The following is a 56893-nucleotide window of genomic DNA, read 5'->3' as shown; positions in this document are numbered from 1 at the left end:
CAGGTCTCGCGCAATTGGTGTGTTGGCTGTCCTACCGCGCTCTGCCAGAGGCAGCAAGTTGGCTTGCCAATACCGGCGGTTTTTGGCCTATTGGGGCCAATCTATTCGGAGACGACAGCGATGGTTCCCTTCTTCGTCCAGTTCAAATGCAAGCTCGGCCAGTCCTACGCCGTCGCCAATGCGCTCGCCGAGGCCGAGATCGCCTCGGAGATCTATTCCACCGCCGGCGATTACGATCTGCTGGTCAAGTTCTACGTCGACAACGACACCGACATCGGCCATTTCGTCAACGAGAAGGTGCAGGTAATTCCGGGCATCCAGGACACCCACACCATCATCACCTTCAAGGCGTTCGGCACAGGCTAGCGGCGGTCTCGCCTGCCCGAATCGCCGTCGACTTCGCCCGGCGCGGCCACGCCCGCGGGCCTTAACGGAGTGCCCGTCCTGTCCGAGACGTCAGTTACCTTCGACCGGCTGAAGGCCTTCATTCAGCACGCGCTCACCGCAGTCGGCTTGCCGGACGCTGACGCCGCGGAGGTCGCCGCGCTGATGGCGGCGGCCGACCTGCAGGGGTCGGACGGGCATGGTGTCAGCCGGTTGCCGCAATATGTCAGGCGGATCAAGGCCGGCGGTTTCAACGTCCGGCCGAACATCCATGTCGTCCACGAGCATGCCAGCACGGCCGTGCTGAACGGCGACAACGGCATGGGCCACCTCATCATGAAACGCGCCGCCGGGATGGCAATCGAAAAGGCACGCACCACCGGCATCGGCTGGGTCAACTCGCAGTTCTCAAACCATGCCGGCCCCGCCTCGCTCTACGCCACGATGCCGCTCGCCCATGACATGATCGGGCTCTATTTCGCGGTCGGCAATGCCAACCACCTTCCGCCCTGGGGCGGCCTCGACATGCTGCTGTCGACCAATCCGGTGGCGGCGGCGATCCCGGCCGGCGACGAAAAGCCGATCGTGCTCGACATGGCGACGACGGTCGCCGCCTATGGCAAGGTGAAGACCAAGGCGCTGCTCGGCGAGATGATGCCGAAAGGCTGGATGATCGACCGCAAAGGTCAGCCCCTGACCGATCCGAAACGCGCCGACGAAGGCATGCTGCTGCCGCTCGGCGGCATGGAGGCTGGCTACAAGGGCTACGGTCTGGCGATGATCATCGGCCTGCTCGCGGGCACGCTCGGCGGCGCCGCGATGGGCCGCGACGTGATCGACTTCAACCACGATGACGACAGCGTCACCAACACCGGACAGGCGATCGCCGCGATCAACATCGCAGCCTTTGGCGACGTCGCCGTCTTCAAGCGGAGCGTCGACGCGCTGGTGCGCGATTTCCGTAACAGCGAGCGCATCCCGGGCGTCGACCGCATCTGGGTGCCCGGCGAACGCAGCCACGAAACGCGGATGAAGCGGACGAGCGGCGGGATTCCACTGGCGCCGGCGCTATTGCGCGCACTGGACCAGGTCGCCGACGACCTCGGAATATCGCGGCTTGGGGACTAGGCCTGTGGCTGGCGGTCGAGGTGGGCGACCCGCACCGGCCGGCCCATCGGATAGCCTTGCGCGCAGTTGATCCCGGGCGTCCTCGGCAACCCCTGCTACTCAAAACGGCACCGCCTTACCGCAATGCACCTTAACGACGTTAACCATGGCACGCTTTTGCCATAACAGGATCATCCTACCGCCTTGATATTTTTCATTATCTGGGGCGTCGTCAATCGGGAGTTCCGCGGCGGCGGACGTTCCGGGGGGAGTAGTCGCGAGTACCACCATGGGGACGCTGTACGATTTGCTCGGAGCTCTTCCGAGCGATGACGCCGAGGGCTTGCGGACAGCGTTCCGCAAGGCCGCGAAGGCGACGCATCCCGATATCAATCCCGACAATCCGGATGCCGCACTGAGGTTCAGAGAGCTCGTGCGCGCCTATGACATCCTGAACGATGTCGAGCAGCGCGCGACCTACGATGAATTGCTCGCCATTGCGCTGCAGCCGCCCCCCGAGACGAAGACAACGCGCACCTACGAGAGGGTGCACAAGCTCGCCTCCAACACGATGGCGGCCTCGGTCATTTCGGCGGTGCTGGTGGGCGGCTACGTCGTGTTCGGGCTTTTTTCGACGCCCCCTGGCGTCGCGGAAACGCTGGCCGACAGAACCACCGGCCGTGCGCAGGAAGTTTTGGCGCTGCTGCCCGACGCCCCGGCGCAGGACGAGGCCCACGCCCCGCGCGATGGAGAGATTTCAACCGGCACGGTCACGCTGGCCTCTGCGGCGCCGGCGGTAAAGGAAGCGGCCGCCGCGCCGATCGGCCGTTTCGGGCCGGTGCCGGCTTTCGTCTCGTACAATCTGGGCATTCAATATTCCCCGCGCTTCGCCGCCGCCTATTTGGATCGTGGCTTCGTGCTGTACCCGGTGAACGATCTCGATCGCCCGCTGACCGACATCACGGCCGCCAGGCGGGCCGCAGATTTGAAACGGAGCAAGACCGCCGCGCCCGTGCTCGTGCCGCACAAGCCGTTGACCATCGTGCCCTCGCTGCCGGAGAGGCGCGAACCGGTCACCGCGGCCCTGACGCCCTGGAGGCGCGAGCCGGTCACCGCAGCCCTGACGCCCTGACGGCGCGCGAGGCGCGTTCTTCCATCGAGGCTGTCAGCCTTCCTTCTTCTTCGGCCGCGGCGGCCCCTCGACCGCGGGCAGCGACTTCACATATTCGGCAATCGCCGCGCGATCCTCCGGCGACAACTGCGACGTATTCTTGATCACGCGAACCATCGATCCGCCGGCGGTGTCGCCATCGGGCGTTTGTCCGGTCTCAAGGAAGTAGGCGATGTCCTTTGCGCTCCACTCGGACAGTCTCTTCTCGGTGATGTTGGGTACCCAGCCCTCGCCCTCCGGATTGGGCCCGCCGGCGAAACGCTGCGCCTGGACGATGCCGCCGAGGAAGTTGCGCGGGCTGTGGCATTCGGCGCAATGGCCCATGCCGTTGACGAGATAAGCGCCACGATTCCATGACGGAGAACGCGAGGCGTCCGCCGTGATGACCTTGTCGTTCTTGAACAGCCATTTCCAGATTCCGACATTGCGACGGATATTGAATGGAAACGGCACGTCGTGATCGCGCGGTTTGCCGGTCACCGGCGCAAGCGTCTTCAGATAGGCAAAGAGATCGCGGACATCATCGACCGTCGCATGCTGATAGGACGCATAGGGAAAAGCCGGAAAATAATGCGCGCCATCCGGCGAAGTCCCCTTGAGCACCGCAGTCACGAAATCCGCTTCGCTCCACCGGCCAATACCATAAGTGGGATCGGACGATATATTCGGAACGTAAAACGTTCCGAACGGCGAAGGCATGGCAAGCCCGCCGCCGAGCTTCAGCCGGTCGGGCTGGTTGGGAACGGCGTGGCAGGAGGAACAGCCGCCGGCATTGAACGTTGCAGCACCGTTGGCCAGGTTCGGCGTGCGGGGAGGAAGCGAGGCCGAGGCAATCACCGCCGGGATCGTCAGCCACCAGAAGATGCCGGCGCCGGCGGCGCCGATCACGATCAGCCCAAGGAGAATTCGTCGCAGCATTCACCGATCCATCAGCAGGAGTCTCAATTCGATGACAGTATGAACGCAGATCGCACCATAGGCTTCCACGAAATTGCTGATGTCATGGCCGCCGTTTGGGGAATAAATCTGGAAGATCGTTGTTTTGAGGCTGACACGGCCCGCTTCTTAATCAACAGGGAGAAACACCATGTCGAACAAGACCATGCTTGTCACGCTTGCGCTGGGGGCAGCCTTTGCTTTTGCCGGACCCGCATCTGCCGATAAGATGAAGGCGACGCTCGACGGCAAGGCCCAGGTGCCGCCCAACACCAGCGCAGCCACCGGTACCGCCGACATCGACTACGATCCCGCCAGCAAGAAGCTGAGCTGGAAGCTGAGCTACTCCGGCCTGTCCGGCCCCGCCACTGCCGCGCATTTCCATGGCCCGGCCGAAGCCGGCAAGAATGCCGGTGTCGCGGTCGCAATCCCCAATGCGACGTCGAGCCCGGTCGAGGGCAGCGCGACGCTGACCGATGCTCAGGCCGCAGACCTCACGGCCGGCAAGTACTACATCAACATCCACACCGCAGCCAATCCAGGCGGCGAAATCCGCGGCCAGGTAACGAAGTAGATTCGCCAACTGACGGCAGGAAAAAGACGGCAGGCAAAAAGAGGGCGGAACGCTTCACGCGCCGCCCTCTTTTTCTGATCCGAATTAGATTTTGAGGCGGAATGTCTCGTGGCAGCCGCTGCACTCCTTGCCGATGGCCGGCACGGTTGCCTTCAAGGAATCGAGATCCTTGATCTTCGCCTTGGCTTCGGTCACGACCTTGGCGAAGCTGTCGATCTTCGCAGCGAAGCTGGCCTTGTCTTCCCAGATCTTCGGCGAAGAGCTGTAGTCGCCCTCAACCTTCAAGCCCTTGATGCTTTCGGGAAACATCGTCGGCAGCTTCTTTGCCGTCTCTTCCAGCTGGCCGAGGGCCGTCGTGACGGCGGCCTGGTCGTAGGGCTTTTCACCCTTGACCATCGGACTCAAGACCGCACCCAAGGCCCTTCCGGTTGCCTTCATCGTCGTCTGAGTCTGGTTGGCTACATCCTGCTGGGCGATACCTGCACCGACGCTCAGCAGCAATGCCCCTGCGACCACCAACATTCGCTTCATTCGCTTGCCCCTTCTTGGCTGGCTCAAAGCACGGGCCCGCGACCGCCGCGAGCCCGCCTGTTTCGTCAACACCGCATGCGGAACATCATTCCGCCTGCGACAAAATATCAGAGATTATGCCGTTTCTGCGCCTCGCGAATCGCGATCCAGACCCGCTCTGCGGTAGCCGGCATATCGATGTGGTCGATCTTGTACTCGCGCCACAACCCCTCGATGATCGCGTTGACCACCGCGGGACAGGAGCCGATCGCGCCCGCCTCGCCCGCGCCCTTGACGCCGAGCGGATTGGTCGTGCACGGCACGTTGTGCGTTTCGAAATGGAATGACGGACCGTCGGAAGCCCGCGGCACCGCATAGTCCATGAAGGTGCCGGTGACGAGCTGGCCGTCGGTTGCGCTGTAGACCGCCTGCTCCATCAACGCCTGACCGATCCCCTGCATCGCCCCGCCGTGCACCTGTCCCGCGAGCAGCAGCGGATTGAGCGTGACGCCGAAATCGTCGACGATCACGTAGTTGACGATCTTGATGATGCCGGTGGCCGGATCGATCTCGACCTCGGCGAGATGCGTGCCGTTCGGATAGGTACCGTCGGCCTGCGCAAACGTCGCGCTCGCATTCAGCTTCGAGGGATCGACGCCTGGACGCTTGGCGAGGTCGGCGAAGCTGATCGAGCGATCGGTGCCGGCGATGCGCACGACGCCATTGCTGATCTCGAGGTCGCCGGCGCTGGTCTCCAGCGCCTCCGCCGCGATCTCCTTCAGCTTGGCGCCGAGTTCGCGGGTGGCGCGCTCGACGCTGACGCCGCCGGTCGGGATCGACGCCGAGCCGCCGGTGCCGAGACCGGTCGCGATCTTGTCGGTGTCGCCCTGCAGCACATGGACGCGCTCCGGCGGCACGCCGAACTGTTCGGCGACGAGCTGCGCGTAAGCCGTCTGGTGCCCCTGCCCGCTCGACTGCGTGCCGATCAGAATGTTGATGTCGCCATTGGGATCGAGCGCCACATTGGCGGTCTCCTCACCCATGGTGCCGCAGATCTCGACATAGCAGGACATGCCGATGCCGCGTACGAGGCCGGCCTTCTTCGCCGCCTTGGCGCGCTTGGGAAACTCCTTCCAGCCAGCGACTTCCATCGCGCGCTTCATATGCGCGGTGAAGTCGCCGGAATCGTAGACCTTGCCGGTCGCGGTCTTGTAGGGCATCGCCTTCGGCGGAATGAAGTTCTTGCGCCTGATGGCATCCGGCGTCATGCCGAGCTTGCGTGCCGCCGCGTCGACCAGACGCTCGACCACATACGCCGCCTCGGGACGTCCGGCGCCGCGATAGGCGTCAACCGGCACGGTGTTGGTGAACACGGTGCGCACGCGGCAGTGGAAGGCCTGGATGTCGTAGAGCCCCGGCAGCATGCCGGCGCCGCCATGCGGAATGTACGGCCCGAAGGTCGAGAGATAGGCGCCCATGTCGCCCATCAGGTCGACGTCCATTCCGAGGAATTTGCCGTCCTCGGCCAACGCCATCTTCGCGGTCGTGACGTTGTCGCGGCCCTGCGCATCGCCCATGAAATGATCGGAGCGATCGGCGGTCCATTTGATGGTCTTGCGCAGCTTCTTCGCAGCAACCGAGATCAATGCGTATTCGCGGTAGGGAAACAGCTTGGTACCGAAGCCGCCGCCGACGTCGGGGCAGATCACCCGCATCTTTTCCATCGGAATCTTCAGCACCATGCCGCACAGAATTTCGCGCAGGCGATGGCTGCCCTGGCTGCCGACGGTCAGCGTCAGGTGATCGCGCTTGGCGTCGTATTCGGCGACCACCGCGCGCGTCTCCATGAAATTGGTGATGACGCGCGGGTTGACGATCGACACTTCGGCGACCGCATGCGCTTTCGCGAAGGCGGCATCGGTTGCTTTCTTGTCGCCGACCGGCACATCGAACAGCACGTTGCCAGGCTTGTCGGGCCAGACCTGCGGCGCATCCTTTTTCACGGCGTTGACGACGCCGACCACGGACGGAAGCGGCGTCCATTTGACGTCGATCGCCTCGATCGCGTCGCGCGCCTGGTCGATCGTATCGGCGACCACAAAGGCCACCGCGTCGCCGACATGGCGCACCTCGTCCTTGGCGAGGATCGGGTATGGCGGGCCAGTAAACGGGTCGACTTCCAGGTTGAACAGGCATGGCAGATCGCCGAGATCGGCGACCTCGGCCGCGGTCAGAATCAACGACACGCCCGGCATGCCGCGGGCCTTGGTGACGTTGAGGGTGAATTTCGCATGCGCATGCGGCGAGCGCAGCATCAGCGCGTGCAACGCCGGCTGTGGCGAATGGTCGTCGGTATAGCGGCCCTTGCCGCGAATGAGCGCGTCGTCTTCCTTGCGGAGAACGCTTTGACCGACGCCGAATTTGATGGGAGCTGCCATCGTATCTCCAATTCCATTGGCGCGTCATGACTTGAAACGTCATCGCGCCCACTTTTGTTTTGAGCATGATCCTTTTCGGAGAGACCCCTATCCGCGTTTGCGGATCACGCACCTGGAAGCATTCTATATTGCAGCGGTTCGTGAGCCAGCGCAAACCGCATTAGGCCACGGCGCTGCGCCGCCGGCTTTTCCGCACCTACAAGAAAAGTTGATGCTGCCGAGTCTCGGACCGGCACGAAACGGACCGCCATTGTCTGCCGCCCCTAATTGCGGACGATTTTTCCCGGCGGCTGGCCGCGGCAACGCCGGAAGCGTGAGATAGCAGCCCTGGAAAAATCCCTTTATTCACAGAAGCTTAGCTTCGGGACTTGCGCTCGCGCACCAGCGTAAATAGCCACCCCCGCCCGAACAGCAGCAGGATCGCGACCCCGTAGACGAAGGCGCCCGCCGCGATCAGCAGCAGCAGCGCGGTCTCGTCGCGGAAGGCGTGCATTTGCGCGAAATAGAAGCTGGCGAATCGGGCGGTGCCCCACAGCGCAGCGGCCAGCACAATGCCCGCCACCGCAAACTTGGCGAGCGACGTCACCCAGGTGCGCTCCAGTTCGAGATAGCCTGCCCGCACTGCGAAAAACAGCACCAGCAACAGATTGACCCAGGCGCCGATGGCGGTGGCAAGCGCCAGGCCGATCTGCGCCAGCGGGCCCATCAGTGCGACCTTCAGCGCGAGATTGACGGCAACGCCGGTCAACGCCGCCTTCACCGGCGTCGCGGTGTCGTGGCGGGCGTAGAAGGTCGCCGTCGCGCTGCGGATGGTCACGAATGGAATCAGCCCGATCGCGTAAGCCGCCAAGGTGGCGCCTGCGGCGACCGCATCCGCCTTCGAGAACGCGCCGCGCGCAAACATCGCGCGCATGATCACATCAGGCACGGTCAGGAAGGCGGCGACGAACGGCACCGAAAACAACAGCGAGAATTCAAATGCCCGCCGCTGCGCGGCCGACGCACCGGTGACATCGTTCGCGCTGAGTCGCCGCGACATTTCCGGCAGCAGCACGGTACCGATCGCGATCCCGATCACGCCGATCGGGAGCTGGTTGAGACGGTCCGCATAATACAGCGCCGAAAGCGCGCCCGCGGGCAGAAAGGTCGCGATGATGGTGTCAGCGAACAGCGCGATCTGCGTTCCCATCGAGCCGACGGTCGCAGGCCCCAGCGCCCGAAAGAACGCGCGCACGTCTTCGTCCAGTTTGAGCGGGGCGAATTTCGGCAGAATGCCGCTCTTTGTTACGTCACCGGCCAGCAGCAGGAATTCAAGGACGCCGGCGAGTAGCACGCCCCAGGCGGCGGCGTAGCCCACGCCCGGAAAGAACGCGGCGAGCGCCAGCGTCGCCATCATCGACAGATTGAGAAGGATCGGCGCGGCGGCGGCGCTGGCGAAGCGATGCATCACATTGAGCATGCCGCCATACAGCGTCACCAGCGTGATCAGCAGCAGATACGGAAACGTGATCCGCGTCAGCGAAATCGCCAGTTCGCCGCGCGCCGGATCGTCCTTGAACCCGGGCGCGAGAATGGCGATCACTTCCGGCATGAACACCCAGGCCACGACCAGAAGAATCACCTGGGCGGCAAACAGCAGCGTGAAGATGCGGTCGGCGAACAGTCTTGCCGAGCTTTCGCCCATGCCGTGCACACGCGCATAGGCCGGCACGAAGGCGGCGTTGAAGGCGCCTTCCGCAAAGATCGCGCGAAAATGATTGGGCAGCCGCAGCGCCACGAAGAACGCGTCCGCGACGGGACCGGCGCCGAGAATGGCGGCGAGCATGATGTCGCGCGCGAATCCGGTCAGCCGCGAAAGCAGCGTGTAACCGCCGACAGTGAAAATGCGTCCGAGCATGCGCCGCTTCTAGCGCATATTCGTCAAACGGTGAAATCAGGAAGAAAGCGCGCCGCGCACCGCCTCGATGACGCGATCCTGCGCCGCCTCGTCGAGATAGGCGTGAATCGGCAGGCTGATGACATCGTCCGACAGCTGTTCGCTCACCGGCAGCCCGCCCTCCGCAACCGGATAATTCCGGTACGCGGTCTGCTGATGCATCGATTTCGCATAATAGACCATGGTCGGAACGCCCTGCGCCTTCAGCGCCGCCGCAAAGCCGTCACGATCGGTCCCCTTCGGCAGACGGATGGTATACTGCGCCCAGATCGATGTGCATCCGGAGGCCAGGCGCGGCACCGTCACGAAATTGCCGAGACCGCGCGCATAGCGCTCCGCGACGCGGTTGCGGGCCGCGATCTCGTCCTCGAAAATCTTCAACTTCTCGATCAGGACCGCCGCCTGCAGGGTATCGAGACGTCCGGTCAGGCCGAGACGCACATTGTCGTACTTGTCGGAGCCCTGGCCGTGGACGCGGATGCTGCGCAGCGTCTCGGCAAGCCCGTCGTCATCGGTAAAGATGGCGCCGCCATCGCCGAAGCAGCCGAGCGGCTTGGTGGGAAAGAAGCTGGTCGCGGTCGCAAGTCCCAGCGAGCCGATCCGGCGGCCCTTGTAGCTCGCGCCAAATCCCTGTGCGGCGTCATCGAGCACGAACAGGCCCTCGGCCTGCGCGACCGCTGCGATTGCATCGTGGTCGGCGCTTTGGCCGAACAGGTCGACGGGAATCACCGCCCGTGGCTTCAGGCCACGCTGCTTCGCCGTCGCAATACCACGCTTGAGCGAGGCGGCATCCATGTTGAAGGTTGCCTCATCGACATCGACGAACACCGGCGTCGCGCCGGTCAGCGCCACGGCTTCGCCGGTCGCGGAGAACGTGAACGACGGGCACAGGACGGCATCCCCCGGGCCGACTTCCTTGGCCATCAACACCATCAGCAGCGCGTCAGTACCGCTCGCGCAGCTCACGACATGCCTGGCGCCGCAGAAATCCGCCAAGGCCTTCTCCAGCACGGCGACTTCCGGACCGTTGATGAAGAGGCAATGGCTCGTCACACGCGCCATCGCCTCATCGATCGATGTGCCGAGCCGCCGGCGCTGCGAGGCAAGGTCATAGAAGGGAACGGGTTCTGGGCGCATGTGCTGGTTCATGGGGCCTTGCAAAAAATTACAGAGTGAGGTTCAGCCGACGACGCGGCGCGGGCCCTTGCGCGCGGCGGAGGCCGCGGGCTTGGCGGGCTGCTCGAGGCAGCGGATGGCGATCTCGAGGCTGGCAACGCCCTCGTCGCCGGACACCGCCGGCACATTGCCGGTGCGGACGGCCTCGAGGAATGCGATCAGCTCGGCGCGCAGCGGTTCGTCATGACCGACCGGCAGATGCCGCATCGAATAGCTGCCGTCGGGCTTGAAGCCGAAGCACTCGGTCACTTGCCGCGTCAGGAGGTCGCCCATCACATATTTGCCGCGGGTCGCGACCGTAACGCTGCGCGCCTTGAACGGCGTCAGCCAGTTGGTGTTGATGTGGGCGAGCACGCCCGAGGCGGTGCGGAATTGCAGCAGCGCAATGTCCTCGCGCTCGGCAACGGCGCTGGAAAGCTGCGGCTGCACCTCGACGATATCGGACTCGGTGAACCAGCGGATCAGGTCGATATCGTGCACGGCCAGATCGATCACGACGCCGACGTTCGACATGCGCGGCGGGAACGGCCCGACGCGGGTGATGCCGATCGACAGAATATCCTCGCCCGAGATCGCCTGCTTGATCGCGGCGACGGCCGGGTTGAAGCGCTCGACATGGCCGACCATCAGCGTCACGCCGGCGCTCTTCGCCGCATTGACGATGTCCTGCCCCTCTTCCACCGTCGAGGCGACCGGCTTCTCGACCAAGAGATGGATGTTGCGCGTGATGCAGGCGAGCGCGATCTCGTGATGCAGATGGGTCGGCGCCGCGATCGTGACGGCATCGACGCCCTCGTCGAACAATGCGTCGAGCTCGGCAAAGGCGCGGCAGCCGACGAGCGAGGTGGCGCGCGCGCGATGTTCGGGCAAGGGATCGACGATGCCGACCAGCGTCACGCCGGGCAGGCCGGCCAGCACGCGAGCATGGTTGCTGCCCATCACGCCTGCGCCGACGACGCCTACACGCAAGCCGCGCTTTTCACCGGTCTTCGCGTCGGAAGCGGACCCTTTGGAACTCATGATTTGTAGACCCCAAGCAGATTCGGCGCTGGAACTTTCCCCGGCGGTTCTCTAGCACGCCGTCACAGACGTGGGCGAACGCGATCGGCGGTTTTCGGACACGTTTTGATTCAAACAGTTACAGCCGCAGAACCGGTAGAATTACGGTCTGCGCTCAACTGCGCTTGTAGTCGTCCTCGATGCGGATGATGTCGTCCTCGCCCAGATAGCTGCCGGTCTGGACCTCGATCAGTTCGAGCTGGATCTTGCCGGGATTTTCCAGCCGGTGCACCGCGCCGATCGGGATGTAGACCGACTCGTTCTCGTGCACGGTTTTGACGAGTTCGTTGACGGTTACCTGCGCCGTCCCGCGCACCACGATCCAGTGTTCGGATCGATGATGATGCTTCTGCAGCGACAACCGCCCGCCCGGCTTGACGATGATGCGCTTGACCTGATGGCGGTCGCCATTGTCGACCGACTGATAGGAGCCCCAGGGCCGATGCACCCGGATGTGGTCTTCGGTCACCTGCGGCGCCACCGTCTTCAATTTCGCGACCAGCCGCTTCAGCCCGTTGGCGTCCTTTTGCCTGGACACCAGCACGGCGTCCTGCGTCGCGACCACCACGAGATCGTCGACGCCTTCCAGCGCGACCAGCGCGCGGTCGGTCGAAACATTGCAGTTGTGCGAATCCTCGAACACGGCGGCGCCGCGCGACGCGTTGCCCTCGCCGTCCTTGCCGGACAATTCCCACACCGCATGCCAGGAGCCGACATCGGACCAGCCGCACGCAACCGGCACGACGGCGGTGCGCGCGGTCTTTTCCATCACCGCATAGTCGATCGAGATCGACTTCGCCGAACCAAACGCGGCCTCATCGAGCTTGACGAAGCCGAGATCGGTACCCGCCTTCGACACCGCATCGGTAACCGCCTGGACGCTGTCCGCATCGACCTTGCGATATTCGTCCGACAACACGGCGGCGCGGAACATGAAGTTGCCGCTGTTCCAGAGATAGCCCGACTTGACGTAATCAGCCGCCGTCGCCGTATCCGGCTTCTCGACAAATTTCGCGACCGCGCGAACCTTGCCGGAGATGACCTCGCCGGGATTGATGTAGCCATATTCGGTGGCGGCGCGTTCGGGCTGCACGCCGAAGGTCACGATGTGGCCCGCTTCCGCCGCGGCCAGCCCCTCGCGACAGGCGGCGACGAAAGCGGGCGTGTCGCGGACCACGTGATCGGCGGCGAGCGCCAGCACGATCGCGTCCTTGTCGCGCGCCTCTGCAAAGGCGGCGCCGGCCGCAATCGCCGGACCGGAATCACGCCGCATCGGTTCGAGCAGCACATCGGCCTCGAGCCCGATCTCCGCCAGTTGCTCGAGCACCATGAAGCGATAGGCATTGTTGGTGATGATGACGGGCCGCTCGAACAAATCCGCGTCGGAAACCCGCAGCAACGTGTCCTGGAACGTCGAGCGCTCCCCGAACAGGGACAGGAACTGCTTGGGGTGCACCTCGCGCGAGGCCGGCCACAGCCGCGTTCCCGCGCCGCCGCACATGATCAGGGGAATAATTCGTCCGTTCATCGGCGCCTCAAATTTTGTAGTAGTCACGGTACCAAGCGACAAAATCGCAAATCCCGTCCTCGATCGAAGTCTGCGGCCTGAAGCCGGTGTCGCGCATCAGTTCCGCGACATCGGCAAAGGTCTCGGTTACATCTCCAGGCTGCATCGGTAGCATGTCCCGGACCGCCGCGCGGCCCAATTCCCGCTCCAGAACCGCTACCACATGGGTTAGCTCTTCCGGATGATTGTTGCCGACATTGTAAATTCGTGCCGGCGCACCGGCGGCCGGGCCGCCGTCGCGGGGGGCCTGGTCGACCAGTTGCAATACGACGCGCGCGGCGTCGTCAATATGGGTAAAGTCGCGCCGCATCCGGCCATGGTTAAAGAGCCTGATCGGGGTGCCCTCCACGATCGCCTTGGTAAAGATGTAAATCGCCATGTCAGGGCGGCCCCACGGCCCATAGATGGTAAAGAACCGCAGGCCGGTCACCGGAAGGCGATAGAGATGGCTGTAGGAATGCGCGATCAGCTCATTGGCCTTCTTCGTGGCGGCGTAGAGGCTGACTGGATGGTCGGTCTTGTCGTCTACCGAGAACGGTAGTTTCGTATTGGCGCCGTAGACCGACGAGGACGACGCATAAACCAGATGTCCGCATCCGTGATGCCGGCAACCTTCCAGCACATTGACGAAGCCCTCGAGGTTGGCGTCGACATAGGCATGCGGCTGGTCGATCGAATACCGAACACCGGCCTGCGCCGCCAGATGCACCACCCTTGCAAAGCGGTGTTGGGCAAACAGGCGTTCCATGGCGGCGCGATCGGCAAGATCGATCTGCTCGAACGCAAAGCCCTGCTCCCGGCGCAGGATATCCAGCCGCGCCCGTTTCAGCGCCGGATCGTAATAGTCGTTGAGATTGTCGAGGCCGATGACGGCTCGGCCTTCGGCAAGCAGTCGGCGAGCGACGTGAAAGCCGATGAAACCCGCAGCTCCGGTGACCAAAATGGATTGATCCGGCATCATATCCCTGGAAAGGCAGCGCTCAACGGCTGAAATTTCTGTCCCGGGCCTCTTTACCCGCGTTGCCGAGGCCGCCGCAACACCTAGCAGCCCTGCTATTGCCAGAACGGCCCGAAAACCATACCAAGGCGCCGAATTGCATCGCTTTTTGCACCCCTTCTCAAACCCGGCACGGGCGAGATGCGCCAAATCCTGCTTTCGACACTGAAGATACTGGTTTCGGCGGCGCTGCTGTATTTCTCGCTGCGCAAGGTCGACCTTGCCGACCTCGCCGCCCGCATCGACGTTTCCAGCCTGGGCTGGATCGGCGCGGCGATCGCCGTGACGTTCCTGCAGATCTTCATCGGCGTGCTGCGCTGGCGCGAGATCAGCGCGGAGTGCGGCGCGCCGCTGCCGACCCGGCAAGCGATGCGCTTCAACGTGATCGGAACCTTCTTCAACCAGACGCTCCCCTCCTCGATCGGCGGTGACGCCGTGCGGCTGTGGCTGGTGGCGCGTAGCGGCCATGGCTGGCGGGCTGCGACCTATTCCATCTTCGTCGACCGCGCGATCGGCCTGATCGCGCTCGCGGTGGTCATCGTCGCGAGCCTGCCCTGGAGCTACCGTCTGATCACCGATCCGCACGGCAGGTCGGCGTTGCTGTTCGTCGATTTCGCAGCACTGGCGGGCGGCATGGGATTTCTCGTGCTCGGCAGGCTGCAATGGCCGTGGCTGAAGCACTGGTGGGGCACCCATCACATCCATGCCTGTTCGGTGATCGCCAATCGCGTGCTGTTCAGCCGCATTCACGGCCCGAAGGTCGCGGTGTTGTCATTGCTGGTGCACGTGCTCGCCGTCGTCATCGCCTGGTGCGTGGTGCAGTCGATCGAAGCGCCCGTGGTGTTCGGTCAGATCTTCCAGCTCGTTCCGCCCGTCATGCTGATCACCATGCTGCCGATCTCGATTGCCGGCTGGGGCGTCCGCGAGGCCACCATGGGGCTGGCGTTCGGCTATGCCGGCCTGATGGCCAACGAGGGCGTCAACATCTCCCTGCTCTATGGCGCCGTCTCCTTCATCGTCGGCCTGATCGGCGGGCTGGTCTGGATCTTGAGCGCCGAGAAGGCCGCGCAGGGCACGGCGCCGATCGAGGTTCCGAAATAATCTCCGACTGACTTCCACGCAGGTAGAATGGCCAATTCGCAACTAGTGATGTCGTTTGCCGCAGCGGTGCCGGCGGCGCTGTTGTCGGGCATCCTGACCTGGGCGATCCGGCCGCTGATGGTGCGGATAGCGCTGGCGAAACCGAATGCGCGCTCCTCCCATCGGGTCCCGACGCCGCAGGGCGGGGGCATCGCTGTCATCGCGGCCACGCTGATCGCGGCGACCGCCGTCATTGCGCTTGCCGGCGCGGCGGACTTAAAAATTCCCGTCGCGGTCTTCGGCGCGACGCTGTTCATCGCAGCCGTCGGCTTTGCCGACGACGTCAAGCACCTCCATGTCCTGCCGCGGCTGTTGCTGCAGGGACTTGCCGTCGCGGCAGTGATCGTTGCCGCGCCCGAAACCTTAAGGATCGTTCCCGCCTGCCCGCTCTGGCTCGAACGCGGCCTGCTGTTGCTCGCAGGCCTGTGGTTCGTCAACCTCGTCAACTTCATGGACGGGCTCGATCTGATAACGGTCGCCGAAATCGTGCCGGTCACCGCCGCGCTGGTCCTGCTCGGCTGGGTCGTCGATCTTCCGCCGTCGACGACGGTCGCTGCAGCCGCCCTGTTCGGGGCGATGCTCGGCTTTGCGCCATTCAACCGGCCGGTGGCGAAAATTTTTCTCGGTGATGTCGGCAGCCTGCCGATCGGCCTGCTCGCCGGCTGGTGCCTGCTGCAGCTCGCCTGGCATCAGCAAGTGGCGGCGGCGCTGCTATTGCAGCTCTATTATCTCGCCGACGCCACCATTACCCTGCTGCGGCGCATTGCGAGGCGCGAGCCGTTCTGGGCGGCGCATCGCAGCCACTTCTATCAGCGCGCCACCGACAACGGATTTTCAGTCTCGCGCGTGGTGAGCGAAGTGTTCGCCCTCAACATTCTGTTGGCCGCGTTGGCGATCGGCGCGGTGATGACCTCTTCGCCTGCGATCTCCGGCTTGCTTCTTGTTGCGGGAGCTGCCGCCACGGCGCTTCTGATGCGCCGCTTCTCGCGCCGCGCCCCCTTCCCCGGCTAGCTCGGCTTCTTCTGCGCCAGTTCGCGGATCAGGCTGCAATAGGCGGTCATGGCGATCTCAAAATCGAAGCGTTTGGAGATTTCGGCCGCGCGTTCGGCCCGCTGCGGGTCCACGGAACGGGCGGCGCGACCGACCGTTTCCGCCAGTTCTTTGGCGTTGCCGGGTTCAACGACCCAGCCGACATCGTGTTCGGTCACCGTCAGCGCTGCCTCGGCATCCGCTTCGGAAACCAGGATCACCGGACGGCCGATCGCCAGCAGATTGTAGAACCGGCTCGGCACCGAAACGCCCGCGACATTCTTGCGGTAGGGAATGATCCAGACGTCCGCGGCCGAAAGAAAAATCTCCAACCGGTCGTCCTCGACGCGGTCGACCAGGGTGACGTTCGGAAGCCTTGCCTCGGACTGCATGGCCTTCAACTGGTCGAAGCCTATGCCCCAGCCCGACAACAGGAAATGGATATCCTTATCGTCCCGCAGTAACCGCGCCGCCTCGAATACGATGACGGGATCATGGGTGAACCCGAGATTGCCCGATAGCCCGACGACGAAACGGGCGGACAACGAACGGCGATATGGATTGTCAGGCTCGACCGTGCGGACACCACGCGCAAGCGTGGCCCAGTTCGGAATGAAGCGGATCTTGTCGCCGGTCATTCCGCGATAGCGCAGCAGCAGTTTTTCCGTGTCGCGGCCGATGATGACGACGGCGTCCAGCGCGCGAAACATCGGCGCGTTCAACGCGCGCATCGCTTTCGCGACGATCGACTGCGGCTTCAGCAGGCCGGCCATGACGAGAACGTCGGGATAGAGATCGTGCATGATCAGCATCGACCTCGCGCCTTTCAGCTTGGCCGCCGCGGCAAGGGCGTACGGCAGCATGAAAGGCGCGGGAACCGTCAACGTGACGTCGCCGCGCTTGAGCCTCGCCAGCAGCACGAAAAACATCCGGACCGTGAACAGCAATTCGGCCACCGCCCGCTTTCCGAGCGCGCCCTTTGCCGGCATCCAGTTCCTGACGTCGACGACCTCGGGCTTGCCCGTTTGCGCTGACATCGCGGAGCCTGCCGTTCCCGACAGCACCAGAACGTCGGCCTCCTGCGCCACGCGCCGGGAAATCGACGCCATGATCGCCGCCGTCGTGCTCGGATCCGGCGGATAGTGCTGGCTGACGACGACGACTTTTCCGGACTGCTGCATCTTGGCTTTCGAAGCGGCCCCGCATCGCCGGCTGACACCAAAAAGATCAGGCGGCGTTCGAGCCGAACTCGGGCACGGCGTCCTTGAGCACCGCGCGGATGGTGGAACGGTCATCCCGCGTAATCGCATCCTCCAGCGCCGCGATCCATTTGCGCAGGGTCTGCATCGGCGGCTCGTTGGGCTTGGCGGCCATGATGCCGGCGACTCCGATCTCCACCGTCGGCTCCTCGCTGGCGAACAGGATCTCGTTCAGCCGCTCGCCCGGCCGCATGCCGGTGAACACCACCTCGACATCGATGCCGGGTTCGAGGCCGGACAGGCGGATCATGCGCTCGGCAAGCTCCACGATCTTGACCGGCTGGCCCATGTTGAGGACGTAGACCGAGACGTCGGGCCGTGCCGGGGTCAGCGCATGCGTCGCCGCGGTCAGCACGAGATCGCAGGCTTCGCGGATGGTCATGAAGTAGCGGACCATGTCCGGATGCGTCACGGTGACCGGGCCGCCGGCCTCGATCTGTGCCTTGAATTTCGGCACCACCGATCCGTTCGAAGCCAGCACGTTGCCGAACCGCACCGAGATCAGGCGCATGTGCGGCTTGCCCCCCGATTGCGTCAGCAGGTCATGATCGAGCGCCTGGCAGTACATTTCGGCAAAGCGCTTGGTCAGGCCGAGCATGGAGACCGGCTCGATCGCCTTGTCGGTCGAGATCATCACCATCGCGGTCGCGCCGGCCGCCTTCGCCGCGTCGGCGACGTTGACCGATCCGAAGATGTTGGTCTTGACGCCCTCGCTCCAGTCGCGCTCGAGGATCGGCACATGCTTCAGCGCGGCGGCATGGAACACGATATCGGGCTTGAATTCCCGCATCAGGCTCATGATCCGGTCGCGATCGCGGATATCAGCGATCCGGCCTTCGACCACGGCATTGGTTGCGCGTGCCGTCAGCGCTTCCGTCACCGCATAAAGTGCCGGTTCCGAATGTTCGATCACCAACAGCCGCGCGGCGCCGAAGGTCGCGACGCGGTCGCAAATCTCCGAACCGATCGAACCACCGCCGCCGGTGACGATCACCGCCTTGCCCTTGACCAGGGTCTCGAGCCGCGCGTAATCGATCTTCTCGCTCGGCCGCAGCAAGAGATCTTCGACGGCGACATTGGTCAGCCTCGGCACGTCGCCGCTCTCCAGCGACGGCAGGCGGCTGACGAACAGGCCGAGCCGCTTGGCGCGCATCAAAACAGCTTCGGGATGCGCCTCGGGCTCGAACGCCGACGGCGTCATGACGAGCCGCGCAATCGGCTTTCCCCGGCCGGCATAGTCGCGGATCACGTCCTCGACGTCGTCGATGCTACCGAGCACCGGCACGTTACGGATCGACTGCCCGCGGTCTGCGGCCGACGGCGACAGCACGCCGACCGGCCAGAGCTGCTTGACGGCGCCGCTCTCGATCGCGCGCAGCAGCACCTCCGCATCGGCGGCGCGGCCGATCAAAAGGGTTGCTGAGGCGCCTTCGGTCCGGGCATGGCGGCGAACGCGTGTGTAACGGAAATAGCGGTAGCCGAAACGGAGCGCGCTCAGCGCGAATATCTGGAGAAACCAGTAGAGAACGATAGTGATGCGGCCGAACAGCACCGGCGCCTTGCTGCTCGATGCCCCGAAGATGAACGCATAGTCCAGCACGATGAGCGCGACCGCCAGAACGCTCGCCACGCGCAGGATGTTCAGCGCGTCGGGCAGCGAAATGAACCGCCATTTCGTCGTCGTCAGGTTGAAGACGTAACAGATCACGACGCTGAAGATGACGAACAGCGGCAGGATGCGCAGCAACAGCGGCAGGCGGGCATAGAAGGCCTCGCCGCCCTCGAAGCGCAGGTAGAAACTTGCCAGCAGCGCAAGCGCCGTCGCCAGCGCATCATGCGCTGCGATCAGGAAATTGCGGCGGGTCAGTTGCGAAACAGGCGTCATTCCAATGGCCGGCTGCGGGAACGATCGGGATTCGCGAGGCGCATCCCCTCGCCCGCTGATATCTTATCTCCGGCGTGCATGCCAGCGATCATGCCAAGCCTGTTCCGGAAGATTCGGCGGCCCCGAATCTGGCGCGCAGCACCATGCCACCGGCGACCCCGACGCCAAGCACATACATCCAACCCTCGTGAAAATCGAACAGATGCGAGTTGAACAGCGAACTGAATACATTCTGCAGCACCACCATCAGCCCGATCCAGGCCACCAGCCCCTCGCCGCGAAACATCGAGAAATGAAAAAACCACATTGCATACAGGATCACGACCCCGACAACACCCCACTGGACCGCAACGTTGAGGGTCTGGTTATGCGGGTTCCCGATTACCCATGCCTGCGCCAGCGCCGCAGGGCCGGTCGCCGCCGCCTCGAACAATCGTCGCGTCGATCCCGTGCCATGCCCGATCACCGGCGCCTCCGCAAAGAACCGCAACGACTTCTCCCAGAATTCCAGTCGCAGCCCGACCGACGTCGGCTGATTGGATTCCTTGTAGGTGTGGTATTCCCGCGAGAACCTGTCTATGGTCGTCTGCAATTGCGGCGACAAGGTCCAGGTGAGCGCGCCGAGCGCGACGGCGGCTATCAACAGCAGCACGTTGGTCCGCCACCTCAGATGCATCATCGCGAACACGGCAAGCATGATCGGCAGCGTGACCAGCGCCGTGCGCGAGACAATGACGAAGGCCATGTTGAGGATGAAGCTGGCCGCGACCGCGGTCAGCAACAATGCCTGTCTGATTTTCCCCTCTCGCAGCAGCGTGATGATGGGGAAAGCGAGCACGACCGTGCACAGCACGAATTCCTGGCTCTGGTCGATGTAGTTCTTGACGAAAATGCCCCGCTCCGCGTCCTCCAGTTTGAGCGTGAAGGATGGTTCAAGCAGCACCAGCCAGGATACCGGCACCAGCAGCGCGCAGGAAACCAGGAAGCCGACGAATACCCACATGCCGCGCGTCGAGCGCTCGAAATGATAGAGCAGGAACGGCAAAAAGAGCAGCTTTGTCGTCGGACTCAGTGCATAGGAGCGCGCATTCCAGGGCGCATCCGACCAGAGGGTTCCGATCGCGGCCAATGCCACCAGCGCAATCGGAAGCATACAAATCGGCCGCAGCAACGAGCGCAGGAACGGGCGCCATTCGACCACCGCGAGATGGGCTAAGAACCATATCGCCATGCCGATACCGACGCCGCTGGTCGACCACGGCAGCAGCACCGCAACCGCGACCGCAATGAGGTCAACATTCAGCATCCGCGCCGCCTGATCGTGGCGGAACGCAAGTATCCGCGCAAAAATCCAACTGACCGAGCGCTTTGCCCCGCGCTCACCGTCGACACTCATGGTCGCGTCACCGGATCCGCTTTCTCACTGCGTTGTTTGCCCGCGAGGGTCATGCCGCCGGCAACGCCGACGCCGAGCACGTACATCCATCCCTCGTGAAAATCGAAGAGATGCGAGTTGAACAGAGAGGTGAACATGTTCTGTACGACCACCAGCAACCCGATCCAGGCGACGAGCCCCTCTCCACGAAATAACAGCAGATGCACCAACCACATTGCGTACAGCAGGATGACTCCAACAATACCCCATTGCACCGCGATGTTCAACGTCTGGTTGTGCGGATTGCTGATAATGCCGCCGTTGGGCGATTCGGAATAGTCCGTCGCAGCCCGCTCGAAGAGCCCGCGCAGCGAGCCCGTTCCGTGACCGAAGACCGGCGCCTCCGAAAAGAACCGCACGGATTTTTTCCAGAACTCGAGCCGAAGCCCAATCGATGTCACAGTTTGTTCCGTCTTGTAGAGCTGATAATCCCTGAGAAATCTCTTGGGACCCCAGCGCAAATCGGTCGTGGTGAACCAAAGGACGCCCACGAGAGCGATCATGACGCCTATGATGATCAAACTGGTGCGTCGCCTCAGATGAAGCAGTGCAAACACCGCCAGCATGATCGGCATTGTCACGATGGCGGTCCGGGAGACGACCACGAACGCCATGTTTGCGATGAAACCGAGCGAAACTGCGCACAGTAGCAATGCTTGCCGCATCTTCTTCACCCGCAGCAGACTGACGATCGGATAGATCAGCGCGATCGCGCAGAGTGCAAACTCCTGGCTCTGGTCGATGTAGTTTTTGACAAAGATGCCGCGATACGCATCATCACCTGGTTTGGGCGAGAGGCTTGGATTGATCGCGACCAGCCACGACACCAGCATCAGCAAGGCGCACGACACCAGGAATGCGATGAAGACCCACATCCCGCGCGACGATCGCTCGAAATGATAGAACAGCGCCGGCAGCACCAGGAGCTTGAGGGCCGGACTGATGGCGGCAAGCCGCACGCTCCATGCCGCGTCCGCCCATAACGTACCCATGACGGCCAGACCGACCAGCGCGAACGGCAAGTAGCAGATCGGCTGTTTCAGCAAACGCCCGTAGGCCCGCCAGTCCATCACCCAGGCCACGGCGCCGAGCCAGCAGAGCACGAAGATTGCCAACACCGTCGTCGACCAGGGCAGCGCAAACGCGGCCAGAATGGCGAAGATATCCGCGATCGTCATCCACAGCGCGCGGTCACGCCAATATCGTCGCACCAGGGACATCGGTGGCACCACAGCACTAACGCTCACGCATTGCCTCCCCGGGCGCGGCCGACCAGCGACGTCGTGCTGTGGCCCGGCAGGATATCGACGAGCACGACCTCGCCGCCGGTAGCCTCGACGATCTCGTGGCCGACGACCTGCTCGCGGGTGTAGTCGCCGCCTTTGACCAGCACGCTCGGCCTGACTTTCGTAATCAGTTCGATCGGCGTGTCTTCCTCGAAGATCGCGACGAGATCGACCGCCTCCAGCGCCGCCAGCACCTCGGCGCGCGCTCGCTCGTCCTGCACCGGGCGCCCCTCGCCCTTCAGCCGCTTCGTCGAGGCATCGCTGTTCAGGCCGACGATCAGACGGTCGCAGGCGCCGCGCGCGGCCGTCAGCACCTTGACGTGGCCGGGATGCAGAATGTCGAAGCAGCCATTGGTGAATCCGATGCGCAGCCCCTGTCTTCGCCAGTCCGAGAGAGGCGCATCGAGATCGCCGCCGGCAGGCACGATCTTTTCCTCCGCCGCCAGCGAGGCATGCGGAAGAATTTTCCGCCGCAGCTCCGCCGGTGTCACGGTAGCAGTGCCCTTCTTGCCGACCGCGACGGCTGCCGCCGCATTCGCCATCCTGAGCGCCGTTTCCCAATCCGCTTTGGCCGCGAGCGTCAGTGCCAGCGCCGCGGCGACCGTGTCACCCGCGCCCGAGACGTCACGCACCTTGACCGGCAGCGCCGGCACGTGGATCGCCTCGCCGCCGCGCACCACCAGCGTCATGCCGTGCTCGCTTTGCGTCACCAGCATCGCCTCGCAATCGGCGAGCATCATCGCGTCCTGCGCCGCGCCGGCAATGTTCTGGTCGGTATCGGCGCGGCTGCGGGTCGCTTCGGCAAATTCCTTGCGGTTGGGCGTCAGCAGCGTGGCGCCGCGATAGATCGCGAAATTGGCGCTCTTGGGATCGACGATCACGCGCTTGCCGAGCTTTTTCGCGGCATCGATGATGTTGCGGATGACGCGCGCCGTCAGCACGCCCTTGGCGTAGTCGGACAGCAGCACGATATCGGCGCGCGCGACCTGCGGCAGGATCGCATCGATCAGCTTTTGCTCGACATCGGCCGAGGCCGGAACGGACAGTTCCCAATCCGCGCGCAGCATGTGGGTGGAGAAATGCTCGGAAACGAAGCGCACCTTGCGCGTCGTCGGCCGCGAGGAATCGGACACCAGCACCGCCTCGATGAGCTTCTCCCGCGCCAGATCGGCCTTCAGCTTTGCGCCGGCCTCGTCCTCGCCGATCAGGCCGACGAAAATGCAGCGCGCACCGAGAGAAGCGATGTTGCGCGCGACGTTGCCGGCGCCGCCGACATTGGTCTCGCTGCGCTGGACGGCGATCACGGGCGCCGGCGCTTCCGGCGAAACGCGCGACACCTCGCCATAGACGAACTCGTCGAGCATGAGGTCGCCGACGCAGAGCACGGTCTGACGCGGAATCGCCTGGCTCAGGGCTTCGAAATCGAACATCTGTCCACCTTAAGCCCGTCAGCGAAAGCGATCGGCGCGGTCGAGAAAGACCTTCACGTAGGTCTCGACCGCGTCTTCCAGCGCAGTGAAGCCGCCATTATACCCGGCGCGCAGCAGCCGATCGACTTCGCTCTGGGTGAAGTATTGATAGCTGCCGCGGATCTGCTCGGGCATGTCGATATACTGGATGTTCGGTTGCGTACCGAGCGCGGCATAGGCCGACAGCATCAGGTCGCGGAAGCTGCGCGCGGTGCCGGTGCCGACGTTGAAGATGCCGCTGACATCGGGCATCGAGAGCAGCCACATCGTCACCCGCACCACGTCGTCGACATAGATGAAGTCGCGCCGTTGGTCGCCATCAGCGATTCCTTCCCGATGGGATTTGAACAACTGCACGGGACGCCCGGCCTTGATGTCGTCGAAGCGCCGCGCCAGCACGCTCATCATCGTGCCCTTGTGATATTCGTTGGGGCCGAACACGTTGAAGAACTTCAACCCGGCCCATTGCGGCGGCAGCCGCTCGCCGCGCGTGGCGCGTTCCGCCACCGCCATGTCGAACAGATGCTTGCTCCAGCCGTAGAGATTCATCGGCCGCAGCTTTTTCAGGGCATCCATGGATTGGTCGTCGCCAAAGCCACTGCTGCCGTCGCCATAGGTGGCGGCGGACGACGCGTAGATCAGCGGCGTGGCGTTCGCCGTGCACCAGTCGAGCAACCGCATCGACAGGCGGAAATTGGTCTCGATCACCAGATCGCCGTCGGTCGCGGTGGTTTCGGAAATGGCGCCAAGATGGATGACGGCCTCCAGCCGTCGGCCCTTCAGCCAGTCCATCAGTTCCGCAGGCGGCACGAAATCGGCGAGCTGGCGCTTGGCCAGGTTGCGCCATTTGCCGTCGTGCCCGAGCACGTCGCACACGGCCACGTCCCGGCCGGCGTCATTCAACGCAGCCACGACGTTCGACCCGATAAAACCGGCGCCCCCGGTCACCAGCAACATGCCATCCCCTGCCTCGATTGTTCGGCAAAAGCTTTGCCCCACTCCCGGGCGGCAGGCAACTTTGCTTCTCAGGCGGAAGCAAAGTTCATCGACCGCCTTTACCTGCCGATGCGGAGCGGTTACCGACGGTGCCGTAATTGGTTAGCGGCGAACCCGTCAAGCTATGAATTCAAGTTCATCACACGAAATCGAACTGGAGGACACAGCCGATACCAGGCCGATCCTGATCGTTCCCTATATGTGGATTGGCGATTTCGTCCGCGGTCATACAGTCGTCCGGGTCCTGAAACAACGCTGGCCTAACCGCCCCGTTGACCTGCTGGTGACCCCCCTGTGCGCCCCCCTGGTCGATTACATGCCCGGTGTCCGGGCGGGCATTGTCTGGAACCTGCCCCGCAGCCGGCTGGCGCTGGTCAAGCAGTGGGCACTTGCGACTGAGCTACGCGCCCGCGGCTATGGAACCGCGCTGGTCATGCCCCGCACTTGGAAAGCCGCGATTGCCCCGGCACTTGCCGGAATCCCGGAGCGAGTGGGATTTTTCGGCGAAGCACGATTCGGGCTGATCAACCGGATGCGCTGGGGCGAGAAGGCCCTGCCCCGTTTCATCGACAAGAACGCCGCGCTGGCGCTGCCATCAGGCGCGCCGCTGCCACCGGAATGGCCGGTGCCGCAACTTTCCGTGCCGACAGAGGAAATCGCCCGCTGGCGGCAGGCCAATGGCCTCGGCAGCGGACCTGCGGTAGCGCTGGCGCCCGGCTCGGTCGGCGCCTCGAAGCGATGGACCTATTATCCACAAGCGGCGCGGCTGTTGATCGAGCGCGGCCTCGACGTCTGGGTGGTCGGCGGCCCCGGCGAAAAGGGGCTGGCGCAGGACATCGTCACCGCCACCGGCGGCAAGGCCCGCGACCTCACCGGTACCGATTTGCGCAACGGCATTCTGGCTGTGGCCGCCGCCGGCGTCGCAATCTCGAACGACTCCGGCCTGATGCATATTGCGGCGGCGATCGGCACGCCCACCATGGGCATTTTCGGTCCCACCAGCCCCTACCTGTGGGCGCCGCTGAACGGTCTCGCGGCAACTGTCGTTCAGACCAAGGCGGAACTCGCCTGCCAGCCCTGCCAGCGCACGGTTTGCACCATGAACGACCATCGCTGCATGCGCGACATCGATGCCACCTACGTCGCCGACGTGGCGCACCGCCTGCTGGTTACTCAACCCAGCGTGCGATAGACTGCGGCGATCGCATTCGCCTCGGCATCGAGGCTGAATTTTTCCAGCACGCGCGCACGCGCCCGCTCGCCCATCGCGGCGGCCGATGCGGGATCGCGCATCAACGGTTCCAGCGCCGTAACCAGCGCGTCGGCATCACCCGGCGGCGTCAGCACGCCGGTCACGCCATCCTCGACCACGAACTGCGCTGCGCCCGCGCGCGCCGCCACCAGCGCCGCGCCTGATGACATCGCCTCGATCAGCGTCAGGCCAAAGCCTTCGTTACGCGAGGTGAAGGCGTAGATGGTCAGCCGCTGGTACCAGCGCTGCACTTCCTCGATTTCGAGCTCGCCGGTGATGACGATGCGCGATTGCAGCCCGGCGGCGTCGATCTGCCGTTTCAAGCCGTCGGCAAACCCCTGCTGCTCCGGCACGACAGCGCCGACGATGACGGCGGTGAAATCCGGATAGCGCGGCAACAGCCGGCACATCGCATCGACGAAAATATCCGTGCCTTTTTGCGCGCGCACCCGGCCGAAGCAGCCGATGGCGTAGCGGCCCGGCAGTTTGGCCTCGGCAAACGCCGCCGCGCGATCGGCCGGCGGCGCGTAGCGCTTCGTGTCCACGCCGTGCATCACCACCGTCGCCTCACGCTTCAGAAACGATGCCGACAGTTCTGATGTTGCGATGATGGCGTCCATCTGTCGTATCAGCCAGCGCGTCAGCCGTTTGTGATGTCGCTGCGCAGCGGAGGTGAACACGAGTTTCAGCGGCCAGCCAAGCGCGCGCAGCAACAACCCCGCGATCATCTCGTCATTGCGCCGCGCGTGCCAGATCAGCGGCGTGCGGCGGCGCCAGAGTTTCAGCAGATCGGCAAAACCCATCTGCGCGATGCCGTCAGGCGCATGCGGACCGAGCCAGGCCGCGCGATACATTGTGGCGAGTATCGGCGCCACCATCCGGTTGGTCGCGGTGACGCCTGAATAGCGCCTGTGCAGATTCGGCACGATCAGTTGCAGATCACTGGCCAAATTGTTCTCGCTCGGCACGTCCGGCTCCGGTTGGGAAAGTTCCTATACGCAACATTAAGCATAGTGGCCAGTTCGCCCGCGCCGAAACCCCCTCTTCACCGCAGCCCCGTTAGCATCGGCACCAAATAAATCGGGAGAGGTGGCCTATGACCGTGCTCGTCACCGGCGGCGCCGGCTATATCGGAAGTCATATGGTTCATGCGCTGGTGGATGCCGGCGAAAGCGTCGTCGTGATCGACAATCTGTCCACCGGTTTTTCCGCCTTCCTGCCCCGGCCCGTGCCGCTGTTCATCGGCGACGCCGGCGACGAAAACCTCGTCGAGGGCGTGATCGCTCAGCACCGTGTCGAGAGCATCATTCATTTCGCAGGCTCGGTCGTGGTGCCGGATTCGATGCGCGATCCGCTCGGCTATTACCGCAACAACACCGTGACGACCCGCAGCCTGCTGAATGCCGCGGTCAAGGGCGGCGTCAACCGCTTCATCTTCTCATCGACCGCCGCCGTCTACGGCAATCCGGACCAGGTGCCGGTATCGGAGCATGCGCCGACGCGGCCGATGTCGCCTTACGGCTCGTCCAAGCTGATGACCGAAATCATGCTCCACGACGTCGCCAGCGCGCACGACATGAAGTATGTCGTGCTGCGCTATTTCAACGTCGCCGGCGCCGATCCGCAGGTCCGCTGCGGCCTTTCCACCGTCGGCGCGACGCATCTGCTCAAGATCGCGGTCGAAGCCGCCACCGGTCAGCGCGCCAAGGTCGACGTCTACGGCACCGACTATCCGACGCCGGATGGAAGCTGCATTCGCGACTTCATCCATGTCAGCGATCTTGCGCAGGCCCATCGCGCCGCGCTGTCATACCTGCGCGACGGCGGAGGCTCAATCACGCTGAACTGCGGTTACGGCCGCGGCTATTCGGTGCTGGAGACCATCGAGGCCGTGCGCCGCGTCTCGATGCGCAATTTCGCGGTTCAATATGCGCCGCGCCGCCCCGGCGACATCATGACCATGGTCGCCGATACCAGCCGTATCCGCGCCATGCTCGACTGGACACCGCAATACGACAATCTCGAAACCATCGCGGGCCACGCGCTGACCTGGGAAAAGAAGCTGTTCAGCGAGCGCGGCGGCCTTCCGCAGCACGCGCAATCGGCGTGAAATCAAGCACTTATTGGGCTTGAAAAAGCCCGGTTAAGCAGGCAAGGAGTCACCGCTTAAGCCCTGACGCGCCGGTTCACCCGGCGCCGTCGATGGAACGCGGATGACCGAACTTCCAAAAGAAACTCCGAAGAAAATCACCGACGACCCCTATGGTGCGGCGATCCTGATTCGGCGCCTCGTCGCCGAACAGGGGCTCGCCTACTGGCGGCGTTATCTGCTCGCCTTTTCACTGATGGGCGTAGCGGCGGTGACGACCGCGGGTTCCGCCTACCTGCTCGGCGAAGTCATCAACAAGGCCTATGTCGACAAGGATGTGCGCGGGATCGCGCTCTTGTCGCTGGTCACCGTCGTCATTTTTACGATCAAGGGCGCAGCGACCTACGGGCACACTGTGATCCTGTCGCAGATCGGCAATGCGATCCTCGCAAATAACCAGCGCCGGCTGTTTGCCAAGCTGATGAGCGAAAACATCGCGTTCTTTTCCGAGCGGCATTCATCGGAATTCCTGGCGCGGCTGACTGCTGGCGCCACCGCAGTGACGCAGGTGCTCAATCTCCTGATCAACGCCATCGGCCGCGATCTGCTGTCGCTGATCGCGCTAGTCGTCGTCATGGTGATGACCGATCCCATGATGGCGCTGCTTGGTTTTGCGGTGGCACCGCCGGCGATGATCGTGCTGCGCAAGCTGGTGAAGCGCATCAAGGGTCTTGCGCACAACCAGTTCTCCGGCACCGCCGACATCATGGAGACGATGCAGGAATCGCTGCAGGGCATCCGCACCGTGAAAGCCTTTACGCTCGAACAGGCGATGCGCGAGCGGATCGACGCCAGCATCACCGCGGTCGAGCGCAACGCCAACAAGATGGCGCGCGTTTCCAACCGCTCCAGCCCACTGATGGAAACCCTCGGCGGCTTCGCGATCGCGGGCGGCCTGATGTATGGCGGCTATCGCGTGGTCGCGATGGGCGCTTCGCCCGGCCAGTTCTTTTCATTCCTGACCGCGTTCCTGTTGGCCTATGAGCCGGCCAAGCGGCTGGCGCGGCTCAACATCGAGCTCAACAGCAACCTGATCGGCGCGCGCAAGCTGCTCGAAATCGTCGACAGCCCGCCGAGCGAGCCTGACGACAGTGACAAGCCGGCACTGAAACTCACTGACGCGCGGGTCGAGTTCCGCGACGTGACCTTCGGCTACCGGCCAGGCGAGCCGGTACTCAATCGCATGAGCTTCGTCGCCGAACCCGGCAAGACCACCGCGCTGGTCGGCCCGTCCGGCGGCGGCAAGTCCACGGTGCTGGCGCTGCTGCTGCGGCTCTACGAGGTGAATCAGGGCGAGATCCTGATCGACGGCCAGGACATTTCCGGCGTATCGCGCCAGTCGCTGCGCCGACAGACCGGTTATGTCGGACAGGACGTCTATCTGTTCCGTGACACCATCGGCGCCAACATCGCCTTCGGCAAGGAAGGCGCCAGCCAGGACGAGATCGTGGCGGCCGCGAAGGCGGCCTGCGCGCACGACTTCATCATGGGCTTTCCGCTCGGCTACGAGACCCCGGTCGGCGAGCACGGCACGCAGCTCTCCGGCGGCCAGCGCCAGCGCATCGCCGTGGCGCGGGCGCTGCTCAAGAACGCGCCGATTATCCTGCTGGATGAGGCTACCGCCGCACTCGATTCCGAATCCGAAAAGGCGGTGCAGGAGGCGATCGAGCATCTCTGCCGGAACCGCACCACCATCGTGATCGCCCACCGCCTCCACACCATCATGCATGCCGACGCCATCCTGGTGGTCGAAGGCGGCGAAATCGTCGAGCGCGGTCAGCACGACGATTTGCTGCGCCGCGGCGGCCGTTACGCCTCGTTCTTCCGCCTGCAGCAACGCGATGCCGGTCATCCCAGTCTGGCGCCGGTCAGCGCAACCGCGTAAAAGCGACCCGCCGGTTTCCTATTGTAACCACTCGAGACCATTTTCATGAACGCAGCCTCCTACGTCATATCAGCCGTTCCGCAGCCCACCCTTCCCGTCGTCGGCGAGACAGGCACCTATCCGGTCCGCCGCATCTGGTGCGTCGGCCGCAACTATCTCGAGCACATCCGCGAGATGGGCAATGACGAGCGCGCGCCGCCGTTCTTCTTCGGCAAGCACGCCGACATGCTGGTGCCCGACGGCGCCACCATTCCCTACCCGCCGTTGACCAAGGATCTGCATCACGAGGTCGAGCTGATCGTCGCCATGAAGAGCGGCGGCCTCAACATCCCCGCCGACAAGGCGCTCGACCATGTCTATGGCTATGCCGTCGGCATCGACCTCACCCGCCGCGACCTGCAGATCGCCTCGCGCAAGAAGGAACGTCCCTGGGAAATCGGCAAGTCGTTCGACTATTCCGCGCCCTGCTCGGCGATCCAGCCGGCGTCCAAGATCGGTCACCCCGCCAAGGGCAAGATCTGGCTGACGGTGAACGGCAAGGAAGCGCAGAAGGGCGATCTCACCGAGTTGATCTGGAACGTGCCCGAGATCATCTGGCAGCTCTCGCAGCAGGTGAAACTCGCCCCCGGCGACATCATCATGACGGGCACGCCCGCCGGTGTCTCCCAGCTCCAGCCCGGCGACAAGCTCGAGTGCGGCGTCGACGGCGTCGGCACGCTGAAGGTCAATATCGGCAAGCCGGAATAGGCGTGATCTCAAAGCCGTCGCGAAATGCAAAAGCCCCGGATCTGATCCGGGGCTTTTTTTCAGATCATATGGCGGATTAGCGCAGCGCAATCCGCCATTCTGTGCCATCACGCTCGATCGGTAGATTACGCTGCGCCAATCCGGCTTAATCTCGCTGACAAAAGCCAGAACCGGCGGCAAAGGATAGAAACCATGGGTGTTCGGCCGCTCAAGCAAGGATCGCCATTGGAAGACCGCCTATCCCACCTGCTCGACGAGCTTTGCGTTGATTGGGGCTTCTGCATTCCCCCTGCTGACGCCCGACGAATTGCGTCAACGACGCCTCTTACTGCTGATCAATTTGCACATGCGGTACTGACGGCCGAGGGCTTCGTCCCGGAGTATGAAAAGCGGTGGTTCAAGCAAATTCGGCAACGCTTTGTCGATGGGTTTGGTCAGGAAATTCGAGCAGAGGACTAAGCGGCTTCAGGCCCGCGAGGCCAAGAGCAGAACGCAAGATGGGTAGAGCGCAGCGATACCCACCAACTCCAATCCATAATTGCTGATAGCTTTCGCGAAGGTTCACCCCGTCGCCGTCATCGGGTGCATTATGGGTATCGCTGCGCTCCACCCATCCTACGCGATCCTCGACCGCTATGGCGATGGTGCGGCGCGATTTGGCGCAGTTTCCTGAAAGTCGCCGGCTCTGATTTCCCGGAACGACACCAGGCGGCGCTGCGCCTCGTCCCATAACACAAGCCGCACACACCGGAAGCTCTGCAGAAGCGTTATGCGGCCGACGTCGCGCAGTTCAGGGTGGTCGCGCAGCACACGCGGCAGCCGGTAATAGGGAATACGGCTCGAGAGGTGATGCACATGATGAATACCGATATTGGCCGTGAACCAGCGTAGCAGCGCCGGCAGTTCGTAATGTGAGCTGCCGTGCAGAGCGGCTTGATGCAGGTTCCAGATCTCGTCGCGCTCCCAACTCGTGTGCTCAAACTGATGCTGCACGTAGAACAGCCATACGCCGGCCGTGGCGGCGAGAAGTATGATCGGAAGGTGCACGAGCAGGAACGCCTTGATGCCGATAAACCATGTGAGAACAGCGACGATGACGGCAATCGCGAGATTGGTTGCCATTGTGCTGGCCCAGGGCTGCCAACCATTGCGCATGAGGCCGACCGGGAGCCTCTGCTGCAAAAGAAACAGGTAGGCTGGTCCGACCCCGAACATGACCAGCGGGTTACGGTAAAGACGGTATTTCAGACGACCCCACCAGGAAAGGGCGCGATATTCGCGCACTGTCAGCGTATCGAGATCGCCGATACCGCGGCGATCAAGGTTGCCCGTGGTGGCATGATGCGTCGCATGCATGCGACGCCAACAGTCGTACGGCGTGAGCGTGAGCACGCCAATGACGCGGCCGACCCAGTCATTCGCCAGACGGCTGGCGAAAAAGGTGCCATGACCGCAGTCGTGCTGGATCATGAACAGGCGTACGAGGAAGCCGGCAGCCGGAATCGCGATCAGCAATGAAGCCCAGGCATGGCCAAGGGAGAACGTGAACCAGGCCGCGGTCCACAACATGATGAGCGGCAAAGCCGTGATCACCAGCTCGGCAACGCTGCGCAGCCGGTTTGGGGCGCTGTAATTGCTCAAAATTCGCGTCCAGCGCCGAGCGTCGAGGACGCCATCGCCATTATGGGCAGGCTGAATGAAGCCAAGGCCGCCTTGCCCGTTAGAGCCCTGCACAGCTCTCTTTTGCACGGAGATATCCCCTTCTGACAGTGCACGGAAGATCGAAGCACCGAGGGATCGGCACCTTCGTCGGTTGATCGATTTTTGGAGAAGGGTCTGAAACGTGCGTGCCTGTCAGTAGCGCAAGGCAAAGCGGCCCAGTCGTTCGGCCAAGGGTCGACACCCGCATATGGACACGAATTGCGGTGACGTCAAGCGCTGCACGTTATCGGTGTTCCCCCTCGGGTCATTCTGGACGTGAGCGCGATGGTGGATGACGTCCGCTTTGCCCCCGGTCACCCGACACCCGCCGCCTTGTGGTTGCAAGATCCGCAAAACTGCCGCAGATTTTGGATATTGCCGATTAAACGGCGAACATCGGATCGGAGGACACACATGATCAAGGTAAGCGTAATGTATCCCAATACGCCCGGCGGGCGCTTCGATCACGATTACTACCGCGACAAACATATGCCGCTGGTGAAGGCGCGCATGGGCGATGCCTGCAAATCCTACACGGTCGACAAGGGCCTCGCCGGCGGCGCCCCCGGCGCGCCCGCGACCTATGTCGGCATGTGTCACATCTTCTGCGACTCGATCGAGGCCTTCCAGGCCGGCTTCGGACCGCACGCCAAGGAGATCATGGCTGACATTCCGAACTATACCGACCAGTCCCCGGTGATCCAGATCAGCGAAGTCGTCGTCGGCTGACAATTGGAAGCCGTAGCCATGTAGGCGGGTTCGCGACAGCGTGACCCGCCGATTTCGCGGCGTGCGCCTTGAAAGACACACTGATGCCGGGCGAACGCAATCTCGCGACGTTGCTGCAGAATATGAAGCCCGAGATGCAGGAAGGTGTCTTCGTCTTCTGCAGCATTTCGGGTGACCAGAAAATTCCAGCCATCCTCGTCCCGGTGCACATCTTCCGCGAACGCGAGGGAACGACCTTCGTGGTGCGGCGTGAGGAAGCCGAAAGCGCCGGGCTCACCTATCAATGTGCGTCGCGGCTGATCACCCTGACCGTCCATTCCTCGCTGGAAGCCGTCGGCTTCCTGGCGGCAGTCACCAACCGCCTAGCGGCGGCCGGCATCAGCGTGAATGCCGTGTCGGCCTTTTATCACGATCACTTATTTGTGCCGGAGCATAGGGCGGATGAGGCTCTGCAGCTTCTAAAGAGCCGTTGAACGGCACGAATTGAAACGAAGAATCGCGGAAGCTCGCGCTTCAGCCGCGAAGCGCCTGCAGGCCCTTGAAGGTCAGCCGCTTCGGGTCGCGGACGCCGGCGAGATAGCACTTGCGGACGAAAGCGGCGGCCGCCTCGCGGTCGCAATCGGTCAGCGCCACGATGGCGTCGATGGCAATTCGCTGGGCGTCCATGGGCTTCCTCGTGCTGTCAGGGGCCGCAAGCTTCGTAGCGTGCGCCACGCCGGTTAATCCGGCGTTAACCGTGAGGACATGTTGGACGATTCGAAGGCCTCTACGTATACGCGAAACGACGCATGGGACGAGCGGACGCAGCCGCCCCAAGCACGGTTCCAAATGCAGCCTCACGAATACTGCATCACCCCGTCATCGACCTTTCCGTAGCGCAGGGAAACGATGTCGAGCGCGTAGTTCTGATACAGCCGCCACGGCCGCTTGGAACCCTGCTTCGGCAGCTTTGCGATCGAGCGCTGCACATAGCCGGAGGAGAAATCCAGCGACGGCATTTCGGTGACGTCAGGATCGACATTATGCGGCATGCACTGCTTGTAGCCGTTGCGGTCCATGTAGTTGATGAGACGGCAGACATATTCGCAGGTCAGGTCGCACTTCAGCGTCCACGACGCGTTGGTGTAGCCGAACGCAGAGGCCATGTTCGGAATGTCCGAATACATCATGCCCTTGTAGTTCAGCGTCCGCGCGAAATCGACCGTGCGACCGTCGACGTTGACCTCGAGGCCGCCGACCACCTGCAGGACAAGCCCGGTCGCGGTGACGATGATATCGGCCTTGAGCTCGCTGCCGTCCTTCAGCTTGATACCGCTCTTCGTAAAGCTGTCGATCTCGCTGGTGACGACGGAAGCGCGCTTGTCGCGGATCGACTTGAACAGGTCGCCGTCGGGCACCAAGCACAACCGCTGCTCCCATGGATTGTAGCGCGGCGTGAAATGCTTAGCCACGTCGTATTCCGGCCCCAGCGCCATCTTGACGCCGCCGAGGATCAGCTGCTTGGCGCGGTCCGGCTTGCGGCGGCAAAGCTGGAAGAAATACATGCCGAACAGCACATTGCGCCAGCGGATCAAATGATAGGCAAGCTTGGCGGAGAGGTTCTGACGCAGCTTGTTGGCGAGCGCGTCTTCCGCCGGCCGCGCCACCACATAAGTCGGCGAGCGCTGCAGCATGGTGACGTGCGAGGCGGTCTTCGCCATCTCCGGCACCAGCGTCACCGCGGTAGCGCCCGAGCCGATCACCACCACGCGCTTGCCGGCATAGTCAAGATTCTCGGGCCACTTCTGCGGATGCACGATCTGACCGGCGAAATCCGCGGTGCCCGAAAATTCCGGCGTGTAGCCTTCCTCGTATTTGTAATAGCCCGAGCACATGAACAGGAAACTGCAGGTGAAGCGCACGATTTCGGTCGCGCCCTCACCGACCGTACGCTCAGCCTCCACCGTCCAGCGCGACTCCGGCGACGACCACGACGCACGTTTCACGCGATGGTGGAAACGGATCTTCTTGTCGATGCCGTTGTCGGAAGCAGTCTCGCGCACATAATTCAGGATGCGCGGCCCGTCGGCGATTGCCTTCGGCTCGGTCCAGGGACGGAACGAATAACCGAGCGTGTACATGTCGCTGTCGGAACGAATGCCGGGATAGCGAAACAGATCCCAGGTGCCGCCGATGCAGTCGCGTCCCTCGAGGATCACGTAGCTCTTGCCCGGACACTTCTCCTGCAAATGATAGCCCGCGCCGATGCCGGACAGGCCCGCGCCGACGATGAGGACGTCGAAATGTTGTGCCGTATCGGTCATGGCGTTCTCCCTGCTTCCAGATGTAATGGGCAGCAGGCAGAAATTGCAACTCGCATTGTGAGCTTACCGCAGCGATACATGATGTATCGAAATGCCAGCGAAATTCGACGGCCTTTCCGCCGCGAAACGTCGGTATTGAAGCCAAACCGTGGCAGGTCCGACCGACCAACAAGGGGCCGGGCCAGGTTGCAACCGGCTTCAGGTGGCCGCGGCCGCGGCGGCAGCGGTGTCGAAATATTCGTAGAACTCGACCGCCTTGCCGTCCTTGAAGCGCCAATAGTCAATCTTTGGCGTCTCGGCGAGCTTGCCAGTCTTCTTGTGGGTCCAGGCGCACGAGCCGCGCGCGACCACGACATCGCCTTGCGCGATGTACTCATCGACCGTGTAGTGCTTCATGCTCCACTCCGACAGCAGGCCGTCGAAATAGGCGCGAAGCTCAACATCGTTGTTGTACTGGGCGGCAAAGTTCAGTGGAGCGGCACCACGCGGCACCGATCCGAAACTGATGTTCGGGGCAACAACGCTGTCGAACCAGTGGTCGACGCTGGCCCCCTTGCTGTCGTGCCAGCGACGATAGGCTTCCTTGAGGATCTCGACGTTGGCTTCAGTGGACATGGCACTCCCTCCGCAATGCATTCGGCGCATCAAAATAAAATCTGGAAAGTGGGCCGCCCGCTTCCGCAGTGGCGAGCTTGTTGTTCTACCTCAGATCGTAGCAGGAGCTACGCCAACAAAAAAGCCCCGGATCACTCCGGGGCCTTTGTGTCGCGGCGATTGTTGAGCTCAGTACCGATAGTGATCGGCCTTGAACGGGCCTTCCGGCTTGACGCCGATATAGTCGGCCTGGTCCTTGCGCAGTTCGGTCAGCTTGACGCCGATCTTGGCGAGATGCAGCCGCGCCACCTTCTCGTCGAGCGTCTTCGGCAGCACGTAGACCTTCTTCTCGTACTTGGCGTCCTTGTTGTTCGCCCAGAGTTCGATCTGCGCCAGCGTCTGGTTGGTGAACGAGGCCGACATCACGAAGGACGGATGACCCATGGCGTTGCCGAGGTTCACGAGGCGGCCTTCCGAGAGCAGGATGATGCGGTGCTTGTCGGGGAATTCGATCTCGTCGACCTGCGGCTTGATGTTGGTCCACTTCAGGTTACGCAGACCCGCGATCTGGATCTCGTTGTCGAAGTGGCCGATGTTGCAGACGATGGCGCGATCCTTCATCGCGCGCATGTGTTCGATGGTGATGATGTCCTTGTTGCCGGTCGCGGTGACGAAGATGTCGGCGCGCGGCGCGGCGTCTTCCATGGTCACGACCTCATAGCCTTCCATCGCCGCCTGCAGCGCGCAGATCGGATCGACTTCGGAGACCATGACGCGGCAGCCGGCCTGGCGCAGCGAGGCGGCCGAGCCCTTGCCGACGTCGCCGAAGCCCGCAACCATCGCGGTCTTGCCGGACATCATGACGTCCGTGCCGCGGCGGATGCCGTCGACCAGCGACTCGCGGCAGCCATAGAGGTTGTCGAACTTCGACTTGGTGACGCTGTCGTTGACGTTGATCGCCGGGAACAAGAGCGTGCCCTTGTTGGCCATGTCGTAGAGGCGGTGCACGCCCGTCGTGGTCTCTTCCGAGACGCCCTTGATGTTCTTGGCGATCTCCGCGAAGTAGCCCTTCGGCTTCTCCTTCAAGAGGCGCTTGACGAGCGCATAGAAGATTTCCTCCTCCTCGGACGTCGGCTTGTCGAGGAACGCCGTGTCGCCCTGCTCGGCACGGTAGCCGGCATGCACCAGCATGGTGGCGTCGCCGCCGTCATCGAGGATCATGTTGGGCGTGCCGCCGCCGTGCCAGTCGAACAGCTTTGCGGTGTAGTCCCAATATTCGGTCAGCGTCTCGCCCTTGACCGCAAACACCGGAATGCCGGCGGCGGCGATCGCCGCGGCGGCGTGGTCCTGCGTCGAATAGATGTTGCACGACACCCAGCGGATGTCGGCGCCGAGCGCTGCCAGCGTCTCGATCAAGACCGCGGTCTGGATCGTCATGTGCAGGGAGCCAGCGATGCGGGCGCCCTTCAGCGGCTGCTTCGGACCGTATTCCTCGCGCGTCGCCATCAGGCCCGGCATTTCAGTCTCGGCCAGCGAAATCTCCTTGCGGCCGAAATCGGCGAGCGAGATGTCCTTGACGATGTAGTCGGTGAAGGCGGGCTTGGTGGGGGCGTTCATGAGAGCTTCCTTGTTGTTGAGCTCGTCATTCCGGGTCGCCCAAAAGAGACGAACCCGGAATCTCGAAATGATGGAAAGGGATTCCGGGTTCGCTCGCGGTCGCGAGCGCCCCGGAAGGACGCTAAAAATCAGACCGCGCGCTTAAGCGGTTCGACAAGATCGGTCTTCTCCCAGGAGAAGCCGCCTTCATTGTCGGGCGTGCGGCCGAAATGGCCGTAGGCCGAGGTACGCGCATAGATCGGACGGTTGAGGTCGAGATGGCTGCGGATGCCGCGCGGCGTCAAATCCATCGCCTTTGCAGCCGCCCTCTCGAGTTCGTCCTCCGACACCTTTCCGGTGCCGTGGGTATCGATATAGATCGACAGCGGCCGCGCCACGCCGATTGCGTAGGCAAGCTGCAGCGTGCAGCGGTCGGCGAGACCGGCAGCGACGATGTTCTTGGCGACATAGCGCGCAGCATAGGCCGCCGAACGGTCGACCTTGGTCGGATCCTTGCCGGAGAACGCGCCACCGCCATGAGGGGCCGCGCCACCATAGGTGTCGACGATGATCTTGCGGCCGGTCAGGCCGGCGTCGCCGTCGGGACCGCCGATGAAGAACTTGCCGGTCGGGTTGATGTGCCAGATGGTCTTGCCGTTGATCCAGTCCTTCGGCAGCGCCTCGCGGACATAGGGCTCGACGATGTCGCGAATCTGGTTGGAGGAGAGGTCCTCGACCAGATGCTGGTGCGAGACCACGATCTCGCGCACGCCGACCGGCTTGCCGTTCTCGTACTGCACGGTGACCTGGCTCTTGGAGTCCGGACCGAGCACCTTCTCGCGGCCGGAGTGGCGCGCTTCGGAAATCAGCCGCAGGATCTTGTGGGCGTAGAAGATCGGCGCCGGCATCAGGTCGGGCGTCTCGTTGGTGGCGTAGCCGAACATGATGCCCTGGTCGCCCGCGCCCTCTTCCTTCTTCTCGCCCGGCTGCAGCGCATCGACGCCCTGCGCGATATCGGCCGACTGCGGATGCAGCAGGATCTCGATGTCGGCTTTCTCCCAGTGGAAGCCTTCCTGCTCGTAGCCGATGTCCTTGATCGCGTCGCGCACCACGCTTTCGATCTGGTCATTCGTCACCGAGCTCGGACCGCGGGTTTCGCCGGCGATCACGACCTTGTTCGTGGTGGCGAGCGTTTCGCAGGCCGCGCGGATCTGCCAGGGATCGATGCCGGCCTTCGGGCCTTCCCGGTAGAACAGATCGACGATCTCGTCGGAGATCCGGTCACAGACCTTGTCCGGATGGCCTTCCGAGACCGACTCGCTGGTAAACAGATAGGACGCGCGCATCTAAAACCCCTTCGTTTCCGCCATTCGCGGCGGCGCTTGTTCAAGTGTCCTGGAATGTCAGTCGCGACGACGCGAAATGACGTAGGATTCGTCGTAAAACCAAAGCCCATTATGCTTGCGCAGAACCTCTCGCGTGGCATCGAGGGCTCGGCTGTTTTCAGTCATTTCCGTCAACCGGTCGTCTTCGATCTGGGCGACATACACCGCCGCATTCCACGCTGCAAAAGCCGTGGAGGTTCCGATCGAGCCGGTGACCTCGTTGGGCAGCGCTTCCATATCATAACGGAAGATGGAACGGTTATCGGCGTAGGCATTAAAGTTAAGGTCGCGCCCGGCCGATCCGAGTTCGTATTTCACCGCGCGCAATAGCTCATGGCGGCTCACGGCGAAAGGATTTTCTCCCGGCCAGACCGTCTGGATGATTTCGAGGCCCGGATCGTGCCCGTGGGAGTGAATTCCGATCAAACGCCCTCCTGCCCGCAAGGATCTGGCCAGCGGCGCGATGATCCGCTTGGCGCGGAAATTCACAGAGGATTTGGCCCGGTAAGGCTGGGAAGCGATCACGAGGTCGAAATTGGCCTCGGTCCGCCCCGCCCGAGGGATGATCGAATCAAGCAGGAAGCGGTGGTCCTCCCGGTACAGCACCAGCGCCACCGGCCGTTCATAGATCGGCATGCCCGATTTGGGGCTGATACCGGCCCGCCAGTTTTGCTCCAGAAAGGGCCCCAGTTCGGCGATCTGGGTTTCGAACTCCCCCGAAGAGGCCCCCCGCAGGGCGACCTCATGCCAGAGCATGCCAGCGGCTGCGGTGGGCGAAGCCGGCGTCAGCCAGGGCGCCTCGGCGTAATGCATGTTGGTCAGGACCACGACCGTCGCCGGGTGCTCGAACAGCCGGTCGGGCACCTTGTCGAGCGTCAGGCGGACGTCCTCCAGGCTGAGCTCCTTGCCGGCGATATAGAACGGCATATGGGGAAAGCGGCCGTGCATCGAGCGCATCACCCGCGCCAGCACCGTGCCGTCGCCGACGCCGGCGTCGAATACCCGAAGCGCCGGCGGCCGCGGGTGCAGGCTGGAGAGCTCCAGCGCCACCCGCTCGGCAATCACCCGCTTTTCGCTGCAGGTATGAACGAACAGCAGGTATTTCTGCCGGTTCTCGAAGAAGCGGAAATTGCCCCTGGGATCGCGCTTCTCCGGCGGCACGTCGAGCCCGCGCGGAGGCGGAAGCGCACCGGTGGACGTCGCGATATAGGCGTTGATGCGGTCCAGCGTATCGATCGTGATCCGCTTCCCCTCGCGCAGGCGGTGCACCAGCTTGCCGTCATTGACCACCCGGCGGCCGAACGTCGTCTCCGCCATGTCGGAGTCGCGGCAGAACTCGGTGATCTGGCTGAGGATCTGGTCGTTTTTCATCACGCCAAGGAGGTCGGGAGAATTGGGAAGCTAGGGTGGGCAGAACCAAGTGACGCCACCGTCCTACCACCATCTGCCCAACACGTCTATGCCCGAAAACCGGAGCAGCGTCATTGGAACCCGTCGCACTTGCCAATATACAAGACGGTGGAATGATACTTTGGGGCGAGAATGTTTAAGCGATTTTGCGCCGCCGCGTTGCTGCTGTTTGCAGCACAGGCTCCGGCAATTGCAGGTTATCTGGACGAAAATCCCGACGAGGTCTTTTCCGCGGTCTACGAGCGACTTGGCGCACTACCCGTAAGGGCCGCACGCGATCCCTACGTCTGGCTTCGGCTCGAAGAACTCAAGCGCGAGCCATGCGACCAGAAAAGCATCGGCGATCTCGCAGTGGCGCTCGACAAGGCCGGCTATCGGCGGGAGGCGGCCAACGGGCTCTACAAATTCGTCATGCACTGCGGCGCGCCGGCCACCGCCCTGCACCGCTCGATCGATATCTATCTGCGGCTGACCGACTACCCGAAGGCGGTCGAGGTCGCCGACGAATTCATCCGCCGCGCGCCGACCAATCGCGAGGCGCACTATCTGCGCGGCGTAGCTCTCGAAGGCGCAGGCGACCACCAGCGGGCGCTGGTCGATTTCGCCAACGCGATCGAACTGTTCGGCTCGGACAAGAAGGGAATCTCCAGCCGCGTGTTCATGCACATGGCGGCTGCCTATGCAGCGCTCAATCGATTCTGCGAAGCGGCGGCGCCGATCAATATGTGGGTCGCGTTCGATCCCGCCACGCGCGACAACAGCCAGACCCAGAAGATCATCGCTGACTATGAGGCGAAGGGCAATTGCACCCCCTCAAAGGAATTCCAGAAGGAAAGCTATCCGCTGCGCGGGCAGAACGTCGTCACGGTCAAAGTCGAAATCAATGGTGTGCGCGGACTGTTCATTCTCGATACCGGTGCGACCTATGTCGCGATGAAATCGAATTTCGCCGATCGCGCCAAGATATCGCTGGCCGGAGCCGGCGACATCACGGTGGCGACCGCCAATGGATTGATCCAGGCGAAGCTGACAAAGGCCGATAAAGTAACGCTCGGCAAACTGACCGCAACCAACGTGCCGGTCGCTGTCCAGAACACGGACGCAAAAAGCTATGGCGCAGGCGTCGATGGACTGCTCGGGATGAGCTTCCTGTCACGGTTCGAGGTCCAGATGGCGAATGGATCGATCGAAGTTCGCACCCGCCGGGCGAAGAAATAGTGCCGAAGCGGCCGGAGTCCGCATGAACCCGGCGGCCGAAACCCGCGACAAAGCTGCGGTATCTGCTGGTATGTTCGGGACATGATGCGCCGCGCGATCCTGACACTGACCCTGCTCGCCGCCGCGCTGTGGTCGGCGGCGGCTGCCGCCCAGCCGCGCAACCAGCTCGGGCCGCTCTGCACCACCGACACCACGCCGGCCGATCAGCAAATCAACGCCTGTAACAAGATCATCGCGCTGAAAGTGTTTTCCGGCGAGAAGCTCGCGACCATCTACTTCTGGCGCGCTGTCGGCTGGAACAAGAAGGGCAATTATGCGCAGGTGATAGCGGATGCGAGCGAGGCGATCCGCCTGCACGCAAGCGTCGCCGCCTATAATCTGCGCGGCTCGGCCTATTACGACAAAGGCGAAGACGACATCGCCATCGCCGACTTCAACGACGGGCTGCGGATCGGACCGCCGAGCGGCATCATCTATCACAACCGCGGCAACGCCTGGCGCTCCAAGGGCGAATACGCCAAGGCGATTGCCGACTACGATCAAGCGATCAAGCTTGGTCCGCCGTCGGCCTTTTCCTGGCAGAACCGCGGCATCTCCAAACAGGCGCTCGGCGATCTCGATGGCGCGCTGGCCGACATCAACGAGGCGATCCGCCTCGACCCGCAACTACCGCAGCCGCTGACCAGCCGCTCGATCATCTGGCGTGCCAAGGGTAATCTCGATCGCGCCATCGCCGACGCCACCGAGGCGATCCGGCTCGCAAAAGCAAAAGCGCCGGTCAATATCATGACGCCGCCCGGCAGCGTGCTGATCTCGGCCTATAGCCAGCGCGCCCTCTCCTATGAGGCCAAAGGCGATCTCAACCGCGCCAAGCAGGATTACGCCGCCGCACTGGAAGGCCAGGCTTCCGACGCCGGCAGCAAGGCCAATCAGGCGACCGCCAAGGTCCGCCTGTCGCTGCTATCGGAGGTATTACCGCCGCCGCAGCGAAATCCGGCGGACTCGCAGCGCCCGCGCACTGAGCAAGCGGCCCCGCCTGCGCCGGCCGGTGCGGCGCCCCCACCGCCCGCTCCCGTGCAAGCCCCCACCGTTACCAGCCGGCGCGTCGCGCTCGTGATCGGCAATGGCAGCTACGCACATGTCAGGTCGCTGCCGAACCCTTCGAATGACGCGCGCTCGATCGCCAAGAGCCTGCGCGACATCGGTTTCACCGTGAAGGAAGGCATCGATCTCGACCGCACAGCGATGCAGGCCACGATCCGCGACTTCCTGCGCGAGGCCGCGCGGGCGCAGATCGCGGTTGTCTACTACGCCGGCCACGGCATCCAGGTCGACGGGCGCAACTATCTGGTGCCGATCGACGTGCAGTTTCAGGCCGGCAATCGCATGACTGAAGCGATGATGGACATGGACACGATCATGGCCGGCCTCGACGATCAGGTCCGCACCAACATCCTGATCCTCGATGCCTGCCGCAACAATCCGATGGCGTCGAAGGTGGCCTCCACCGGCGCGGACCGCGGCATCGAAGGCGGCTCGGGTCTCGCCGCGCCGACGACCCTTGGTGCAGGTTCGACGCTCGGTGCAGGCACGCTGATCGCCTTTGCGACCGCGCCCGGACAGGTCGCGCTCGACGGCGAAGGCGCCAACAGCCCCTTCTCGGCCGCGCTGTCGCGCCACATCGGCACGCCGGGACTGGAGGTGCAGCAGATGCTGACGCGGGTCCGCGCCGAAGTCGTCGCCGCGACCAAGGGCAAGCAGGTGCCGTGGTCGAATTCGTCGCTATTGGGCGAGGTCTATCTGGCAGAGAAGTGACGGCGCGCTTGCGCCGCCCTCACCTCGTCATTGCGAGGAGCGAAGCGACGAAGCAATCCATCCTTCCGCGTATGCNAGCCTGTCATCGGGCGCGCATTCGCGCGACCCGTTGGCTCGCAATGACGGCGGAGGAACTTACTTCCCCCAAACCTCATTCGCGACCTCGACCGCGAGGCTCAACTTCGCCCACTGCTCTTCCTCGGACAGGATGTTGCCCTCCTCGGTGGACGCAAAGCCGCATTGCGGCGAGACCGCGAGCTGCTCCAGCGGAGCAAATTTGGCGGCCTCATCGAGGCGGCGCTTGATGTCGTCCTTCTTCTCGAGCTCGCCGAACTTCGAGGTGATGACGCCGACCACCACAACCTTGTTGCCTTTCGGCAAGTACCGCAGCGGCTCGAAGCCGCCGGCGCGGTCGGAATCATATTCGAGGAAGTAGCCGTCATAGTTGGTGCCGGCCAGCATGGTCTCGGCCACCGGCTCGTAGCCGCCGGAGGAAATCCAGGTCGAGCGGAAATTGCCGCGGCAGACATGGGTGGTGACGACCATGTCGGCTGGCCGATCGGCCAGCGCGTAGTTGATGACGCGCGCGTAGATTTCCTGCAGGCCGTCGGGGTTGTCACCGCGATCCCTCGCCTTCTGCAACTCATCCTGCGAGCACAGATAGGCCCAGACGGTATCGTCGAACTGCAGGTAACGGCAGCCGGCGTCGTAGAACGCCTTCACGGCCTTGCGGTAGGTCTTGCCGAGATCGAGGAAGAACTCCTCCAGATCAGGATAGACCTCCTTCGAGATCGACTTGCGGCCGCCGCGAAAATGCAGCACCGCCGGCGACGGGATCGTCATCTTCGGCGTGACGTGCGCCGTGTCGGCATGCTTCTTCAGGAAGCGGAAATGATCCAGCATCGGGTGGTTGTCGGGGAAATCGAGCTTGCCGATAACGCGGACGGCGTCATGGCGGGTCTCGACGCCCGCGAACTGAATGCCGGTTTCGGGGTGGAAGAGTTCGCAGCCCGTGAGCTTGGCGAGAAAATCGAAATGCCACCAGGAGCGGCGGAATTCACCGTCGGTCGCGAGCTTCAGGCCGACCGAGGCCTGCCGGTGCACGACCTTCTCGATCTCGAGGTCCTCGGCCTTGCGCAGGTCCTCGGCCGTGATCTCGCCCTTCTCCAGCTTGGCGCGCGCTTCCTTGATGCGCGGCGGCCGCAACAGACTGCCGACCTCGTCGGCGCGGAACGGGGGCTTTGTTCTCTGCATGGTCTCAACTCCCATTGGATCTAGTGCGCGGCGGCGCCGGCGACGCCGAGATAGCGTTCGAGCACGGCCGGGTCGGCCTTCAGCGCGTGGCTTGCCGCATCATGCACGATTGCGCCGCGTTCCAATATCACAACCCGATCGGCCAGCCCCAGAATCTTTTGCGCGTTCTGTTCGACGATGATCGAGCAGATGCCCCCGGAGCGGGTGATGGTACCCAGCGCCTTTAACAATTCCTCAACGATGATCGGCGCCAGCCCCTCGGTCGGCTCGTCCAGCAACAGCACCTTTGGATTGAGGGTCAGCGCGCGGCCGATCGCCAGCATCTGCTGCTCGCCGCCGGATAGCTGGTTGCCGAAATTGCCGCGGCGCTCCTTCAGCCGCGGAAACATCTCGTAGACCTTATCGACCGTCCACGGACCCGGCTGGGCCACGGCGGTCATGTTCTCCTCGACCGTCAGCGAACGGAAGATGTTGCGCTCCTGCGGCACCCAGCCGATCCCGGCCCGTGCCCGCTGGTCCGGGCGCATCGCCGTAATGTCCCGTCCGCCGAGCGCTACCGTGCCGCCGAAACGACGGGTGATGCCAACGATCGAATTGATCAGCGTGGTCTTGCCGGTGCCGTTGCGCCCGAGCAGCGCCAGCACCTGGCCTTCGCCGAGCGTGAGCGACATCGAGGGCAGCACCACGGCTTCGCCGTAGCCGGCGCGCAAGGCATCGATGGCGAGCAGATCAGACATCGGCAGCCTCGCCGAGATAGACCGCCTTCACTTGCGGATCCCGCGCCACCTCGTCGGGCGGGCCCTCCACCAGCATGGCGCCGTTGACCAGCACCGAGATGCGGTCGGCGAAGGAGAATACGAGATCCATGTCATGCTCGATCAGGAGCACCGTGACGTCACGCGGCAGCGCGGCGACGGCGGCCAGAATGTCGTGACGCTCACTTTCGGGCACGCCGGCGGCGGGTTCGTCGAGCAGCAGCACGCGGGGCTTGGTTGCAATCGCAACCGCGATCTCGAGCAGGCGCTGCTTGCCATAAGGCAGCGTCGCTGTCGGTTCGTTCATGACGTCGAGGAGATGAAAACGCCCGAGCGTTTCGGCGATCTCCTGGTTGACGTCATCGCGCGTCCCCATCCGTCGCCACCAGTCGCCGCCGCGGCCGAGGCGTTCGGAGACCGCGAGCCCTATCGTTTCGAGCGGGGTCAGGTCGGCATAGAGCTGGTTGATCTGGAAGGTCCGCGACAGCCCGCGCAGCACCCGCTTGTGAACCGCAAGGTCGGCGATGTCGTTGCCTTCGAGCAATATCCGACCTGCATTGGGCTTGAGCACGCCCGTCAGCAGGTTGATGACGGTGGTCTTGCCGGCGCCGTTCGGTCCGATCAGGGCGTGGCGGGCACCCTGCTCCACTTTCAACGACAGGTCACGGGTGACCCGCAGGCCCCCGAAGGATTTTTCCAGTCCTCTGGTTTCGAGCGCAATCGTCATGGCGCATCGCTTTCGGGAACGGCGACGCCGGCCTTGCGTCCGAACACCTGGCGGATGATGAGGTTCGGCCCCCAGAGTACCCAGCGATGGATGCGCTCGCGGCCGACCAGCACCATCACCACCAGAACGAGCCCGATCCAGAACAGCCAGTATTGCGGCGTAATGGTCTGAAACAGCTCCTGCAGCATCTTGAAGACGACAGCGCCGATCAGCCCGCCATAGAGATAACCGGTGCCGCCGATCACAAGCACCAGCATCAGGTCGGCCGAGCGTTCGAAGGCGAACACATCCAGCGAGGCCAGCGCCGTGGTCTGGGTGAACAGCGCCCCGGCGATGCCGGCATAGAACGCCGCCACCGTATAGATCGCGATCAGGCGGCGGTTGACGGGCACGCCGATCGCGGACGCCCGCAACGGATTGTTCTTGATCGCGCGCAGCGACAGGCCGAACGGCGAGTTCACGATCCGCCGCGCCAGCAGAAACAGCAGGAACAGCACGATCAGCGAATAGAAGAAGCCGGTCTTGCCGAACATGTCGAACGCGAACATGCCGAGGATCGGCTGCATCTCGATGCCCTGCAGCCCGTCGGTGCCGCCGGTTATGTTCGAAAAGCGTTCCGCCAGCGCTTCCAGCAGCAGCGCGATGCCGAGCGTCACCATCAGCCGGGTCAGGTCGACGCCGCGGATGACGAGGAAGCTGGTGAGGAAGCCCAGCACCATCGCGACCAGCCCTGCGACGACCAGCGCGATGACAGGCTCGTTGATAATGCCGTGCAGCGCCAGCAGCCCGGCGGAATAGGCGCCGACGCCGAAGAAGGCCGCATGCCCCAGCGAAACGATGCCGGCATAGCCAAGGATCAGATCGAGCGACAGCGTGAACAACGCCAGCCGCAGGATGTCGGTCATGATCAGATAGCGCGACGGAAACAGGAACGCGCAGGACAACGCGAGAACCCAGAACACGATCTCGGCCGGGCGCCAGCGGGCGCGGGCGATGGCGTGGGATGAGACGTCGGAAACAGCGGTCATCGCGGGCTCATCGCGCGGCGGCGCGGCCGAACAGGCCGTTGGGACGCCAGATCAGGATCACGATCATGATGGTGTAGATGACGAACGGCCCCATCTTCGGCACGTAATATTTACCGGCGACGTCGCCGATGCCGAGCAAAAGCGAGGCGAGGAATGGCCCGGTGATGCTGGAGGAGCCGCCGACGGTGACCACGATCAGGAAGTAGATCATGAACTTCAGCGGGAAATACGGATCGAGCCCGAGGATCTCGGCGCTCAGCGCACCGCCAAGCCCTGCAAGCCCGCAGCCAAAAGCAAAGGTGAAGGCGAAGACCTGCGGCACATTGATGCCAAGGCCGCTGGCCGCGCGCGGATCGTCGACCGCCGCGCGCAGCCGGCTGCCGAACCGGGTCTTCGCCAGGATCAATTGAAGTGCGACCGTGAGCAGGCCGCAGATCACGATGATCATCAGCCGGTAGCGGCCGATGCCGACGCCAAAGAAATCGAACTGGCCCTCGAGCGCCGCCGGCAGCTTGATGAAGATCCGCGACGATCCCATGATGTAGTCCACCGCCGCGACCGACATGAAGGTCAGGCCGATCGTGAACAGCACCTGGTCGAGATGGCTGCGGGTGTAGAGATGGCGGTAGAGCGTCCGCTCCAGCGCGACGCCGATCGCCGCGGCCGAAACAAACGCCAGCGGCAGCGCCGAGAAAAACGGCCAGCCCTGGTTGTTGACCAGCACCGCGCAGATATAGCCACCCGCCATGGCGAAGGCGCCATGGGCGAGATTGACGAAATTCATCAGGCCGAGCGTCACCGCCAGCCCGCAGGCCAGCACAAACAGCAGCATGCCGTAGGCAACACCGTCGAACAGGATGGTGAACAGCGTGGTCATGAATTACGCCGGAGGACCTTGATGGGTTGTCATTCCGGGGCAGCGCGACGGCGCTGAACCCGGAATCTTGTGCAACAACTTCGAGATCCCGGGTTCGCGCTCCGCGCGCCCCGGGATGACGGCTTCGCCGTCACTTCTTGGTCTTGCCGGAATCCTTCACGGCCTCGAAGGTCGCGAATTCAACATTGTAGAGCTCGCCATCGACCTTCTCGACCTTGCGGATGTAGATGTTCTGGACGATGTCGCGGGTTTCCGGATCGATCGAGATCGGGCCGCGCGGGCTTTCCCACTTTGCGCCCTTCATGGCCTCGATCAGCGCATCGCCGTCGGTCTTGCCGCCGGTCTTCTTCAGCGCCTCGTAGATCAGGCGGATGCCGTCATAGCCGCCGACCGCCATGAAACCCGGGCGTTGGCCGAACGCCTTCTTGTAGGCGGCGACGAATTCCTTATTGGCCGCCGAGGGATGCGCCGCGGAGTAAAGATGCGCCGTCACCGTGCCGAGCGCGGCATCGCCCATGCCGTTGAGCAGGTCGTCGTCCATCACGTCGCCGGGGCCGATCACCTTGATGCCGGACTTGTCGAGCCCGCGCTCGGCATATTGCTTCATGAAGTTGCCGCCCTGGCCTGCCGGCACGAACACGAAGACGGCGTCGGGCTTGGAGTCCTTCATGCGTTGCAGAAAGGGAGCGAAATCAGGATTTTGCAGCGGCACCTTCACCTCTTCCACGATCTCGCCGCCACCGGCGGTGAAGTTCTGCTTGAAGAAGTTCAAGGCGTCGTTGCCCGGCGCATAGTCGGAGGTCAGGGTTGCGACCTTCTTGATGCCGTTCTTGGCGGCCCAGTCACCGATGATGGTGGACGACTGCGCCAGCGTGAAGGAAGTGCGGACGATATAGGGCGAACGCTCGGTGATGATCGAGGTGCCCGCCGCCATCACGATTTCCGGAACCTTGGCCTGCGTCGCCAGCGGCGCCGCCGCGAGTGCCGCCGGCGTCACGCCGAAGCCCGCGATGAAATTGACCTTGTCGTTGACGATCAGTTCCTGCGCGAGCCGCTTGGTGTTGTCGGGAACCGCGGCGTCGTCCTTGAGGATGACCTCGATCTTCTTGCCGGCGACGGTGTCGCCGTTCTGCTGCATGTAGAGCTTGACCGCATTGTCGATCTGCTTGCCGGTCGACGCCTGGCCGCCGGTCATCGGCAGGATCAGGCCGATCTTGACGGTCTCCTGCGCCTGCGCCGGCGCAAGCGCCAACATCGCGGCGACCGAGCCTGCGACCAGCAATAGTTGACTGCGAATAGACATGAGCATCCCTCTCCCCCTGATCGGCCTTGTGTCCTCGAACCGAGTCCCCGGCCCTTGATCTCACCATAACCCAGATTTTTCCGCCGGGTAGCGCGGCAACATGGCGTCGCCGGGCGTCATGTTGTCAATCGGACGATGGGCGAGGCCCACGACAACGCGCGTTGCTTGCGCCCCTCTATTGGGTATCTAATTACTATCGAACGTCAGGTTACCGGAAACGGCGGCCCATTTGTACGATTGTACAAATGAAATGGTCCTGTCAACGAATAAGCACGGCCGCAGAGTTCCCGAAGTGGGGCGCCCTAAATCCATCATCCTTAAAGGTGAAAGGCGTAAGCTTCTGCCGATGCCGACCAGCGCGCGCCATATTGCCACGATCGCAGCCGTCGCCCTCACGGGCTGCGGGCTGAGCGGCTGTGGAAGCATCAACGAGAAGCTTGCGGCCGGCGTCAGCGATGCCATTCCGGCCGCGATCGGCGGACTGCCGGCGGATGCGCCGCCGCGGCCGGGCACCGCGAAATACGACGAGTACATGCGCGAACGCGAGCGAAAGCGCCTGCTGCCGGCTTCCGAACGCGACAAGGAAGAAAAGCCCGCGCCGGCCGCGCAGGATGCGGCGCGCTAGTCCATGAACACCACAGTCTTCCGTCCGTTGAGGATCACGCGGTCCTCGAGGTGATGGCGCATGGCGCGCGCCAGCACGCGGCGCTCGATATCACGGCCCTTGCGCGAGAGATCTTCGGGCGTATCGCGATGGCTGATGCGCTCGACGTCCTGGTCGATGATCGGGCCTTCGTCGAGATCGCGGGTGACGTAATGGGCGGTGGCGCCGATCAGCTTGACGCCGCGCTCATGTGCCTGGTGGTAGGGCCGCGCGCCCTTGAAGCCCGGCAGGAACGAGTGGTGGATGTTGATGCAGCGTCCCGACAGTCTGGCCGACATCTCGTCCGACAGGATTTGCATGTAGCGCGCCAGCACCACGAGATCGGTCTTCGTGTCCTGCACGAGTTTCCAGATCGCATCTTCCTGCTCGCGCTTGGTTTCCTTGGTCACCGGCATGTAGTGGAACGGAATGTCGCCGAAATCGAGCGAGCTGTAAGTCTCGCGCGGATGGTTGGAGACGATCGCGGTCGGGATCATCTCGAGTTCGCTGGTGCGCCAGCGATAGAGAATATCGACCAGGCAATGATCCGATTTGGAGACCAGCAGCATCACACGACGGCGGTTGGCGCGGTCGCGCATCTGCCAGTCCATGTTGAAGCGCTCGGCGATCGCGGCAAAGCCGGTCTGCAGCGCCTGCAGTTCGACGGCGAGATCGGCGGCGGTGAACACCACGCGCATGAAGAATTTCTTGGTCTCGACGTCGTCGAACTGCTGGGCATCCAGGATGTTCTGCCCGTTATGGGCGAGAAAGGTCGACACCGCGGAAACGATTCCGGGGCGATCCGGGCAGGACAGGGTCAGGACGAATTGATGATCGGGCATGGCGGCGTTGATTACAATTCAGGCAGAAGGGTGAAACTGCGGATTTGTGCCCTGCTCTATCACCGCAGATGCGCTTGCGCCAATCCGGAAACCGGGGTCAGGATGAACAAAGCGCGAAGCAAAAGCGTTGGAGCGAGGTCATGGCTGACAGATTGAACGGTTACCGCATCCTGATCCTGGAAACGCGCGAGGAAGCGCAGTTTTCCCGCCTGCTCACCGAACAGGGCGCCGACGTGCTGCAATGTCCGATGTTCACCATCCACGATGCGCCCGACCCGGCGCCGGTCGAAGCCTGGATCAGGCGCTCGATCGAAAAGCCCTTTGACGATTTGGTCCTGATGACGGGCGAAGGCCTGCGCCGGCTGATGAAGGTGGTGCGGCGCATCGATGCCGAACAGGCGTTCGTCGCCTCGCTCGGCAAGGCGCGCAAATTCGCTCGCGGGCCCAAGCCGGGCAAGGCGCTGCGGGAAATCGGGCTGGAGCCGCAGATGACGACGGAGAAGCCGACCTCCGAAGGCGTCGCCGAAATGCTGTCGCGCCTCGACCTCAGCGGCCACCGTCTTGGCCTGCAGCTCTACCCCGACAAGGATCACAGCGTCCTGATCGGCGCGATCAAGGCGCAAGGGGCCGAGGTCGATACCGTGCTGCCCTATGCCTATGACGCGCAGGCCGCGGATGCCAACATCATCGCCGCGATCGACGAGATGGCGGAAGGCCGCATCGACGCGATCGCCCTGACCAATCTCGGCCAGATCCGCCGCCTGATGGAAGTCGCGCGGGCGAAAGGTTGCGAGGACCGGTTACGCGACGGACTCGAGCGCACGCCGATCGCTTCCGTCGGTCCGGCCGTGTCGGATGAATTGAAATCTCACGGATTGCGCACCGACATCTATCCGGCCGAGGACGCGTTCTTCATGCGGCCGCTGATCTCGGCGATGGCGGCGGCGCTTGGCAAGAATCCGCCGCGCGCGGCAGCGAGAAACTGACGCGCGCAGCAGCATCATACTTGCACCGACGCCGCCGACCGCGAGAAGCATCGGCAAGAATGCATCAGCGGCAAACGTACCTGCCGTTCACAAGCACGCGCACGCAGGCCGCGCCTACTGTAGCTGCGCCGACGGCCGCGCCGCCAACGACAGCGCGTCTCGTTGTACGTCGGGCGACACCCGCGACGCTCATTGGCGTTGCCGGTCGTCCTACTCTGGCCTCCGCGCTTTGAACTGACAACGCAAGACCGTCATCCCGCGACCACTCGATCGTGCCGAAGATGCCGCAGCCCAGCGTGGCCGCAACAAGCAGGATAAATTTTGGACGAGCTAATTTCATTGGACCTCCTCCCGAGTTGAAACAAGGCATCCAGAATGCTGCTGGCTGTCTTTACCGATACAGCGCGCAAACACCTGCCTGCCAACGCACGCACCTGCGGACAGCCCGGCGCGTCTGCCGGACCGTCGTTCTCGCCACGCACACACCAGCGACCCGCGTCCTGCCGGGGCCGCATCCCAGGGCTATCTGCGTGATCGTGTCGTCTGCTGACTGCGGAAGCGGCGCCGGCGACATGCCGTGCGCCGATGTCGCAATCAGGATCGCGAAGCCGGCAACAGCGATCAATCTGATCATGTGCTTCTCCTTCTCCGAGATCCCATGCAGCGCAGATGAATTGCGATCGCGGCGAATTGACCTAGATCAACGCCGCCGCTGCGGCGGGAAGTCCCATCAGGCGAGATCAGACGCATCGTGGCGTTGCCGGTAATCGGGGGTTCGCGGATTTGGGCTCCCTGCGCCTGGCGTCTGACACCAATGGCCGCCTGATCTCACTCAGGCTCCGCGGTTGGCGACGTGCATGGGTGGATGATGCGGCCTACGTGGTATGTGACCTATGAAGTGCATAAGCGCGGCGTGCTCCCGAAGCGGCGAAGCCCTCGCCTCACCACCACCTTCGAGACGGAAGCGGAAGCCAAGGACTTCGCTCGTGCCAGGCTGCATGAGGGACTGATTGTCTTTGCCGGCACCATCAATCCTCACGTTCCGCGACAGCTTGTCTCCTCGCACGACATTGGGGCCTGGTTGGCCGATGAGCAGGAGGAGTAGGCCGCCGCCGCCCTAACGGGCGGCGATGCAGACTCGGCTTGTCCGACATCACCCAAAGGCGCGCAGGTGGATCAGCATCGTCTGCGGAACCCTGACCCAAAACGCGCAGCCGCCAAATCCACGGATGAAAGTCTTCGCCAGCCCCCAATTTTCTTGAGTGTTGCCATTTTGGCACGGGGGTTCTGCAGACCCGCGCATAGCCTTCGAGTCGGAAGTTGGGGGACTAGGACACGCAGACGGGCGACGGATGTGTGTTCGAACATATAGACGAAAATACATTGGAGAGACGTATCATGAGGAAACTGCTACTCAGTACTGCGGGTTTATTGGCGCTCTGCCTGGGGACTCCCGCATCAGCCGCGGACATGGCCGTCAAGGCACCGCCGCCCGCTCCGCTGCCGGTGATCTACAACTGGAGCGGCTTCTACATCGGCGCCAACGGTGGCTGGGCCCAGAGCCGCAATTGTTGGGATTTCGTTAACGACGGTGTGTTCGTGTTGGGCACCTTCACTGAGGGCTGCAACTCGCGGTCCGGAGGCGTCGCCGGCGGCCAGATCGGTTATCGCTGGCAAGCCAGTCAGTGGGTGTTTGGCGTGGAAGCCCAGGGCGATTGGGCGGATCTCAGCCACACGCGCGTCAGCCTGTTCGATCCTACGCTCTCGCTTCGCACCAAAACCGATGGCATCGGCCTCTTTACCGGCCAGATCGGCTATGCCTGGAATGCAGCACTGCTGTACGTAAAGGGCGGCGCGGCGGTGACAAGCAACCGCTTTAGCATCCTCGACAACCTTAACTTCGGCGCTGAACTGGCCTCCGCAAGCTCGACCCGCTGGGGCGGCGTCGTGGGTGTCGGATTTGAGTACGGCTTTGCACCGAACTGGTCGGTCGGTGTTGAATACGACCACCTGTTCATGGGCGATGCCAATAACACGTTCAACTTTGTCGCACCTTTAGCCGGTGTTGTGCTCAACAACCGGGTCAGCCAGGACGTGGATATGGTTACCTTGCGCTTCAACTACCGCTTCGGCGGTTATGGTGCGCCGGTCGCTGCCCGTTACTGATTGGTCGCCGGTCCTGACGTAAACATCAGCCCCGGCATTGCCCGGGGCTGATTGTCCTTTGCCGATCGGCCCGCGGACATGAAGCCCATTAACAGGGGCCGTTGCCTTCTGTATGACCGAAGCTGCCTTGCACGGCGTTCCGCGCCTTGAAGGCCGCCTGCCGCGTAACGAGCCAAGACTTGATCTGGATCAAGGGGCGCCAGGCGAAACCCTCAAACATGAACGACCAGGGGGGCCACGGAGCGATGCATGCCCCTGGCCCGATATTTCCTCGTCATTGGCGGGGCGCTGCTCGCGCTGCTGCTCATTGCGAACGCCTGTCTGCCAATGCTGCCGGTTGCCGACCAGGCCAATTCAAATCCGGTCACCATCCGGATCCACTCCGATCAGAAATTGCCGGAGCGCGTGGTTTACGACACCAGCCTTCCGACCATCGCCCCTAAGGCGGTTGCGAGCACGGAGCGAACCGCTCCCGATCCGGCAATGGTGGTCGCCGATGTCTCGAGCAAAGCGCCGGAGGCTTTTGCGCAATTGCGGCCATCTGACGCTGTTCAACTCCGGTCGCCGGAACCGAGAAAGCGCGAGGCAAGGCAGCAGCAACATCGCAAGTCGGCGAAGAAGCGCAGGGCGCCACATGAATTCATGATGGCGCGGCCGGCTCCCTATGGCTGGTTTGGCTACGGCATCTGGTGACAGCCAGAGCGAAAGGTGATGTTCACCTCACGCTTGTCATCGAGTGGCAGGCACAGAGTGGAGGAAAGGCGATGGAGCTGGCTACCGCGGGTGGGACGATTATCAGACTCGCGAAGGCCTCAAATGCAAGCCGGGCACCGCGGTGAAGCTTGACGACGGATTGATGCATCGGTGTCAGTGAACGATTGCGAACGAGAGGCGGCTTCCAGCCGCCTCTCGGCATTGATCGATGATCAATACGAGCGAATGCCGCGCGCAATCATTCCTAGTCCACCTTGGCGCCGGCGAACTTGACCACCTTGCCCCACTTCTCGGTTTCGTCAGCCACCAGCTTGCCGAAGTCGGATGGCGAGCCCGGCAGCAGGATGGCGCCGATCTCGGCAAAGCGCGCCTTCGCCTTGGGATCGGCAAGGATCTCGTTCACCGCCTTGTTGAGCCGGTCGACGATGTCCGCCGGCGTCCCCTTTGGCGCCGCGAGGCCGTACCAGGCGCTCGCCTCGTAGCCCGGCAGGAAGTCGGCGACCAGCGGCAGATCCGGCAGCACGTCCGAGCGCGTCGTGCTGCTGAGCGCAAGCCCGCGAAGCTTGCCGGATTTGACGTGCTCGGCGCAGGTCGGAAGGTTGTCGAACATGACATGCATCTGGCCGGAGAGCATGTCGGTGAGCGCCGGCGCGCCGCCACGATAGGGCACGTGCTGCATGTTGATGCCGGTGAGCATCTTGAACAGTTCGCCCGACATGTGGATCGTCGACCCGTTGCCTGACGATGCCATGTTGAGCTTGCCCGGATTGGCCTTGGCGTAGGCGATCAATTCGGGGATCGACTTGATCGGCAGTGACGGATGCACCACCACGACGTTGGGAAAGCGAATGATGCCGGCGATCGGCTCCATCTCTTTCATGAAATCGAACGGCAGCTTGTCGTAGAGCGTGGCGTTGATGGCATTCGCCGGCGCGACCAGCAGCAGCGTGTAGCCGTCGGGCGTGGCGCGCAGCACCTGTTCGGTAGCGATGTTGGTGCCGCCGCCCGGCCGGTTCTCGATCACGAAGGACTGCCCGAGCTTTTCCGACAGCCACTGCCCCATCAGGCGCGCAGTGAGGTCAGCCGAGCCGCCGGGGGTATAACCGATCACAAGACGAACCGGCCGTGCCGGATAGGCCTGCGCGCTCGCGCTTGCAGATGTGAGCGGAACCGCAGCCGCGCCTGCTGCAAGTTGCAGAAATTGACGACGCTGAAATTTTTTCATGCTTCCTCCAACGAACCTGCGCTGGCGGCTCTTTGCGGCACGCCTTGCGCCCGCATCCTATCCGCGCGGCGTCGCGAAGCCGACAGCTATTCTCGGTCGCCGGACAGCAGGTGCGCCGCGTCAATTCGTCTCGCCGGGAACGGACTTGATGAATGCCGCGAACGGTCAGCGCGGCTTCGCGGTGACCGAAACCGAGGTCAGGTCGTTGCCCAGCACGATCTCGCCGCTGAAATGCGGCCGCATCCGTATCAGCCATTCCTCCTCCTGGCCCGGCTGCAGCGGCGGAACGTAGTGGGTCAGCATCAGCGTCTTCACGCCGGCGCGTTGCGCGGTTTGCGCGGCCTGCTCCGCGGTCGAATGATAGTCGAGAATATCCTGCAGCCGCCTGGACGGCACCCGCTTGACCAGGTCGTCGCGGATGGTTGCCTGCACATAGACGTCGGCGCCGAGGCATAGCTCGTCCAGCCCCTTGCAGGGAATGGTGTCTCCGGCGATGGCCGCGACAGCACCGTCATGGCTGATGCGATAGCCGAGGCTCGGCGCAGCGGGAGCATGCTCGGTCGCATGCGCCGTGACATGGCAGTCGCTGACGCTGAAGCCTGTGCCCGGCGACAATTCCGTAACCACGACATCGGGCGGGGCATTGAGATCGGCGTGATGCGCTATCCGATACCCGATATCGAGCGCCAGCATCGCCAGCGTTGCATCGACGACGCCGCGGATGCCGGGCGGACCGAACACCTGCAGCCGCGCCGGTCCGGGGTTCATCACCCAATGCGTGGTGATGACGTCGTTGAGATCGCTGATGTGATCGGAATGCATGTGCGTGATCAGCACGGCGCTGATCGCCTGCGGTCCCACGCCGGAGGCGGCGAGACGCATCACCACGGCCCGGCCGCAATCGATCAGGATGTTGGACCCACCGGCCTTTACGAGCGTTGCCGGCCCGGCGCGATCCGGATGGGGCATCGGCGTACCAGTGCCCAGCAAAATGACATCCATCGCGCCCCCTCCGCGCTGCGCATTCGCAGCCAATACGGGGGCCGCGGCCAGCGTTCATTTTATCTCGTCGAGATACGCCTGATACGCGAGCTTGATGCCGTCCTCAAGGGATGTGCCGGCGCGCCAGCCGAGTTTGGCCAGCCGGCTGACGTCGAGCAGCTTGCGCGGCGTGCCGTCGGGCCGTGAGCTGTCGAAACCGATCTCGCCGGTGTAACCCACGGTTGCAGCTACCA

At 63.3% G+C, this 56893-nt stretch carries 52 protein-coding genes and 1 pseudogene; 20 read left to right on the top strand and 33 right to left on the bottom strand.

What is annotated here, in order from left to right:
* Window positions 1–120: 120 nt before the first annotated feature.
* The 3 genes from CQ14_RS16910 to CQ14_RS16900 all read left to right on the top strand — a co-directional run bounded on the left by CQ14_RS16910 (window position 121) and on the right by CQ14_RS16900 (window position 2623).
* The gene (locus tag CQ14_RS16910; protein WP_029583462.1) at window positions 121–366 is read left to right on the top strand and encodes an Lrp/AsnC ligand binding domain-containing protein; all 246 of its coding nucleotides are present in this window, start codon (window positions 121–123) and stop codon (window positions 364–366) included.
* 69 nt (window positions 367–435) lie between these two features.
* Window positions 436–1512 (top strand): Ldh family oxidoreductase, encoded by a 1077-nt coding sequence (locus CQ14_RS16905; protein WP_245320380.1) that lies wholly within the window; start codon window positions 436–438, stop codon window positions 1510–1512.
* A gap of 268 nt (window positions 1513–1780) precedes the next feature.
* A complete protein-coding gene (locus tag CQ14_RS16900; protein WP_057858994.1) occupies window positions 1781–2623 on the top strand; it encodes a J domain-containing protein in 843 nt (280 codons plus the stop codon).
* 33 nt (window positions 2624–2656) lie between these two features.
* On the opposite strand, the gene CQ14_RS16895 is transcribed toward CQ14_RS16900, so the two are convergent.
* Window positions 2657–3580 carry a c-type cytochrome gene (locus CQ14_RS16895; protein WP_057858993.1) on the bottom strand — a complete coding sequence of 308 codons (924 nt, stop codon included), beginning with the start codon at window positions 3578–3580 and terminating at the stop codon, window positions 2657–2659.
* Window positions 3581–3749: 169 nt separating this feature from the next.
* Here CQ14_RS16895 and CQ14_RS16890 point away from each other — a divergent pair, with 169 nt between their 5' ends.
* Entirely contained in the window at window positions 3750–4172 is a 423-nt protein-coding gene (locus tag CQ14_RS16890; RefSeq protein ID WP_057858992.1) for a CHRD domain-containing protein, read from the top strand.
* Between the two features lie 84 nt (window positions 4173–4256).
* Here the strand turns inward: CQ14_RS16890 and CQ14_RS16885 are convergent, their stop codons facing one another.
* The 7 genes from CQ14_RS16885 to CQ14_RS16855 form a co-directional block, all read right to left on the bottom strand.
* Window positions 4257–4703, bottom strand: coding sequence for a c-type cytochrome (locus CQ14_RS16885; RefSeq protein ID WP_057858991.1), 447 nt, complete (start codon window positions 4701–4703; stop codon window positions 4257–4259).
* Between the two features lie 107 nt (window positions 4704–4810).
* Window positions 4811–7120: a xanthine dehydrogenase family protein molybdopterin-binding subunit gene (locus tag CQ14_RS16880; protein ID WP_057858990.1), complete on the bottom strand. Its 2310-nt coding sequence runs from the start codon at window positions 7118–7120 to the stop codon at window positions 4811–4813.
* Between the two features lie 355 nt (window positions 7121–7475).
* The gene (gene murJ / locus CQ14_RS16875; RefSeq protein ID WP_057858989.1) at window positions 7476–9017 is read right to left on the bottom strand and encodes a murein biosynthesis integral membrane protein MurJ; all 1542 of its coding nucleotides are present in this window, start codon (window positions 9015–9017) and stop codon (window positions 7476–7478) included.
* A 36-nt stretch (window positions 9018–9053) separates the two neighbouring features.
* Window positions 9054–10205: a DegT/DnrJ/EryC1/StrS family aminotransferase gene (locus CQ14_RS16870; protein WP_057858988.1), complete on the bottom strand. Its 1152-nt coding sequence runs from the start codon at window positions 10203–10205 to the stop codon at window positions 9054–9056.
* Window positions 10206–10235: 30 nt separating this feature from the next.
* Complete coding sequence (locus CQ14_RS16865; RefSeq protein ID WP_057858987.1) at window positions 10236–11252, bottom strand: Gfo/Idh/MocA family protein; 1017 nt, start codon at window positions 11250–11252, stop codon at window positions 10236–10238.
* 154 nt (window positions 11253–11406) lie between these two features.
* On the bottom strand, window positions 11407–12819 hold the full coding sequence (locus tag CQ14_RS16860) for a mannose-1-phosphate guanylyltransferase/mannose-6-phosphate isomerase (RefSeq protein ID WP_057858986.1): 1413 nt from the start codon (window positions 12817–12819) through the stop codon (window positions 11407–11409).
* A 7-nt stretch (window positions 12820–12826) separates the two neighbouring features.
* Window positions 12827–13816 (bottom strand): NAD-dependent epimerase, encoded by a 990-nt coding sequence (locus CQ14_RS16855; RefSeq protein ID WP_057859000.1) that lies wholly within the window; start codon window positions 13814–13816, stop codon window positions 12827–12829.
* Window positions 13817–13996: 180 nt separating this feature from the next.
* On the opposite strand from CQ14_RS16855, the gene CQ14_RS16850 reads away from it, so the two are divergent.
* Both CQ14_RS16850 and CQ14_RS16845 read left to right on the top strand, forming a co-directional pair.
* On the top strand, window positions 13997–14956 hold the full coding sequence (locus tag CQ14_RS16850) for a lysylphosphatidylglycerol synthase transmembrane domain-containing protein (RefSeq protein ID WP_057858985.1): 960 nt from the start codon (window positions 13997–13999) through the stop codon (window positions 14954–14956).
* 27 nt (window positions 14957–14983) lie between these two features.
* Window positions 14984–16006 (top strand): MraY family glycosyltransferase, encoded by a 1023-nt coding sequence (locus CQ14_RS16845; RefSeq protein WP_057858984.1) that lies wholly within the window; start codon window positions 14984–14986, stop codon window positions 16004–16006.
* On the opposite strand, the gene CQ14_RS16840 is transcribed toward CQ14_RS16845, so the two are convergent.
* The 6 genes from CQ14_RS16840 to rfaD all read right to left on the bottom strand — a co-directional run bounded on the left by CQ14_RS16840 (window position 16003) and on the right by rfaD (window position 24315).
* Window positions 16003–17205 (bottom strand): glycosyltransferase family 4 protein, encoded by a 1203-nt coding sequence (locus tag CQ14_RS16840; protein WP_057858983.1) that lies wholly within the window; start codon window positions 17203–17205, stop codon window positions 16003–16005. The two genes, CQ14_RS16845 and CQ14_RS16840, sit on opposite strands and share 4 nt — an antisense overlap.
* Window positions 17206–17251: 46 nt before the next feature.
* Window positions 17252–19168, bottom strand: a complete 1917-nt coding sequence (locus CQ14_RS16835; protein ID WP_057858982.1) for an SDR family NAD(P)-dependent oxidoreductase — start codon at window positions 19166–19168, stop codon at window positions 17252–17254.
* 88 nt (window positions 19169–19256) lie between these two features.
* Entirely contained in the window at window positions 19257–20474 is a 1218-nt protein-coding gene (locus CQ14_RS16830; RefSeq protein WP_156435075.1) for an O-antigen ligase family protein, read from the bottom strand.
* An 86-nt stretch (window positions 20475–20560) separates the two neighbouring features.
* Entirely contained in the window at window positions 20561–21823 is a 1263-nt protein-coding gene (locus CQ14_RS16825) for an O-antigen ligase family protein (RefSeq protein WP_057858980.1), read from the bottom strand.
* A 23-nt stretch (window positions 21824–21846) separates the two neighbouring features.
* Window positions 21847–23319, bottom strand: a complete 1473-nt coding sequence (rfaE1, locus tag CQ14_RS16820; protein ID WP_057858979.1) for a D-glycero-beta-D-manno-heptose-7-phosphate kinase — start codon at window positions 23317–23319, stop codon at window positions 21847–21849.
* A gap of 18 nt (window positions 23320–23337) precedes the next feature.
* Window positions 23338–24315 (bottom strand): ADP-glyceromanno-heptose 6-epimerase, encoded by a 978-nt coding sequence (gene rfaD / locus CQ14_RS16815; protein WP_057858978.1) that lies wholly within the window; start codon window positions 24313–24315, stop codon window positions 23338–23340.
* Between the two features lie 163 nt (window positions 24316–24478).
* Here rfaD and waaF point away from each other — a divergent pair, with 163 nt between their 5' ends.
* A complete protein-coding gene (gene waaF, locus CQ14_RS16810; RefSeq protein ID WP_057858977.1) occupies window positions 24479–25546 on the top strand; it encodes a lipopolysaccharide heptosyltransferase II in 1068 nt (355 codons plus the stop codon).
* Here the strand turns inward: waaF and CQ14_RS16805 are convergent.
* A complete protein-coding gene (locus tag CQ14_RS16805; RefSeq protein WP_156435072.1) occupies window positions 25528–26556 on the bottom strand; it encodes a glycosyltransferase family 4 protein in 1029 nt (342 codons plus the stop codon). The genes waaF and CQ14_RS16805 overlap by 19 nt on opposite strands.
* A 146-nt stretch (window positions 26557–26702) precedes the next feature.
* On the opposite strand from CQ14_RS16805, the gene galE reads away from it, so the two are divergent.
* From galE to CQ14_RS16785, 4 genes are all read left to right on the top strand, one after another.
* Window positions 26703–27716 (top strand): UDP-glucose 4-epimerase GalE, encoded by a 1014-nt coding sequence (galE, locus tag CQ14_RS16800; RefSeq protein ID WP_057858975.1) that lies wholly within the window; start codon window positions 26703–26705, stop codon window positions 27714–27716.
* Between the two features lie 103 nt (window positions 27717–27819).
* Window positions 27820–29640, top strand: coding sequence for an ABC transporter ATP-binding protein (locus CQ14_RS16795; protein WP_057858974.1), 1821 nt, complete (start codon window positions 27820–27822; stop codon window positions 29638–29640).
* Between the two features lie 45 nt (window positions 29641–29685).
* On the top strand, window positions 29686–30387 hold the full coding sequence (locus tag CQ14_RS16790) for a fumarylacetoacetate hydrolase family protein (protein ID WP_057858973.1): 702 nt from the start codon (window positions 29686–29688) through the stop codon (window positions 30385–30387).
* 192 nt (window positions 30388–30579) lie between these two features.
* Window positions 30580–30846, top strand: a complete 267-nt coding sequence (locus CQ14_RS16785; RefSeq protein WP_057858972.1) for a hypothetical protein — start codon at window positions 30580–30582, stop codon at window positions 30844–30846.
* A gap of 174 nt (window positions 30847–31020) precedes the next feature.
* Here CQ14_RS16785 and CQ14_RS16780 read toward each other — a convergent pair whose 3' ends face one another.
* Entirely contained in the window at window positions 31021–32085 is a 1065-nt protein-coding gene (locus CQ14_RS16780) for a fatty acid desaturase (RefSeq protein WP_057858999.1), read from the bottom strand.
* Window positions 32086–32502: 417 nt separating this feature from the next.
* Here CQ14_RS16780 and CQ14_RS16775 point away from each other — a divergent pair, with 417 nt between their 5' ends.
* Together CQ14_RS16775 and CQ14_RS16770 are read left to right on the top strand one after the other, a co-directional pair.
* Window positions 32503–32817, top strand: coding sequence for an EthD family reductase (locus CQ14_RS16775; protein WP_057858971.1), 315 nt, complete (start codon window positions 32503–32505; stop codon window positions 32815–32817).
* Between the two features lie 83 nt (window positions 32818–32900).
* Window positions 32901–33290: an ACT domain-containing protein gene (locus tag CQ14_RS16770; protein WP_057858970.1), complete on the top strand. Its 390-nt coding sequence runs from the start codon at window positions 32901–32903 to the stop codon at window positions 33288–33290.
* A 40-nt stretch (window positions 33291–33330) separates the two neighbouring features.
* On the opposite strand, the gene CQ14_RS44645 is transcribed toward CQ14_RS16770, so the two are convergent.
* The 6 genes from CQ14_RS44645 to CQ14_RS16745 all read right to left on the bottom strand — a co-directional run bounded on the left by CQ14_RS44645 (window position 33331) and on the right by CQ14_RS16745 (window position 40066).
* The gene (locus tag CQ14_RS44645) at window positions 33331–33483 is read right to left on the bottom strand and encodes a hypothetical protein (RefSeq protein WP_199805542.1); all 153 of its coding nucleotides are present in this window, start codon (window positions 33481–33483) and stop codon (window positions 33331–33333) included.
* 170 nt (window positions 33484–33653) lie between these two features.
* Window positions 33654–35120 carry a flavin-containing monooxygenase gene (locus CQ14_RS16765; protein WP_057858969.1) on the bottom strand — a complete coding sequence of 489 codons (1467 nt, stop codon included), beginning with the start codon at window positions 35118–35120 and terminating at the stop codon, window positions 33654–33656.
* Window positions 35121–35318: 198 nt separating this feature from the next.
* Complete coding sequence (locus tag CQ14_RS16760) at window positions 35319–35735, bottom strand: nuclear transport factor 2 family protein (RefSeq protein WP_057858968.1); 417 nt, start codon at window positions 35733–35735, stop codon at window positions 35319–35321.
* Between the two features lie 168 nt (window positions 35736–35903).
* The gene (gene ahcY, locus CQ14_RS16755) at window positions 35904–37331 is read right to left on the bottom strand and encodes an adenosylhomocysteinase (RefSeq protein ID WP_057858967.1); all 1428 of its coding nucleotides are present in this window, start codon (window positions 37329–37331) and stop codon (window positions 35904–35906) included.
* Between the two features lie 128 nt (window positions 37332–37459).
* The gene (gene metK / locus CQ14_RS16750) at window positions 37460–38656 is read right to left on the bottom strand and encodes a methionine adenosyltransferase (RefSeq protein ID WP_057858966.1); all 1197 of its coding nucleotides are present in this window, start codon (window positions 38654–38656) and stop codon (window positions 37460–37462) included.
* A 57-nt stretch (window positions 38657–38713) separates the two neighbouring features.
* The gene (locus CQ14_RS16745) at window positions 38714–40066 is read right to left on the bottom strand and encodes a hypothetical protein (protein WP_057858965.1); all 1353 of its coding nucleotides are present in this window, start codon (window positions 40064–40066) and stop codon (window positions 38714–38716) included.
* A gap of 171 nt (window positions 40067–40237) precedes the next feature.
* Here CQ14_RS16745 and CQ14_RS16740 point away from each other — a divergent pair, with 171 nt between their 5' ends.
* A complete protein-coding gene (locus CQ14_RS16740) occupies window positions 40238–41323 on the top strand; it encodes a TIGR02281 family clan AA aspartic protease (RefSeq protein ID WP_057858964.1) in 1086 nt (361 codons plus the stop codon).
* Window positions 41324–41407: 84 nt separating this feature from the next.
* Window positions 41408–43138 (top strand): caspase family protein, encoded by a 1731-nt coding sequence (locus CQ14_RS16735; protein ID WP_057858998.1) that lies wholly within the window; start codon window positions 41408–41410, stop codon window positions 43136–43138.
* A 135-nt stretch (window positions 43139–43273) separates the two neighbouring features.
* On the opposite strand, the gene CQ14_RS16730 is transcribed toward CQ14_RS16735, so the two are convergent.
* The 6 genes from CQ14_RS16730 to CQ14_RS16705 form a co-directional block, all read right to left on the bottom strand.
* On the bottom strand, window positions 43274–44392 hold the full coding sequence (locus tag CQ14_RS16730) for a cobalamin-independent methionine synthase II family protein (protein WP_057858963.1): 1119 nt from the start codon (window positions 44390–44392) through the stop codon (window positions 43274–43276).
* 20 nt (window positions 44393–44412) lie between these two features.
* Complete coding sequence (locus tag CQ14_RS16725) at window positions 44413–45129, bottom strand: ABC transporter ATP-binding protein (RefSeq protein ID WP_057858962.1); 717 nt, start codon at window positions 45127–45129, stop codon at window positions 44413–44415.
* The gene (locus CQ14_RS16720; RefSeq protein ID WP_057858961.1) at window positions 45122–45874 is read right to left on the bottom strand and encodes an ABC transporter ATP-binding protein; all 753 of its coding nucleotides are present in this window, start codon (window positions 45872–45874) and stop codon (window positions 45122–45124) included. Before CQ14_RS16720 ends, CQ14_RS16725 begins: the two co-directional genes overlap by 8 nt.
* Window positions 45871–46902, bottom strand: a complete 1032-nt coding sequence (locus CQ14_RS16715; protein ID WP_057858960.1) for a branched-chain amino acid ABC transporter permease — start codon at window positions 46900–46902, stop codon at window positions 45871–45873. The genes CQ14_RS16720 and CQ14_RS16715 overlap by 4 nt, the downstream gene beginning before the upstream one ends.
* A 7-nt stretch (window positions 46903–46909) precedes the next feature.
* Window positions 46910–47779: a branched-chain amino acid ABC transporter permease gene (locus tag CQ14_RS16710; RefSeq protein WP_057835590.1), complete on the bottom strand. Its 870-nt coding sequence runs from the start codon at window positions 47777–47779 to the stop codon at window positions 46910–46912.
* Window positions 47780–47909: 130 nt separating this feature from the next.
* Window positions 47910–49082, bottom strand: a complete 1173-nt coding sequence (locus CQ14_RS16705) for an ABC transporter substrate-binding protein (protein WP_057858997.1) — start codon at window positions 49080–49082, stop codon at window positions 47910–47912.
* Between the two features lie 346 nt (window positions 49083–49428).
* Between CQ14_RS16705 and CQ14_RS16700 the strand changes: the two genes are divergently transcribed.
* Window positions 49429–49707 (top strand): hypothetical protein, encoded by a 279-nt coding sequence (locus tag CQ14_RS16700; RefSeq protein WP_057858959.1) that lies wholly within the window; start codon window positions 49429–49431, stop codon window positions 49705–49707.
* On the opposite strand, the gene purU is transcribed toward CQ14_RS16700, so the two are convergent.
* Window positions 49704–50567, bottom strand: a complete 864-nt coding sequence (gene purU / locus CQ14_RS16695; protein WP_057858958.1) for a formyltetrahydrofolate deformylase — start codon at window positions 50565–50567, stop codon at window positions 49704–49706. The two genes, CQ14_RS16700 and purU, sit on opposite strands and share 4 nt — an antisense overlap.
* Window positions 50568–50707: 140 nt before the next feature.
* Here purU and CQ14_RS16690 point away from each other — a divergent pair, with 140 nt between their 5' ends.
* A complete protein-coding gene (locus CQ14_RS16690; RefSeq protein WP_057858996.1) occupies window positions 50708–51553 on the top strand; it encodes a uroporphyrinogen-III synthase in 846 nt (281 codons plus the stop codon).
* Between the two features lie 64 nt (window positions 51554–51617).
* Here the strand turns inward: CQ14_RS16690 and CQ14_RS46340 are convergent, their stop codons facing one another.
* Window positions 51618–51893, bottom strand: coding sequence for a hypothetical protein (locus tag CQ14_RS46340; protein ID WP_082649905.1), 276 nt, complete (start codon window positions 51891–51893; stop codon window positions 51618–51620).
* A gap of 525 nt (window positions 51894–52418) precedes the next feature.
* Between CQ14_RS46340 and CQ14_RS16680 the strand changes: the two genes are divergently transcribed.
* From CQ14_RS16680 to CQ14_RS16670, 3 genes are all read left to right on the top strand, one after another.
* Complete coding sequence (locus CQ14_RS16680) at window positions 52419–52658, top strand: hypothetical protein (RefSeq protein WP_347337139.1); 240 nt, start codon at window positions 52419–52421, stop codon at window positions 52656–52658.
* A 293-nt stretch (window positions 52659–52951) separates the two neighbouring features.
* The gene (locus CQ14_RS16675) at window positions 52952–53719 is read left to right on the top strand and encodes an outer membrane protein (protein WP_057858956.1); all 768 of its coding nucleotides are present in this window, start codon (window positions 52952–52954) and stop codon (window positions 53717–53719) included.
* Window positions 53720–53968: 249 nt separating this feature from the next.
* Window positions 53969–54412, top strand: a complete 444-nt coding sequence (locus tag CQ14_RS16670) for a hypothetical protein (protein WP_057858955.1) — start codon at window positions 53969–53971, stop codon at window positions 54410–54412.
* A gap of 265 nt (window positions 54413–54677) precedes the next feature.
* On the opposite strand, the gene CQ14_RS16665 is transcribed toward CQ14_RS16670, so the two are convergent.
* The 3 genes and pseudogenes from CQ14_RS16665 to CQ14_RS46335 all read right to left on the bottom strand — a co-directional run.
* Window positions 54678–55658 carry a Bug family tripartite tricarboxylate transporter substrate binding protein gene (locus CQ14_RS16665; protein ID WP_057858954.1) on the bottom strand — a complete coding sequence of 327 codons (981 nt, stop codon included), beginning with the start codon at window positions 55656–55658 and terminating at the stop codon, window positions 54678–54680.
* Between the two features lie 165 nt (window positions 55659–55823).
* Entirely contained in the window at window positions 55824–56660 is an 837-nt protein-coding gene (locus tag CQ14_RS16660) for an MBL fold metallo-hydrolase (protein WP_057858953.1), read from the bottom strand.
* A gap of 54 nt (window positions 56661–56714) precedes the next feature.
* A pseudogene (locus tag CQ14_RS46335) lies at window positions 56715–56893 on the bottom strand (GDP-L-fucose synthase); the annotation flags it as partial.

It is taken from the genome of Bradyrhizobium lablabi (genome assembly GCF_001440475.1).
Taxonomy (GTDB): domain Bacteria; phylum Pseudomonadota; class Alphaproteobacteria; order Rhizobiales; family Xanthobacteraceae; genus Bradyrhizobium; species Bradyrhizobium lablabi.
The sequence above is the reverse complement of the archived record's forward strand: the minus strand, read 5'-3'. Positions and strand labels throughout refer to the sequence as shown.

Bases quoted from the DNA above. Each gene is read 5' to 3' on its own strand.
- galE (WP_057858975.1), top strand. From the start codon at position 26,703: ATGACCGTGCTCGTCACCGGCGGCGCCGGCTATATCGGAAGTCATATG.
- ahcY (WP_057858967.1), bottom strand. From the start codon at position 37,331: ATGAACGCCCCCACCAAGCCCGCCTTCACCGACTACATCGTCAAGGAC.
- CQ14_RS16735 (WP_057858998.1), top strand. From the start codon at position 41,408: ATGCGCCGCGCGATCCTGACACTGACCCTGCTCGCCGCCGCGCTGTGG.
- CQ14_RS16835 (WP_057858982.1), bottom strand. From the start codon at position 19,168: ATGACGCCTGTTTCGCAACTGACCCGCCGCAATTTCCTGATCGCAGCG.
- CQ14_RS16760 (WP_057858968.1), bottom strand. From the start codon at position 35,735: ATGTCCACTGAAGCCAACGTCGAGATCCTCAAGGAAGCCTATCGTCGC.
- CQ14_RS44645 (WP_199805542.1), bottom strand. From the start codon at position 33,483: ATGGACGCCCAGCGAATTGCCATCGACGCCATCGTGGCGCTGACCGAT.
- CQ14_RS16660 (WP_057858953.1), bottom strand. From the start codon at position 56,660: ATGGATGTCATTTTGCTGGGCACTGGTACGCCGATGCCCCATCCGGAT.
- CQ14_RS16740 (WP_057858964.1), top strand. From the start codon at position 40,238: ATGTTTAAGCGATTTTGCGCCGCCGCGTTGCTGCTGTTTGCAGCACAG.
- CQ14_RS16870 (WP_057858988.1), bottom strand. From the start codon at position 10,205: ATGAACCAGCACATGCGCCCAGAACCCGTTCCCTTCTATGACCTTGCC.
- CQ14_RS16845 (WP_057858984.1), top strand. From the start codon at position 14,984: ATGGCCAATTCGCAACTAGTGATGTCGTTTGCCGCAGCGGTGCCGGCG.
- CQ14_RS16745 (WP_057858965.1), bottom strand. From the start codon at position 40,066: ATGAAAAACGACCAGATCCTCAGCCAGATCACCGAGTTCTGCCGCGAC.
- CQ14_RS16860 (WP_057858986.1), bottom strand. From the start codon at position 12,819: ATGAACGGACGAATTATTCCCCTGATCATGTGCGGCGGCGCGGGAACG.
- CQ14_RS16910 (WP_029583462.1), top strand. From the start codon at position 121: ATGGTTCCCTTCTTCGTCCAGTTCAAATGCAAGCTCGGCCAGTCCTAC.
- CQ14_RS16765 (WP_057858969.1), bottom strand. From the start codon at position 35,120: ATGACCGATACGGCACAACATTTCGACGTCCTCATCGTCGGCGCGGGC.
- CQ14_RS16785 (WP_057858972.1), top strand. From the start codon at position 30,580: ATGGGTGTTCGGCCGCTCAAGCAAGGATCGCCATTGGAAGACCGCCTA.
- rfaD (WP_057858978.1), bottom strand. From the start codon at position 24,315: ATGTTGCTGGTGACCGGGGGCGCCGGTTTTATCGGGTCGAACGTCGTG.
- rfaE1 (WP_057858979.1), bottom strand. From the start codon at position 23,319: ATGTTCGATTTCGAAGCCCTGAGCCAGGCGATTCCGCGTCAGACCGTG.
- CQ14_RS16680 (WP_347337139.1), top strand. From the start codon at position 52,419: ATGATGCGGCCTACGTGGTATGTGACCTATGAAGTGCATAAGCGCGGC.
- CQ14_RS16775 (WP_057858971.1), top strand. From the start codon at position 32,503: ATGATCAAGGTAAGCGTAATGTATCCCAATACGCCCGGCGGGCGCTTC.
- waaF (WP_057858977.1), top strand. From the start codon at position 24,479: ATGAATTCAAGTTCATCACACGAAATCGAACTGGAGGACACAGCCGAT.
- CQ14_RS16720 (WP_057858961.1), bottom strand. From the start codon at position 45,874: ATGACGATTGCGCTCGAAACCAGAGGACTGGAAAAATCCTTCGGGGGC.
- metK (WP_057858966.1), bottom strand. From the start codon at position 38,656: ATGCGCGCGTCCTATCTGTTTACCAGCGAGTCGGTCTCGGAAGGCCAT.
- CQ14_RS16825 (WP_057858980.1), bottom strand. From the start codon at position 21,823: ATGTCCCTGGTGCGACGATATTGGCGTGACCGCGCGCTGTGGATGACG.
- CQ14_RS16705 (WP_057858997.1), bottom strand. From the start codon at position 49,082: ATGTCTATTCGCAGTCAACTATTGCTGGTCGCAGGCTCGGTCGCCGCG.
- CQ14_RS16880 (WP_057858990.1), bottom strand. From the start codon at position 7,120: ATGGCAGCTCCCATCAAATTCGGCGTCGGTCAAAGCGTTCTCCGCAAG.
- murJ (WP_057858989.1), bottom strand. From the start codon at position 9,017: ATGCTCGGACGCATTTTCACTGTCGGCGGTTACACGCTGCTTTCGCGG.
- CQ14_RS16795 (WP_057858974.1), top strand. From the start codon at position 27,820: ATGACCGAACTTCCAAAAGAAACTCCGAAGAAAATCACCGACGACCCC.
- CQ14_RS16665 (WP_057858954.1), bottom strand. From the start codon at position 55,658: ATGAAAAAATTTCAGCGTCGTCAATTTCTGCAACTTGCAGCAGGCGCG.
- CQ14_RS16675 (WP_057858956.1), top strand. From the start codon at position 52,952: ATGAGGAAACTGCTACTCAGTACTGCGGGTTTATTGGCGCTCTGCCTG.
- CQ14_RS16885 (WP_057858991.1), bottom strand. From the start codon at position 4,703: ATGAAGCGAATGTTGGTGGTCGCAGGGGCATTGCTGCTGAGCGTCGGT.
- CQ14_RS16895 (WP_057858993.1), bottom strand. From the start codon at position 3,580: ATGCTGCGACGAATTCTCCTTGGGCTGATCGTGATCGGCGCCGCCGGC.
- CQ14_RS16715 (WP_057858960.1), bottom strand. From the start codon at position 46,902: ATGACCGCTGTTTCCGACGTCTCATCCCACGCCATCGCCCGCGCCCGC.
- CQ14_RS16865 (WP_057858987.1), bottom strand. From the start codon at position 11,252: ATGAGTTCCAAAGGGTCCGCTTCCGACGCGAAGACCGGTGAAAAGCGC.
- CQ14_RS16710 (WP_057835590.1), bottom strand. From the start codon at position 47,779: ATGACCACGCTGTTCACCATCCTGTTCGACGGTGTTGCCTACGGCATG.
- CQ14_RS16850 (WP_057858985.1), top strand. From the start codon at position 13,997: ATGCGCCAAATCCTGCTTTCGACACTGAAGATACTGGTTTCGGCGGCG.
- CQ14_RS16730 (WP_057858963.1), bottom strand. From the start codon at position 44,392: ATGCAGAGAACAAAGCCCCCGTTCCGCGCCGACGAGGTCGGCAGTCTG.
- CQ14_RS16790 (WP_057858973.1), top strand. From the start codon at position 29,686: ATGAACGCAGCCTCCTACGTCATATCAGCCGTTCCGCAGCCCACCCTT.
- CQ14_RS16670 (WP_057858955.1), top strand. From the start codon at position 53,969: ATGCCCCTGGCCCGATATTTCCTCGTCATTGGCGGGGCGCTGCTCGCG.
- CQ14_RS16900 (WP_057858994.1), top strand. From the start codon at position 1,781: ATGGGGACGCTGTACGATTTGCTCGGAGCTCTTCCGAGCGATGACGCC.
- CQ14_RS16840 (WP_057858983.1), bottom strand. From the start codon at position 17,205: ATGCAGCAGTCCGGAAAAGTCGTCGTCGTCAGCCAGCACTATCCGCCG.
- CQ14_RS16890 (WP_057858992.1), top strand. From the start codon at position 3,750: ATGTCGAACAAGACCATGCTTGTCACGCTTGCGCTGGGGGCAGCCTTT.
- CQ14_RS16700 (WP_057858959.1), top strand. From the start codon at position 49,429: ATGCCGACCAGCGCGCGCCATATTGCCACGATCGCAGCCGTCGCCCTC.
- CQ14_RS16690 (WP_057858996.1), top strand. From the start codon at position 50,708: ATGGCTGACAGATTGAACGGTTACCGCATCCTGATCCTGGAAACGCGC.
- CQ14_RS16725 (WP_057858962.1), bottom strand. From the start codon at position 45,129: ATGTCTGATCTGCTCGCCATCGATGCCTTGCGCGCCGGCTACGGCGAA.
- CQ14_RS16855 (WP_057859000.1), bottom strand. From the start codon at position 13,816: ATGCCGGATCAATCCATTTTGGTCACCGGAGCTGCGGGTTTCATCGGC.
- CQ14_RS16830 (WP_156435075.1), bottom strand. From the start codon at position 20,474: ATGCTGAATGTTGACCTCATTGCGGTCGCGGTTGCGGTGCTGCTGCCG.
- CQ14_RS46340 (WP_082649905.1), bottom strand. From the start codon at position 51,893: ATGAAATTAGCTCGTCCAAAATTTATCCTGCTTGTTGCGGCCACGCTG.
- purU (WP_057858958.1), bottom strand. From the start codon at position 50,567: ATGCCCGATCATCAATTCGTCCTGACCCTGTCCTGCCCGGATCGCCCC.
- CQ14_RS16770 (WP_057858970.1), top strand. From the start codon at position 32,901: ATGCCGGGCGAACGCAATCTCGCGACGTTGCTGCAGAATATGAAGCCC.